The sequence below is a fragment of the Paenibacillus sp. sg306046 genome, assembly GCF_059821225.1.
Genome location: NZ_JCAMRT010000020.1, coordinates 57,672 through 109,657 on the forward strand (window position 1 = coordinate 57,672; position 51,986 = coordinate 109,657).

Sequence of the window (51,986 nt, forward strand, 5' to 3'; positions counted from 1 at the left end):
CAAGTACAGCGAGCAGTCAGGCTTTGCCTAAAAGCACCGTGCGCCTGGTTTTTGAGCTATGTACAGAAATTGGGTTATCGGCTCGTTTTTTTCAAGCTCCCGGTTTCGGGATGCTAATTCGAAGAAGCCATGAAGATGTAAAGGAAGCGGCTGTGAAGCAGTATTGGGAAGCAGAAGAAATCATGGGGCAGATCATGGGATTAGACTATTAATCCAATATGATCTGCTTTTCCTTGTTCGCACCCATCCATGGGCGTATGCATATGCTGTCAGTAACTTCTAAACCAAGGTGAGCACAGGGAGGGACTGACAGATGAGCAAACGATTTGGCCGCAGAGCCGCGCTCGCTTTGGCGATGACTGGCGTTCTGGCTGCGATGGCGCTGCTGGCGGGCTGTGGGAACACAGCCCCCGACGACAAGGTGAAGGTGCGGATTGGCGAGGTTACGCGTTCCATCTTTTACGCGCCGCAATATGTGGCGATCAACAAAGGTTACTTTGAGGAGCAGGGGCTGGACATTGAGCTGCTGACGACGGCCGGCGGGGACAAGACGATGACGACGCTGCTGTCTGGCGGCATAGATGTGGCGTTGGTCGGTTCGGAAACGTCGATTTATGTGCAGCAGCAGGGGAGCGACGACCCGGTGATCAATTTCGCTCAGCTGACGAAAACGGACGGGACGTTTCTGGTGGCACGCAAGCCGGTGCAGGGAACCTTCGATTGGAACACGTTGAAGGGGTCAACTTTCCTCGGCCAGCGCAAAGGCGGCATGCCGCAGATGGCAGGTGAATTTACGCTCAAGAAGCATGGAATCAACCCCAAGCAGGATTTGACGCTGCTGCAAAATGTGGACTTTGCCAATATTCCGGCCGCCTTCGCTTCCGGAACGGGAGATTACGTACAGCTGTTTGAGCCGCAGGCCACGATGCTTGAGCAGCAGGGCAAAGGATATGTGATCGCATCCTTCGGCGTCGAAAGCGGCAAGCTGCCGTATACGGTGTATATGACCAAGCAAAGCTATATCGCCAAGCAGCCGGACACGGTGCAAAAATTCGCAAATGCGGTACAGAAGGCGCAGCTTTGGGTCGCTTCCGCTTCGCCGGAGCAAATTGCTGACGCGGTGATGTCCTTTTTCCCCGATACGGATAAATCGGTCGTTGTTAACGTTGTGAAACGGTATAAGGATCAAGGCTCATTTGCTGCGGATGGCCTTGTGGATGCGGCGGAATGGAATAATTTGCAGGATGTGATGGAAGCGGCTGGCGAGCTGAAGCAGCGGGCGGATCACGGCAAGCTGGTCGATAACCGCTTCGCGGAGAAGGCCAAGTCGACGGTGAAGCCCTGAGCCGCGCTCAGGAGGGATGACTTGTGAAAGGGATGAAATCAGCAGCGATTGAAATCGACGGGGTTTCGCATGTCTATGTGAACGCCAAGGGCGCTTATGCTGCTTTGGCAGAGCTGAATCTGCGCATCGCGCCCGGGGAGTTCGTCAGCATCATCGGGCCGAGCGGCTGCGGCAAAACAACGCTGCTGTCGCTGATCAGCGGCCTGCTGTCTCCAGCCGCCGGGCACATTCGCGTACTGGGAGAGGACGTACGGCGGCCGACTGCGCAGGTGGGCTACATGCTGCAGCAGGATTATTTGTTCCCATGGCGGACGATTGAGGAAAATGTCCGGCTCGGACTGGAGCTGCTCGGCCGGGATGACGAACCGTCGAGACGATACGTCCGCGAGCTGCTGGAGGAGATGGGGCTGGGCGCCTTCCGCCACGCGTTTCCGCAGCAGCTGTCCGGCGGCATGCGCCAGCGGGCGGCGCTCGTCCGGACGTTGGCGGCGCAGCCTGGCATCCTGCTGCTTGATGAGCCGTTCTCTGCGCTGGATTACCAGACGAAGCTGCAGCTGGAGGATCTGATCGTTACCACGCTGCGCGCCCGCGGCAAAACGGCCGTGCTCGTCACCCACGATATTGCGGAAGCGATCGCCATGAGCGACCGGGTTATCGTGCTGCAGCCTCGTCCGGGACGCTTGCTCGCTGAGGTTGAGGTGCCGGAGCCGATTCGCAGCGTCCTTCCGCTGGCGGCGCGCGAGCAGGAAGGCTTTCATGAGCTGTTTCACAGCTTGTGGGGCAAGTTTGAACAGATGGAGCGCAAGGAGGTCGGAGCCGATGAAGCCTGAAGTGAAGCGCGCGGAGCAGCCTGACCTGATGCAGGATTTGACCGCCCGCGTGTACGCGGCCTACCAGAAAAGGGAGCTGACGACCGCCCGGCGCGTTCGCTTTACCCAGGTCGGGCTGCTTGTGTTTTTCCTGCTGCTGTGGGAAGCCGCGGCCCGACTTAAATGGATCGATGGGCTGCTGTTCAGCTCCCCGGCACGAATCGCCATGTTGCTTGCGGAAAAGACGCTGGACGGCTCACTGCCGCTGCATACGGCGGTTACGGTGTGGGAGACGATCATCGGCTTCGTACTCGGTACGCTGCTCGGGACGGGAATTGCTGCGCTGCTGTGGTTTTCACCGTTTTTGTCGCGGGTGCTTGATCCGTATATCGTGGTGCTGAACAGCTTACCGAAGGTTGCACTTGGCCCGTTGTTTATTGTGGCGCTTGGTCCGGGCGCGCTGTCGATTATTGCAACGACGCTGTCAATCACCGTTATTATTACGGTGCTGGTCGTGTACAACAGCTTCCGGGAGGTCGATCCGCAGCTGCTCAAGGTTGTTCAGCTGTTCGGAGCGCCTCGGCGTACGGTATTTCGGAAAGCGATTTTGCCTGCCTCTTATCCGACGATTGTATCGACGCTCAAGGTGAATGTCGGGCTGTCCTGGGTCGGGGTCATTGTCGGGGAGTTTCTCGTGTCGAAGCAGGGGCTCGGTTACTTGATCATCTACGGCTTTCAAGTATTTAACTTTACACTGGTGATCGGCAGCGTAGTCGTGATCGCGATTGCCGCGACGTTTATGTACCAGGCGGTTTCGTATCTGGAAAGCAAGCTGATTGGCAAACAGTCTTGATCTGGTGCATATCGCACCTCCGGTCGAGCTTCACGAGGAAAAATCAGCTGCTGAACATTGTGCAGCCAATCAAGCGGCCAGTCGGCTCCAGTGGAGCGGCTTGGCCGCTTAGGCTTGTTCGTTTGCGCCATAGCAGCGGACAAGCATTGGGTGCGGAAAGGTCGTTTAGTTTTCTGTAAACAACTGCTCTCGGGCTTGTCCGCTTACGGTTGCGCCGCTGTGCTGGATATTTGGCTGGCCGGGCTGCTTGGGCTGGCTCGACGCGAGAAGCGGCCGGTGGGGGCGGAAAGCTGAGCCAGCTTGATGCAGAATTCGGGAGGCCGCGCACCGGCGAGACAGGAGCTTGACGCAGGCAGGGGCCAGCCTGTTGAGTGCTGCGAAAGCAACCGGGCGAATGCGGAGCAGCCCGTGCATGGCGGAAAAGCCCGCTGCGAAAAAAAGTGTTCACACTAGACGACTGTCCTGCATACAAATGTAAGGAATGATTGTATGGAGGAGGTTAAAAGGATGTCAGTAGATAAAGACTTGCAAGTCAGAGAGATCTATACGAAGGCTGTCTGCGGCAAAGGACGCAAATTTTCCCAAGTAACCAACACCGTCACTCCGCCTCATGCTCCGACCAGTATTTTGGGTGCTTGGATTATCAACAACCAATACGATGCGGTGAAGGCTGGGGAGCATGTGGAAGTGGTGGGGACGTACGACATCAATATCTGGTATTCCTACGACCGGAATACGAAAACGGATGTGGCCAAGGAAACGGTGTCTTACGTCGAGGCGGTGCCGCTGCATTTTTTGGATAAACGGCATAAGCCGTCAACCGCCGAAGTCGCAGCTGTCGCAACCCAGGAACCGAACTGCGTGGAAGCCAGCATCTCCTCCGGCGGAAGCAGCGTGCTGATCCGCGTAGAGCGGGAATTTAAGGTGGAAATGATCGCAGAAACGAAGGTTTGCGTGGTGGTAAGCCCGAATGGCTGCGATGATTTCGATGACAAGCATGTTGACTTTGGAACCGACGACAACGAGTTTGAGGACCTGGACCCGGACCTGCTTGACGACGAGCTGGGCTGAGCCGAAGCCGATCTTACCCTACAGCATATGCCTGTCGGGTTCATTTCGGCAGAGGGCGTCAGCCCTCTTTTTTGAACAGTTCAGCGTACAGGCCGCAGCAACGCGGCAAGAGGAGGAGGAGCGATGCGCGCTTTTTTGCTCCATTCACATGAGCCGGGTCTGGCGGAGCTGCTGGACAGCCTGAGCTTTCCGCACGGCGTCAGACTGCCGGACGGTCCGTCGGCTGGACGGCGGCTCATTTACTGGGGGGCGTATCACCCGGATAAGGGCGAAGCGGATGCCCTCCAGCCGGTTAAATGCATCCTGGCCGCGCAGCAGCCGCAGCGAATGTTCGAGCTGCTGCGGCTGCACGGGCTGGAGACGGCGGAGCCGTCCGAGGAGGTAACGGCGTTGGCCGGGCACACGGCGTTACCGTCGCGATTCGGCGAGGCTGCGGAGGCGCAGCAAAAGCGCCAGCCGGGTAAGGCAGCGGCGGCACCGTCTTCCTTGCGACCTTCCCCGGCTGCGCCAGCAGGGACAGCCGAAGCCGGTGACCCGGGCCGCTGGTCGCATGAATTTATCGTGCCGGTGTTTCATCTGCAAGCGCTGACGGTGCTGCATCGGCCTGGCAGCACGGTGTTCTACGGCAGCAGCCCGGCAAAGCGGACAGGGGTAGTCAGGGAGCCGGTACGTCCCCGTCAGGAGCGCGAGTACACGGAGGTCGGGCTGGAGCAGCCCGGCTACTATGCGGCTCGCGCCATTCGCATGGCGATCCGCAGCATTTATGCGCTGGGGCTTGATTATGGCGTGGTGCGGATCGGCGTCCGCCCGGATGCAACGCTGGCGGTGCAGGAGGTGGAGCCGGTTCCGCAGCTGACGCCGCGGCTGGCGGAGCTGTTCGCTGAGGCGATGAACCGCTTCGACGAGCGGCTCGCGCGGGAGTCGTCCCGGAGCGGTTCGGGCGAGGTGATGCTGGGCGCCGACCCGGAATTTCTGCTGCTCACAGCGCAAGGCAAGGTGCGGTTCGCATCCCGGTTTGTCGGCAAGGACGGGCCGTTTGGCTGTGACGCGATCGTGCTGCCGGGCAGGCGCAAGGTGTTCCCGCTGGCGGAGCTGCGTCCTGTGCCGAGCACGGATGTGCGCAGGCTGATCACGCATTTGCACCGGACGATGCAGCTGGCCGCCAAACGGATCACCGAGGACGGACTCGCCTGGGTGGCGGGCGGCATGCCGGTGCAAGGCTTTCCGCTGGGCGGGCATATTCACTTCAGCGGGGTAGAGCTGGACGCGCAGCTGCTGCGTGTGCTGGATAATTACGTCGCCCTGCCGCTGACGCTGCTGGAGGATGCAACAACGGCTGCGCGGAAGCCGCAATACGGCTTTTTGGGTGATTTTCGGCGGCAGCGGCACGGGGGCTTCGAGTACCGGGTGCTGCCGAGCTGGATGGTGTCGCCTTCGGTGGCCAAGGGGGTGCTGGCGCTTGCGAAGCTGGCGGCGGAGCATTATCCGCTGCTTAAACGCAGGCCGCTCGCCGATTACGAGATGTCCCGCGCGTATTACCGGAGCGACAAGTCACGTATCCGTCCGTATGTGCCTGCGCTCTGGCATGATCTGGAGCAGCTCGGCGGCTACGCGGCGCTAGAGCCTTATTTGACGCCGCTGCGCCGGATGATGCTGCAGATGCAGTCGTGGAATGAACGCGAGGACATCCGCCCCAAGTGGAAAATTGCCCCGTTCCTATGAGAAACGGGTGTTCTCTAGCAATTCATGTTATACTTAGAGATAACTTGCGGGGCGATGCGGCTCAGGAGCGAAGCGGCATAAGCAGACCGGTTTTCGGCGAGCCTATGCCGCTTTTGCACGGCCCGGCGCCGATAATTCGGCGAGGTCCGGCTGTAACAGGCGTTCGCCCCGCTGTCTATTGGGATGCTGGTGGAGGAAGATAAATGGCCAAATATACACCGATGATGGAGCAATACCTGGCAGTTAAAGCCGAGGCCAAGGATGCTTTTTTATTTTTCCGGCTCGGCGATTTCTATGAATTGTTTTTCGAAGATGCGGTGTTGGCCGCGCGTGAGCTGGAAATTACGCTGACAGGGCGCGGCGCGGGGATGGAGGAGCGCATCCCGATGTGCGGCGTTCCCTATCATTCGGCCGACGGTTATATCGCAAGACTGGTAGAGAAGGGGTACAAGGTTGCCATCTGCGAGCAGGTGGAAAGCCCGGCTGAGGCGAAAGGCGTCGTGCGCCGGGAAATCGTCCGGATCGTAACGCCGGGTACGGTCATGGATGCCCGCTCGCTGAGCGAAACGGCCAATAACTACATGGCGGCCGTGCGCGAGGACGGGGCTGGCTTCGGACTTGCCGCGTGCGACTTATCGACCGGCGAGCTGTATATGACCCGGCTGACCGGCTCTGTGGAGCGGCTGCTGGATGAGTTGAACATTTATAATCCGTCCGAGGTGCTCGGCGAAGCCAGCCTGCTGGAGCGGCTGCGCAGCGGCTCGTCCGCATTTCTGCGTACGGCGGTGCTCACGGAGCGGGCGGATGGACAAGGTATGGGCGGCAGCGTCCAGCCGCTGACGGCTTATTTTTCCGACAAGCAGCTCGGGGCGCTGCCGGAGGGCGGTCGTCCGACGCTGGAGCTGCTGATGGTGTATTTGCAGGAGACGCAGAAGCGCTCGCTCGGGCATATCAAGCATATTCACGTCTATGAGCCGGATCAATACATGATGATGGACCCGTTTACCCGGCGCAATCTGGAGCTGACGGAGACAGTGCGCGACCGGTCGAAGAAGGGCTCGCTGCTCTGGCTGCTGGATAAAACGGTAACGGCGATGGGCAGCCGTCAGCTGCGGCGATGGATTGAGAAGCCGTTGATGCAGCCTTCACTGATCGAGGAGCGGCTGGAGGCCGTCGACCGGCTGTACAACCAGCTGATGCTGCGCGATGAGCTGAAGCAGTCGCTCAAGCAAGTATACGACCTGGAGCGGCTGACGGCGCGCATCGCATACGGCAGTGCGAATGCGCGTGATCTGGTGGCGCTGGGCAGCTCGCTTGCGCAGACGCCGCAGCTTCGCGAGCTATGCGAGGGCAGCGGCTCGGCGACGCTGGCGGCGCTGGCCGGGCAGATGGATTTGTGCGCCGATCTGCGCGAGCTGATCGCGGCCTCGATTGTGGACGAGCCGCCGGTGTCGGTGCGCGACGGGGGCATGATCCGTTCCGGCGTCAGCGAGCGGCTGGACCAGCTGCGCGAGGCAAATACAAACGGCAAGCAATGGCTGGCCGAGCTGGAACGGCATGAGCGCGAACGGACAGGCATCAAGTCGCTGAAGATCGGCTTTAACAAGGTGTTCGGTTACTATATCGAGGTGACCAAGTCGAATTTGGCGCAGCTGGAGGAGGGACGTTACGAGCGCAAGCAGACGCTGGCGAATGCCGAGCGTTTCGTCACGCCGGAGCTGAAGGAGAAGGAGGCGCTTATTCTCGAAGCTCAGGAGGGCATGGTGGATCTGGAATACGCGCTCTTTACCGCGCTTCGGGAGCAGCTGGTCGCGCATCTGTCCCGCCTGCAAGGGCTGGCAGCGCTGATCGCAACGATGGATGTGTACCAGTCGCTGGCCTCTGTCAGCGCTACCCGGCGTTACTGCCGCCCGCAGATTGGGGAGCATTACGGGCTGGAGATCGAGGAGGGGCGTCATCCGGTCGTGGAGGCGGTGCTGGAGGACGGCTTGTTTATCGCTAACGATACGTCGCTGACACGCGAGGGCGGCTCGATGCTGCTGATTACCGGGCCGAATATGGCGGGAAAAAGTACGTATATGCGTCAGGTCGCCATGATCAGCGTGCTGGCGCAGATCGGCTGCTTCGTGCCTGCCCGGCGCGCCGTTGTGCCGATTGTGGACCGGATTTTTACACGGATCGGAGCGGCAGATGATCTGATCGGCGGCCAGAGTACCTTTATGGTTGAAATGATGGACATTCAAGTGATGACGGAGAAGGCGACCAGCCGCAGCCTGGTCATTATCGACGAGCTGGGACGCGGCACTTCGACCGGCGAAGGCATGGCGATTGCCCAAGCGGTCATCGAATTTCTGCACGACCGGATCGGCTGCAAAACGCTTGTATCCACCCATTTCCACGAATTGGCTCATCTGGAGGGAAGCTTGCCGAATCTGCGCAACGGCTGCATGGCCGTCAAGGAAAGCGGGCAGGACGTGACGTTTCTGCGCAAGCTGATTCCGGGCGCTGCGGACAGCAGCTACGGGATTTATTGCGCGCGGATCGCCGGCTTGCCCGGCTCGATCATCGAGCGCTCATATGCGCTGCTGCATACGTTTGAGGCGCGGGCGGAGCTGGCCCAAAGCGGGCCGCATTTGACTGCCGCTGCGCGGGAAGAGAAGGCTGCTGAACGAGAGTGGACGGCAACGGCAGATGCCCATCCCCCGCAGGCGGGAAAAACGCCAGATCCGGCCGGATACGCGGGGAGCGGCTCGATTCCGAGGGCGGCGGGTGTATCAGGCGACGTCAGCATTGCAGAGTCGCGTACAGCGGGGTTTAACGGGCCTAAGGCGGCAGGCGTTGGAGAGTCTGGCGGCTTCGGTCAGTCCGGGCGGACAGCGGCGGCAGCGCCGTCCTTTGCCGAGAGCCAGACTGCTTCAGGTCAGGCTGCGACCGTCGCTGATGGAAAAGGGCAAGCGACAGAACAAGCCGCTGCTCCCAAACAGGCTGTTGAAGAGTTTGAGGCTGTCTCTGTGCCGGTCAATCCGGCTGCCGTCCAGCTCAGCCTGTTCCCTTCCGAGCCGGTGAAGGCTGAAAAGCCATCCCGGAAGGATGCCAAGGCCGATAAAGTGCTGGAGCAGCTTCGCGCCGCCGATCTGATGAACATGACGCCGATGACCGCGATGAATTTGATTTATGAATTAAAAAAGCAGCTGAATGCCTGAGGCTGATCTGCCGCTTGGTGACAAGCAGGCTGCGTCTCGCCAATTAATTCCGCATAAAGAAAGAGGTCGCGAACTTATGAATCTTAAATCTGCAAGCCCTATGTGGCGTCATGCCGCTGCTGCGGTGTTGTCATTGAGCCTGATGGTGCCGCTGGCTGCGCCTGCGGCAGCCGCTTCCGTATCGCTGACTGTCGGGACTAGTCCGGCCGACCGCGCCAAAGAGGTGCTGGAAAAGCTGCAGAGCAGCCACGTCAGCTCGCCTGATGCGCAGAAGCTGTCGGATGCGGCGATCGAGGCGATGGTCCAATCGTTAGGAGACCCTTATACGACTTATTTCACGCCAGCCCAGCTTGAAGAGTTCGAGAACTCTGTGGCAAGCCGCTATGTGGGCATTGGCGTGCGCGTTAACCAGCAGCCGGACGGCGTGTACGTCGCCCAAATATTTGACGGACCGGCGCAAAAAGCGGGCATTCAGGTCGGCGATCTTATCGTGAAGGTTGGTGAGCTGTCTGTTGTCGGGACGCCGCTCAGCGAGGCTACCTCCCGGATTATGGGCGAGCCGGGGACAGACGTAACGCTGCAGCTCTTGCGGGACGGGCAATTGATTGACAAAACGGTGCAGCGCCAGCCGATTCAGGTACCGGTTGTGACCGGTCAGCGCTTTGAGAGCGGCGTCGTGTATATGAAAGTGATCAGCTTCTCCGCCGATGCGGACGAGCAGGTGGCGGCGATGCTGGATTTCTTCAAGTCGCAGGGAGAGATCAAGGGGTTGATCCTGGACCTGCGTGATAATCCCGGCGGTTTGCTGGACACGGCCAAGGAGCTGGCCCGGCTGTTTGTGAAGGAAGGCACGCTGATTCATACAAAAAACCGGACCGGACAAGATGATCCGGTGACGTTCAGCGGCGGCCAGACGCAGCCGTTTGCCGTCTACGTGATGGTGAACGGAGGCAGCGCCAGCGCATCCGAGGTGTTGACGGGAGCGCTGCAGGATTACGGCGCGGCCAAGGCGATCGGGACGAAAACGTTTGGCAAGGGCAGCGTGCAAAACGTCATGCCGCTCGAAAGCGGCGGCGCGCTGAAAGTGACGGTAGAGGAATATTTTACGCCCAAGCAGCGGCCGGTAAACCGGGTCGGGCTGGAGCCGGACATCGCCGTGGAGGGCGGCCAGACGACAGAGCTGCTGACTGCGCTGCGTCAGGCGGGTGTAACGGCGTTGTCGCTGGAGCTGAAGCGCATTAATTTGACGGTGAACGGCCATGCGGTGGAGGATTCGTTCCGTGTCATTCGCGCGGATGGGCGAACCTACGTGCCGACGCGTGTGCTGGCGGCCGTGCTTGGAGCGCAGGTGGCATGGAACGCGGAGACATCGTCTGTGCAGCTAAAGGGGGCAGACGGCACGGTGTTTGTGCCGGAGGCGGACAGCTGGAAGCTTGAGGAAGGAACCAGCTATGTCGATTTGGCGCAGGCAGCAGCGGTGTTCAAGTCGCTGACCTGGAGCGACGACGGGCAGAAGCTCACGCTGGGCAATACGGGAAGGTAGGACGGCGGTCCGCGTCAGCCAACAGCAGCTCACCCCGTATAAGGAGGGGGAATATGGGTAAAATTAACATTTTAGACGACCACGTTGCCAACCAGATTGCAGCGGGGGAAGTCGTCGAGAGACCGTCCTCCGTCGTCAAGGAGCTGGTCGAAAATGCGGTGGACGCAGGCAGCACCCGCATTGATGTGACCATTGAGGAAGGCGGCTTGGCGCTGATTCGGGTAACGGACAACGGCTCCGGGATGGAGCCGGAGGACGGCGAAACGGCTTTTTTGCGCCACGCTACAAGTAAAATCGCGACGGCCCATGATTTGTTTGCGATCCGCACCCTCGGTTTTCGGGGCGAGGCGCTGCCGAGTATTGCGGCCGTAGCCAAGGTTGAGCTGGTCACCTGCGCCAACACGTCGGGGCTTGGACGGCGCATTGTGATCGAGGGCGGCGTCCTGGTTGATAAGTCGGACAAGGCTTCGGCGCGCGGCACGGATATTGCGGTGCGGGAGCTGTTTTTCAACACGCCCGCACGGCTGAAATATATGAAGACGATTCAAACGGAGCTGGGTCACGTCACCGACTATATGTACCGGCTGGCGCTTGCCCATCCGGGTATCGCCTTTACACTCCGGCACAACGGAAATACACTGCTGCAAACGTTGGGGAATGGCGATCTGGTCAATACGGTTGCCGCCATTTACGGGACATCGGTCGCCCGGTCGATGCTCAAGCTGGAGGGCGAGTCGCTCGATTACCGGCTCACCGGGTACATCTCCAAGCCGGAGCTGACCCGTGCGAACCGGAGCGCGATCACAACCGTCATCAACGGCCGCTACATTAAAAACTATACACTCGCCTTGGCGCTGCTGCAGGGCTATCATACGCTGCTGCCGATCAACCGGTTTCCGGTGGCGGTGCTGCATTTGCAGATGGACCCGTCGCTGCTGGATGTGAACGTGCATCCGGCCAAGCTGGAGGCCCGCTTCAGCAAGGAGCAGGAGCTGATGCAGTTCGTCGAGCGCGAAGCGCGGGCGGTGCTGGCGGCCCAGCGGCTTATTCCGTCAGCTGGGCAAACGCATGCCCGCAAGCCGCGCGAGGCGCTGGTGCAGGAGCAGCTGGAGCTGTACCGGCCCGCTGACGCCGCGGAAAAGGGAACGTCCGCCCTGTCCGGAGCAGCGGACCACTCGGACCGCGGCGCGTACCAGCCGCGCGGTCAGGCAGGCCGTTCCGCCGCCTGGGAGCAGCGGCAGAACGGCAGCGAAGCCCAGACGGACGGGTTATCCCGGCCGTCAGCAGGGGCGTCGGCTGGCTGGGAACCGCAGCCGCCGTGTACCAGCGCCGCCGGGACGGCCGCCCCGGACGGGCAAAGGGGCCGCCTAGCCGCGCCGGCTTCCTCGCGCGGTCAGGCGGCTGAACCGCGGCCGTCCACGCGCGAGACGGCGGCCGCTGCGGCAGCGATGACGCGCGCGCAAGGCGATACTGCGCCGCCGCCGTTGCCTGCATTTCCGAAGCTGCATCCGATCGGTCAGCTGCACGGCACCTATATCGTGGCGCAAAACGAAGAAGGCTTGTTTCTGCTCGATCAGCATGCGGCTCACGAGCGAATCAATTATGAGCATTATTATGAAATGTTCGGCAAACCGGCCGTCGCCTCGCAGGAGCTGCTGGTGCCCATTACGCTGGAATTTACATCGGCGGAGGCCGGGAAGCTGCAGGACAAGCTGGGGCAGCTGGAGCAGGCCGGCGTGTATCTGGAGCCGTTCGGCGGCACGTCCTTTCTTGTGCGGGCTTACCCGCACTGGCTTCCCCCGGGGGAGGAGCAGGCGCTGATCGAGGAAATGATCGAATGGCTGCTGTCAGAGAAAAAGCTGGTCGATATCGGCAGGTTCCGGGAAAAGGCGGCGATTATGTGCTCCTGCAAGGCGTCGATCAAGGCCAATCAAAACATGGGCCAGCTGGAGATGGAAGTGCTGCTGGACCGGCTCGCCGCCTGCCGCAACCCGTATACATGTCCGCATGGACGGCCGATTGTGGTCAGCTTTTCAACCTATGAGCTGGAAAAAATGTTTAAAAGGGTGATGTAGCTTTGTTCGTCACAACCTCCTACGATCCGAACGCCGCCCAATTGGAGCAGGCTCGTGAATTCGCGCTGGGGCTTGGCGGGCGCTGTCTGCAGCGGCGGCAGATGACACTGGCGCAGCTGCGCGAGCGGTTCGGCGACGAGGATATACTGGTCATTACAAAGCAGCGTCTGGAATACCATTCAGGCAGCCGCCAGCCGCTGTTTTTTCATCCGAGCACAGCAAGCATCCGCGTGAAGCGTCTGCTGAACGGGGAGTCCGACCCGCTGCTGGAGCTATGCGGCATCATACCGGGCGACCGGGTCGTCGATTGTACGGCCGGTCTTGGCTCTGATGCCATTGTTTTTGCATTCGCCACAGGAGCCTCGGGATCGGTTACGGCGCTGGAGAGCGCGCCTGTACCGGGGTTTCTGCTGGCCCAGGGCGTCAGCTCCTATGAGTCCGACGTGCCGGGCTTAACCGAAGCGCTGCGGCGGATTGAGGTGCGGACGGCCGACCATCTGGCGTTTTTACAGGCCCAGCCTGACAACAGCTGCGAGGTGGTGTACTTCGACCCGATGTTCCGCAAGCCGATTACGGAATCGTCCTCGATTCGCGCGATTCGCGGGCTGGCGGATGACCGGGCGCTGTCGGTGGAAGCGATCCGCGAGGCCAAGCGGGTAGCCGTTCGTTCCGTTGTGCTCAAGGAGCATCGCGACAGCGAGGAATTTGAGCGGCTTGGCTTTGCCGTGGAACGGCGGCCGTCCACCAAAATTGCGTATGGAGTGATACGATGTTTGTAGAAGAAGACATGGCCGCGCCGCGCCTGCTTGTGCTGGTCGGACCGACGGCTGTGGGCAAGACGAAGCTGAGCCTGTCGCTGGCCGGACTTTACAATGCGGAAATTATTTCCGGCGACTCGATGCAGGTGTACCGGGGGATGGACATCGGAACAGCCAAGGCGTCTCCGGCAGAGCTTGCGCTTGTCAAGCATCATCTGATCGACATTCATGAACCGAATGAACCGTTTTCCGTGGCTGAATTTCAGGAGCGCACCGTTCCTTTGATCCATGAGCTGAACGGTCAAGGGAAGCTGCCGTTTATTGTAGGCGGGACCGGCTTGTACATCGAATCGGTGTGCTACAATTTCCAGTTCAGCGAGAGCGGCTCGGACGAAGCCTTCCGCGAGGAGATGCAGCAGCTGGCAGACCGGCAGGGCACGCAGGTGCTGCATGACCGGCTGCGAGCAGTAGACCCGGCTTCGGCCCAACGTCTGCATCCGAACGATATTCGCCGGGTTATCCGCGCACTGGAGGTTTACCATACGACCGGGGAACGCACGTCCGAGCAGCTGCCCCGGCAAAACCGGACCTCGCCTTACCGGTTATGTATCGTCGGGTTGACAATGGATAGAGCAATACTATATAAACGTATTGAAGCGCGTATTGATCTTATGCTTGAGCAGGGCCTGGTTGCAGAAGTCAGCGCACTGCTTGAACAAGGCGTCGATCCGTCCGCGTTGTCCATGCAGGGGCTGGGCTACAAGGAAATCGTCGCTCATCTGGATGGACGCCTGACCTTGACAGAAGCAACGGACCTGCTGAAAAAAAATACCCGCCATTTTGCCAAAAGGCAGTTATCCTGGTTTCGTCATATGAAGGATATGGAATGGGTGGACGTGAGTGAAATGGAAGATTTTTCTACCCAGTTGCAGGCCGTTCGTGGTATAATAGCAACTAAACTTAATCTGGACCGTTAACCATTACTGAGGAGGCCCATTCATGAACAAGTCGATTAACATTCAGGACACTTTTTTAAACCAATTGCGCAAGGAAAGCATTCCGGTCACCGTTTACCTGACGAACGGATTCCAGATCCGCGGAGTGATTCGCGCCTTCGATAACTTCACGATTATCATCGACAGCGAAGGCCGCCAGCAAATGGTTTACAAGCATGCGATATCGACTTTTACGCCGCAACGGGCCGTTTCGCTGATGCAGCAGCAAGAAAACGCCGGGGAATAACGCGGCTACCCGCGTCCGGCAGCAACCTTTCGCGGGTCATCCGCGTCTATTTTCATACGAACCCACGAAGAGCAACCCGTGCTGGGTTGTTCTTTGTTTGAGTTGAGCCACCTTCAGGTTAATATCCAGTCAAACAGACACAGAAAGGGAGTCGGGGCATGACGGGAGCAGGCAAGCAGACACCGGGCCAAGCGCCGAAGCAGCAAGCATCCTCGTCCGGAGCCAAGGGCAAGGGGAAGAATAAGAAGAAAAAAACAAGCTTCGGAAAAATAGTGCTGGCGATGTTTATTACAGGCAGCCTGGCGGCGTTGTGCGCGATGGGTGTCTATATCTTCGTTATTGTGGACGGCGAGAGTATTTACAAGGCCAATATCAACAAGCTTGAGTTTAGCGAAGCGTCGCATATTTACGATCTGAGCGGGGCGGAAATCGGGACATTGAAGGTGGAAAACCGGGAAAGCGTGGATGAAGCGGAAATTCCGAAGCTCGTGAAGGATGCGTTTATTGCGACGGAGGACAAACGGTTCAACGAGCATGCGGGGATCGACCTGTTCGGGATCGGTCGTGCGCTTGTGAAGGACGTTGTGGCCCGGAGCATGGTCGAGGGCGGCAGCACGATTACGCAGCAGCTGGCGAAAAACGTGTTTCTCAGCTCGGATAAGACGTTTTTCCGTAAAGCGACCGAAGTATCCATCGCGATGGCGCTGGAGCGCAACAATACGAAGGATCAAATTTTGGCGTATTATTTGAACCGGATTTATTTCGGCAACCGGGCTTACGGCATCAAGGCGGCGTCGAAGGCTTATTTCGGGCAAAGCGATCTGAGCAAGCTGGAGGTGTGGCAAGTCGCGACGCTGGCGGCCATGCCGAAAGCGCCAAATACGTACAATCCGGTCAATAATCCGGATAAGTCCAAGGAGCGCCGGGCCGTCGTGCTGCGGCTGATGGCGGATCAAGGCTACATTACCGAGCAGCAGCGGGCCGAGGCGGCGGAGAAGGACTATACGCCGCTGAATGGCGGAGCGAAGGAGCAGTACCAGACGTACATCGACTACGTGCTGCGTGAGGCGCAGGAGATGCACGGCCTGGAGGAGGATGAGCTGCTGCGGGGCGGGTACAACATTTATACGAACATGGACCCGAATGCGCAAACGATTATGCAGCAAACGTATGCGAACGCGAAGTTTTTCCAGAAGGACGGGCCGGAGCAAAAGATGCAGAGCAGCATGGTCATTGTGAACAATACGGACGGGGGCATCGTGGCGATGATCGGCGGGCGCGATTACCAGATTCGCGGGATGAACCGGGCGATTATGCAGCCGAGGCAGCCGGGCTCGTCATTCAAGCCGCTCATTTCGTATGCTCCGGCGATCGAGCTGGGGAAATACGGCCCGTATTCCCGGCTTAAGGATGAGCAGCGTTCCTTCAACGGCTATTCGCCTCGCAACTGGGACGGCGTGTACCGTGGCGAGGTGACGATGATCGACGCGATCAAGCGGTCGGCCAACATTCCGGCGGTCGAGGTGTTGAATGATGTTGGCGTGGCGAAGGCGAAATCGTATGTGTCGAAGCTGGGCATTCCGTTTGACGCGAAGGGCGACAGCAATCTGGCGATTGCGCTCGGCGGGATGACGACCGGAGTGACGACGCTGCAGATGGCGCAGGCGTACTCCGCATTTCCGAATAACGGAACGGTTGTGACGGCGCATGCGATTAACAAAATTACCGATGATACCGGTGTGCGCGTCGAGGTGAAGCCGCAAAAAACGACCGTCTGGAGTCCGAAAACCGCGTGGAGCATGACTCAGATGCTGCAGACGGTGCTGGAGCCGGGGGGAACCGGGACAGCGGCCAAATTCGAGCGTCCGGTAGCCGGAAAAACCGGCTCGACGCAGCTGGATTTGAAGGGTCTGGAGAAGTACAACCGCGATCTGTGGTTTGTCGGCTACACGCCCGAATGGACGGCGGCGGTATGGATGGGCTTTGACAAAACCGATACGAAGCATTATGTGTCGATGAGCAGCGGCGCTCCGGCGGCTATATTCAAAGAAGTGATGCAGAAGGCGCTGGCCAAAAAGCCGATGACGAAGTTTACGAAGCCGGAGGGCGTCAAAGATTTGCAGGAGCCGCCGAAAACGATCGGCGATCTCAAGGGCGACTATGTCGTCGCCGAGCGCAAAGTGAAGCTGAGCTGGACCGGAATCGGCGAAGGCATGACGTACCAGGTATTCCGGAAGGACAGCAAGATGACGGACTTCCCGGCGGAGCCGATTACTTCGACAACGGTGACGGAGGTAAACGATATCAGCGCGATTCAAGCGGATACGTATCAATATGCGGTCGTGCCGGTTGACCCGGAGAGTAATGTATCTGGCGGGCGCTCAAATGTCGTCAGCGTCGTCGTCACCGGTGGAGCAGAGGCGCCGGGTGTTCCCGGCTTGCCGAATGACGGGCATGGCGCCGGTACGGGTGATCAAAATGCGCCGGGTGTCGGTGCGGGCAACGGAGTAGGAGCCGGTGCGGGAACGGGCACCGGCGCAGGCGGAGGAGCCGGTGCAGGGACGGGCGCCGGCACTGGTGGTGGAGCCGGCGCAGGGACGGGCGCCGGCGCAGGCGGAGGAGCCGGTGCAGGGACGGGCACCGGCAATGGCGGCGGAGCCGGTGCAGGGACTGGCACCGGCGCAGGCGGTGGAGCCGGTGCAGGGACGGGCACCGGCACAGGCGGTGGAGCCGGTGCGGGGACTGGCACCGGCAATGGCGGTGGAGCCGGTGCAGGGACTGGCACCGGCACAGGCGGTGGAGCCGGTGCGGGGACTGGCACCGGCAATGGCGGTGGAGCCGGTGCAGGGACGGGCACCGGCGCAGGCGGTGGAGCCGGTGCGGGGACTGGCACCGGCGCAGGCGGAGGAGCCGGTGCGGGGACTGGCACCGGCAATGGCGGAGGAGCCGGTGCAGGGACTGGCACCGGCACAGGCGGTGGAGCCGGTGCGGGGACTGGCACCGGCACCGGCAGCACAGTCAATCCGCCGCCGGCCACGCCTCCGGCGCAGCCCAGATAAACGAGCAGCCGTGTAAAGGCTGCGCAGGCGAAACTGCACGCCAGCATTTGGTTCTCCTGAGCAGCTGTAGTATAATTTTGCCAGAGCAACTACATGATATGATGGAGATGAGCGATACGAATGACAACAAAACGATTGCGCATGACGCTGGGATTAGGGATGTCTGCTGTACTGCTGGCCGGTTTGCTGGCCGGTTGCGGCCAGAAGCCAGCCACGGAGCAGCAGCCGCAGCAGGGCAGCAGCACACCGGCGCCAGCTGAAGCCTCGAAGCCGAAAAGCTGGACCTCCCCGCCTGCGATGACGATTGACACGGCCAAAACGTACAAAGCAGCGGTCACGACTTCCCAAGGAACGTTTACCATTGAGCTGTACCCCAAGGAAGCGCCTAAAACGGTCAATAACTTTGTTTTCCTGGCCAAGGAAGGCTTTTATAACGGAGTTGTCTTTCATCGGGTGATTCAATCCTTTATGATTCAGACAGGCGATCCGCTCGGCAATGGAACAGGCGGTCCCGGCTACAAGTTTGAGGACGAGCTGAAAACAACGCGCAAATACGAGCCTGGCGTTGTCGCGATGGCCAACAGCGGGCCAAACACCAATGGCAGCCAGTTTTTCATCGGCAGCGGGGATAGTGTGAAAAACTTGAATAAAACGCCGAATTATACGATTTTTGGCAAGGTAACGGAAGGGATGGACACGATCCAGAAAATTGCGGCCACACCGGTTGAAGCTGGCGGCGAGCAGGTGCCGAGTAAGCCAAAAGAAAAAATCGTGATCCAGTCGATTGCGATCACTGAAAAATAAGCAAGCGGGAAAGCAGCGTGAAGCTACTCACGCTGCTTTCAGCTGTTTGCATGACGAATGAGCTGAAAAGACACAGGCTCTATCGGCAAGTGTCTTTTGATCCAAGCTTCAGTGACGATTTATTTTCGAGCGATACATAGCGGTTATGGAACAAGGAGCTTTTCAATAACGTCTAGTAAGAAGGAGAGAGGGATGGTGAAGGAACGAGGCTGTCTGCTGCTGCACGGATTTACAGGAGGGCCGTTTGAGGTGGAGCCGCTAGCGGATTATTTGCGGACTCAAGGCTATGATTGCCATGTGCCGCTGCTTCCCGGCCATGCTTCCGGGCTGCTGGAGCTGGGGCAGGTAGGCTGGCAGGATTGGCTGGACGCGGCGGTCAGCGAAGCGCGGGAGATGAGCCGGAATTATGCGGCGTTTGATGTGGTCGGATTTTCCATGGGCGGTCTTCTGTCAGCCTACGTGGCTAACCGGCTGCCGGTCCGCCGGCTCGTCCTGTTGAATGCGGCGGCGATTTATTTCAGCCCGCTGCGTTTGCTTCGCGATTTCGTCGGGCGGGTGCGGGCGCAGGATTGGGAGCACTGGGGGCGTGTCAAGCGGGTGCCGCTGCCTGCGACCGTGCAATTTATGAAGCTGGCGCAATATGCCAAGAAACAGGAGCTGGGCAAGGTGTCCATCCCGACGCTCGTTGCCCAGGGTCAGCTGGACCAGATCGTGCATCCCCGCAGCGCCCGGTATATTTATAATCGGCTGCAGGGGGACAAGCAGCTTGTCTATTTTGCCCAATCCCGGCACATGTTGTGCTTCGAGCCTGATGCTCCGGAGGTTTTCCGGACCGTGGGCACATTCCTCTCCGCATCCCAGCCTGGCTAACAGGAGACAGGAGCAGTAAGGTTGAACAAACAGCTGCAAGCAAGATGCAGGAAACAGGCTGAGCGTCGGGGAAACAGAGCGGCTGCGTCCGCTGGACAAAGAAGCTTTGTCAATCGGCTGTCCTTGTGGACGGCCGCAGCGTTGCTGCTGTGCGTCTGCTGGATCGTCACGCTGCAGTGGCGGATGGCGACGCTGCCCGATCAGGTGAAGCAGCCGGTTGAAGTAGGCATTATTTTAGGGGCCGCACTGTGGCAAACAGAGCCGAGCCCGGCGCTCCGGGAACGGCTTGACCGCGCCGTTCAGTTGTATCGGGACGGCAAGCTTAGCCGCTTTATTGTCAGCGGCGGTTATGGAACGGCGGACGCGCCATTAAGTGAAGCGGAGGGCATGCGTAATTATTTAATGAGACAAGGTGTTCCGGGGGAACGCATTGAACTGGAGCCGCAATCGCGCAGCACCTATGAAAACCTGAAGTTCAGTCAAGCGATTATGGAGCGGGAAGGGTGGAGCTCCGCGGCCATTATTACTCATCGGTACCATGCCGTGCGGGCGCTCAATATAGCCAGGTACCTCGGCTACCGCGATCCTGTAGCTGCGCCAATGGACTCCCAGGCGCTGTTGATGGCCTGGCATCGCAGCCGGGAAACCCTTGCGATCGTCAAATGGGAGCTGGACAAGCTGCAGTATGCGATTGGACATGGCCCGCTGCTCTGAGTGCGCGCCTGATCCGTTTATGGTATAATTTAACCAAACGTACTCCAAGAAACGGGGTGAGCTAGTTGCCATTAAATATTGGGATCGGCGGATTGCTGCTTATTTTGGTTGTTGTCCTGCTGCTGTTCGGTCCATCCAAGCTGCCTGAACTCGGAAGAGCGGTCGGGCGCACGCTGACGGAATTTAAGGAATCGACACGCGGGCTGACGTCCGGAGACAAGGAAGAAGAGAAGAAGGATGAGAAACGGTGACTGGAACTTAGGACTAGAAATGAACAGAAGTCACATCAATTGCGGAGGACTGGCGCCATGCTGAGCCTCCGCCGTTTTTTTAGCTTTTTATGAAGCTGCGGAAGGAGTTAGGGAATGATTCGCGCGGTTGTGTTTGACTTTGATGGGCTGATTCTGGATACGGAATCGGCTGAATTTGACTCGTTCCGGCACATGTACCGCTCGCATGGCCGCGAGCTGACGCTTGATGTATGGGGGGCTTGCATCGGGACCGGTCCGGGTATTTTTGATCCGTACGACGACCTGGAGCGTCAGCTTGGACGGTCTTATGACCGCGAGACTGCGCGTGCAAGGCGCAAAGCTCGTTATGAGGCCAGCATGGCGGCAATCGACGTCCGGCCCGGCGTTCGAGCTTATTTGGAAGCGGCGCAGCGTCTTGATTTGCGAATCGGACTGGCGTCCAGCTCGACGCGGGCTTGGGTCACCGGCTACTTGGCGTTTTACGGGCTGCTGGACTGCTTTGACGCCATTCGAACTCGTGACGATGTCAGACAGGTGAAGCCGGACCCTGAGCTGTACCTGGCTGTGCTGGAGGCGCTTGAAGTCATTCCGCAGGCTGCAGTTGCCTTCGAGGATTCGCCCAACGGAGCGCTGGCTGCGCAGCGAGCGGGCATGCACTGCGTGATCGTGCCGAACGAGGTCACCGCTCAGCTTCAATTTGGCCTGCATCAGCTGCGTCTCGGCTCTATGGAGGAGCAAAGCCTGGAACAGGTGCTGGCGGCGCTGTCTGTCCGTTTTTGAAAAAAAGCGTGACGAAGGGTACAATAGACAAATAAAACAGACACAATCCGCCCAGCTTGCGCGTATACATTAACACCAAAGATGAGGTGATGTAACGCATGAGCGGACGTGTACAGCCATCGGATCAGATCCAGATCACCAAAAACGCCCGGCAGATCAATGTCGTGCTGCGCAGCCCTGAGCCTGTCGCCGCGCTGGCCGCTGATCCGGAAGCGATGTTTCAGGGCAAGTCCCTTTCCCAGCAGGGGCAGTTTGGCGAGATCATGAAGCAGTTGGACCAGATGGTCGGTCTCGACCATGTGAAGGAGCTGGTATTTGAAATTTATGCGCTGCTCCGGATCGCAAGCCTGCGCGCCGAGGCGGGGCTGGCGGCGGGAGCTCAGGTGTACCATATGATTTTCAAGGGCAATCCAGGGACGGGAAAAACATCGGTTGCCCGCATTGTGGCGAAGCTGTTCCAGACGATGGGCGTGCTGTCCAAGGGGCATCTGATCGAGGTGGAGCGCGCCGATCTGGTGGGCGAATATATCGGGCATACGGCGCTCAAAACCCGCGAGCTGGTGAAGAAGGCAATCGGAGGCATTTTGTTCATAGATGAAGCGTATAGTTTGGCGCGAGGCGGGGAAAAAGATTTCGGTAAGGAAGCGATTGATACGCTCGTCAAGGCCATGGAGGATCATAAAAATCAATTCATCCTCATCCTGGCCGGCTATTCCGACGAGATGGACCAGTTTTTGCAGACGAATCCAGGGCTTCCGTCGCGGTTTCCGATTCAGCTGGATTTTCCGGATTATACGGTTGACCAGCTGATGCAGATCGCCGAGCTGATGGTCAAGGAGCGCGAATATACGCTTAATCCGTCTACGGAGCTGAAAATCCGCCAGCAAATTATGCATGAAAAAAATCAACTGGAGATCGCGTTCAGCAACGCGCGGTTCGTGCGCAATCTGATCGAGAAGGCGCTGCGCAACCATGCCGTCCGGCTGCTTAATATGCAAGGCATGCAGCCGTCCAGGCAGGATCTGATGATGATTCGGCCTGAGGACGTGAAGCTGGACCGCAAGCCGCCAAAGGAGACGTCCAAATTTATATGAAGAGAGCCGTACATGAGGTAACGCCGGATCACCAGGCTAGAGCCGTATTGGTCAGCCTGGTGACCCAATCCTTGAAGCGCCAGGAAAACTATGATCCGGCCTATTCCTTGGCTGAGCTGATTCGTCTTGCTGAAACCGCAGGAGTAGAGGTGCTCGGCACCCTCGCGCAAAACAAGGAATACGCCGACTCGAAGTGGTTTATCGGCAAAGGCAAGGCTGAGGAGCTGAAGCGTGAGCTGGAGGAGCTGGGCGCGAATACGGCGATTTTCGACCAGGAGCTGTCGGGGGCGCAGGTGCGTAACCTGGAACAGTACCTGGACGTGAAAATTATCGACCGCACCCAGCTGATTCTTGATATTTTTGCCGGACGGGCTAAAACAAGGGAAGGCATTATTCAGGTGGAGCTGGCGCAGCTGAGCTATTTGCTGCCGCGTTTGTCCGGCCATGGCAAAAACTTGTCCAGGCTCGGCGGCGGCATCGGGACACGCGGGCCGGGAGAAACGAAGCTGGAGACGGACCGTCGGCACATCCGCGACCGGATCAGCGAGCTGAAGCGTCAATTACAAGAGGTGGTGCGTCACCGGGTGCTGCACCGCGAGCGCCGCAAAAAAACAGGCGTCTACCAGGTCGCCCTGGTCGGGTATACGAATGCAGGCAAGTCCACGCTGCTGCGCCAGCTGACGCAAGCCGACGTCTACATCGAAAACCAGCTGTTCGCCACGCTGGACCCAACGTCAAGGGCGCTGAGACTGCCCGGGGGGGTGGACATCGTCGTGACGGATACGGTCGGCTTTATTCAAAATCTTCCTCATGATCTGGTTGCCGCATTTCGTGCGACATTGGAGGAAGCGAATGAAGCCGATCTGATTGTCCATGTCGTGGACAGTTCGTCGGAGATGATGGAAATCCAGATGAGTGTGGTGGATGAGGTCCTGGAGGAGCTGGGCGCGCATGGCAAGGACCGGTTGACCTTGTTTAACAAGGCGGACTTGCTTTCTGCCGGGCAAAAGGAGCTGCTGACGACCGGCGGTGAATTTCTGCGCATATCCGCTTACGAGGAGCGTGATTTGGCTGCAGTTGTCGCCGCGCTGGAGCAGCAGGTGATGGGGGACAGCCGGTTGTTCCGTATTCCGGCTCAGAAGGGCGATGTCATTTCGCTGGTTTACCGCGTCGGCGAAGTACTGGAGCAAGAAGTGGACGGCGAGGATCTGCTGTTTACGGTGAGAGTTAACGACAAGGAGTATGACAAGCTGGGGTACGCGCTTGCTGCTTATGACGCGAAGCAGCAAGCTTATGGAGACAACGAGGGAGAGACGACGGAGCATGTTTAATGAGCAGGTGCTGGCCTGGATGGAGCAGGCCGAGCAGGTTATTGAAGGCAGACTGAAAGACATCGACCGTGTGGTTGACCGCAACCAGTGGAAGGTGATTCGCGCTTTTCAGAAGCATAAGGTGAGCGATTATCATTTCTCCGGCTCGACCGGCTACGGGTACAATGACCGTGGACGCGAGGTGCTGGATCTCGTCTACGCGGATGTATTTGGCGCGGAGGCGGCTTTGGTGCGTCCGCATTTTGTGTCCGGCACCCATACGATCGGCACGGCGTTGTTTGGCGTGCTGCGCCCGGGGGACGAGCTGTTGATGATTACCGGGCGGCCGTATGATACGCTGCACAAGGTGATCGGCAAGCCGGGGGATGGACAAGGCTCGCTTCAGGATTGGGGTGTCGGCTATGCGGAGGTCGCTTTGTCCGCCGACGGCGCTCCGGATTGGCCGGCCATCGCTGCGCGGATCAGACCTGAGACGAAGGTGATCGGCATTCAGCGTTCGCGGGGGTACTCGTGGCGCGCTTCGTTTACGGTGGAGCAGATCGGGGACATGGTGCGCTTCGTGAAGGAGCTTCGCTCCGACCTGATCGTATTCGTGGACAATTGCTACGGTGAATTTACGGAGCTGACCGAGCCGACAGAGGCGGGCGTTGATCTGATCGCAGGCTCGTTGATTAAAAATCCCGGCGGCGGGCTGGCATCAACCGGCGGTTATATTGCCGGACGGCGCGAGCTGGTTGAGCTGGCCTCCTACCGGCTGACGGCGCCGGGCATCGGCGGTGAAGTCGGCGCGATGCTAGGTACGCTGCGAGCGATGTTTCAAGGGCTGTTCCTCGCCCCGCATCTGGTCGGACAAGCGGTGCAGGGCTCGGTGTTTGCAGCGGCGGTATTTGAGGAGCTGGGCTTCGTTACACATCCGAAGTGGAGCGACCCGCGTACGGACCTGATTCAGGCGATCCGCTTTACCGGGCCGGAGCACCTGATTGCCTTTGTCCAGGGAATTCAGCAGGCAGCGGCGGTTGATTCACATGTAGTTCCCGAGCCGTGGGCGATGCCCGGTTATGAGCATCCCGTCATTATGGCTGCAGGCACGTTTATTCAGGGCGGAAGCCTGGAGCTGTCGGCTGACGCGCCGATCCGCGAGCCTTACATAGCTTATATGCAAGGCGGCCTGACGTATTCGCATTGCAAGCTGGGTGTGCTGACGGCGCTGCAAACGATGAAGGACCGTAATTTATTGTAATCATTGCTTACATATTTCACGAACCTAACACAACTTGACACTTTTTAGGATCGAAGCTACAATAAGAGTAAGGTTTTTTCTGTGTTAGGGGTGATGGTCATGGGTGATGATATCCGCAGAAATATGGCCCTTTTTCCAATCGGTATCGTGATGAAGCTGACTGATTTGACAGCCAGACAAATCCGGTATTACGAGCAGCATGAGTTGGTCATACCGGCAAGAACAGGCGGCAATCAGCGTTTGTATTCATTTAACGACGTGGAGCGGCTGCTTGAGATCAAGGATTTGATTGAAAAGGGCGTAAATATCGCCGGCATCAAGCAGGTGCTGCTGCCCGTCGACAAAGATTCGGAGGAGGCCACCATTGTCAGTGAGCAATCCGAGGTTAAGCGGCGCGAGCTGACGGATTCCCAGCTGCACAAAATGCTCAAGCAGCAGCTGCTGGGCGGGGGCAAGCGTCCCAATTCCGTATCTTTGATTCAAGGCGAGTTGTCCAGGTTTTTCAGAAAGTAGAGCCAGGCTCTGCCGATCTTATGATTGTATACTGAGGAGGAGATTTTACAGTGACGGATAAACTCTTTACCAAAGAAGATATTTTGCGTATTGCAAAGGAACAGAACGTCCGCTTTATTCGCCTGCAATTCACCGATCTTCTTGGAACGATCAAAAACGTCGAAATTCCGGTCAGCCAGCTGGAAAAGGCGTTGGACAATAAAATGATGTTTGACGGCTCCTCGATTGAAGGCTATGTACGCATTGAGGAATCCGATATGTACCTGTATCCGGATCTGTCTACGTGGGTTATTTTCCCTTGGGTGACGGAAGACCGCGTAGCGCGTCTGATCTGCGATATTTATTTGCCGGACGGGCGTCCGTTTCCTGGCGATCCCCGCGGCATCCTGAAGGCTGCCTTGAAGGAAGCCGAGGAGATGGGATATACCGCGATGAACGTTGGACCTGAACCGGAATTTTTCCTGTTTAAGACCGATGAGAAGGGGAACCCTACGCTGGAGCTGAATGACCAGGGCGGATATTTCGATCTGGCGCCGACCGATCTTGGCGAGAACTGCCGTCGTGAAATCGTGCTGACGCTGGAAGAAATGGGTTTTGAAATTGAAGCGTCCCACCATGAGGTAGCTCCTGGCCAGCATGAAATTGACTTCAAATATGCCGATGCTATCAAAGCTGCCGACCAAATTCAAACGTTTAAGCTTGTTGTTAAAACGGTTGCCCGTCAGCATGGCTTGCATGCGACCTTCATGCCTAAGCCGTTGTTCGGCGTAAACGGTTCCGGGATGCATGCGCACCAGTCGCTGTTCCGCGGCAATGAAAACTCGTTCTACGATGAAAGCGACAAGCTCGGCTTGAGTGCGACGGCCCGTTATTATATGGCTGGCATTTTGCGCCATGCGCGTGCATTCGCTGCGATTACGAACCCTACCGTCAACTCGTACAAGCGTCTCGTACCAGGCTACGAAGCGCCTTGTTACGTAGCTTGGTCGGCAAGCAACCGCAGCCCGATGATCCGCATCCCGGCATCCCGCGGTCTTAGCACACGCGTGGAAGTTCGCAACCCGGACCCGGCAGCCAACCCTTACCTGGCGCTTGCGGTTATGCTGAAGGCCGGCTTGGACGGGATCAAGAACAAAATGCAGCTGCCGCCTCCGACGGACCGCAACATTTATGTGATGTCCGAAGAGGAGCGGGAGGAGCAAGGTATTCCAAGCTTGCCGGTTAACCTGAAGCAGGCGCTTGACGAGTTGCTTCGCGACGATGTCATCTGCGATGCGCTGGGCGATCACGCCTTGGCTCACTTCGTTGAGCTGAAGGAAATCGAATGGGACATCTATCGGACGCAGGTACACGCTTGGGAGAGAGAGCAGTATTTAACGTTGTATTAAAAGCTGACGCAGTAACGGGGGTTCGGGAAACCGGACGCCCGTTTTTTATGTTACGGCACGCGGTTGCTCATTTTTGGACGGACTCGGGTGAATTTTACTTGGGTGCAGACAGGTTGAATGCAGGAGCAGTCAAAGCAAATGAGGAAGGGCGGTGGACACGATGGCGAACGCGATTCTTCGGGTCCAGGCAAGTTTGAGTGAAACCGAGCAGGAGCAAGTCCGGCTGCTTCACGCGCAGGCTGAGCAAGCGGACGGCTTCCAAATTCCCGTGCATCTGGATACCTCCTTCAATAGCAAGCGTGATATGCCCGCTTATTTGCTGATGGAGGAGCAAGGGCAGCTTGCCAGCTTTGTGAGCTTGTTTGCGCCGGGCTTGGATGAAGCGGAATTGTCCGGCTTTACGCGTCCGCAGAGCAGAGTCCGCGGTTATTTCACCGCTTTGGTCGCGCAGGCGGCACATTTATTGGCGCAGCATCAGATCAGGGAGCTGTTGTTTTTGACCGCGCCCGAAGCAACGGCGGCCCATTCCTTCTTGCGGCGGCTGGGAGCAGTCTATGCTTATACGGAATATACGCTTTGTCGCCAAGTTGGATCAATGAGTTCGAACGCGAAAGGGACGGGGCGAATCTCGCTGCGCAGGATCAAGCCAGGTGAAGATTTGCAGCCGTTTGCCCAGCTGTCGAATGCTGTATTTCATACCAGGATAGAGGAAGGATTGGTTCGCTTTGAGAACGGAATCGCTTCTGCCAATCGGGTGGAGTATGCAGCGATGACAGACGGCGAGCTGGCGGGCATTTGCGGCTTGCTGCTAGAAGAAGCTGAAGCTACGATGTATGGCTTCGGCATTCATCCTGCCCGTCAGCGGACTGGGCTGGGAAGGGAGCTGCTTGGTTTAATGGAACAGGAGGCTCGGGCGGCAGGCGCGACATGGCTTGTGCTGGATGTTGACAGCCGCAATGAACCGGCTTGCAGCTTGTACCGCGCCTGCGGGTTTCAAAGTCGTCTGGCGACCGACTATTACCGGGCAAGTGTGGAGGCTGTGCAGGAGCGGCTGGCGCAGGAGCATGATCCAGACATTTTGTGATTGCTCTGCTGCGCTGGGTACGGGATAAGTTTGTTAGTCCCTAGCCGCCTGAAAATTCATGGACAGTTAAAAACCCGTCAGGCTGCATCACCGGAGCATGGTGACAGTCTGACGGGTTTTGTCGTTTGGCGAACGGATGTATAGTGATCGGAAACCAGACGCTCTGTCAACCTGGCTGTTGCGTTTGGCGGAAGCGAGTTAATGAATATTGCGGAATACGCCGATGACTTTGCCGAGAATGGAGACGTTCGTTAACCGCAGCGGGTCCATCGTCGGGTTTTCCGGCTGCAGGCGAATATGGTCTTTTTCTTTGTAGAAGGTTTTGACCGTTGCTTCATCTTCTTCGGTCATGGCAACTACGATATCGCCGTTGTTGGCCGTTTGCTGCTGGCGAACGATGACATAATCGCCGTTATGAATGCCGGCATCAATCATGCTTTCGCCAATAACACTGAGCATAAACACGTTATGCTCGCCGACAAAATGCGTAGGCAGCGGGAAGTAATCCTCGATATTTTCAGTTGCCGTGATCGGAACGCCAGCTGTTACCCGGCCGATCAGCGGGACGCGGGCTACGGCGACAGCAAATGCTCCGTCACCGGATGCGCCGTCCAAAATCTCAATCGCCCGCGGTTTCGTCGGGTCGCGTCGGATCAGACCTTTTTTCTCAAGTCGTTCCAGGTGGCCATGGACAGTGGAGCTAGAGGCAAGTCCGACCGCTTCGCCGATTTCACGGACGGAAGGCGGGTAGCCCTTATCTTTTACTTCTGTTTTGATGAAGTTAAGAATCGCTTGCTGGCGAGAAGAAATTTTGCTCATCGTATCACTCCAATGATAGGGAATCGTTATGTCGAAGTATATCACAGAATAACCGTTCGTACAAACATAAGTTCGAAAAAAACGATTGACGCAAACGTTTGTTCGTGATAATTTAGGATATAGACAGAACGAATGTTTGGGGGGGCTGCGAGATGATTCAAACCATTGCATTTCAAGATACAGGTTATGGCGCCGACAGAAAAAGAGCTTTACGCAGGAGGGCCACGCGGGAGGAGCGTGTTGCTGTCATAACTGCTGCGCTTGGGGTGCTGCTTCTGACGAGCTTCCTGATCACGATGCTGCTTGATCACTCGGACGCCTATGCGGCAGGTCCACAGACGAAAGCACAGATGTCGATCGTTGTAAACAACGGGGACACGCTCTGGAGGATCGCTTCGGCACATAAATCGCCTGATGTGAACATTCAGGTTTATATATATGAAATAAAAAAGTTGAACGGAATGAAGGATTCCTCCTTGCGGTCCGGTCAAAAGCTGCTGCTTCCTTAAAAGCGCGAACGTTCGTGATTTCCGATCTCCTCAAGCCTTCTCTTGACAATACATGCCCGGAATGTCAAAGTATAATTTGAGCTATTCAGGACAAGGAAGGGGCAAGGAGGATCAGTATGCAGGAAGCGGATCACGATGAAACAGTCAAAAGGATTAATGAGCTGGCCCGCAAAGCGAAGGCCGAAGGATTAACCGAGTCAGAACTGGAGGAGCGGAACGAGCTGCGAGCCAAATATATCCAATCGTTCAAATCTTCCTTGCGCAGTCAACTCGACAATATCAAGTTTGTGGATGAGGATGACGAGAAGAAGTAAAGGGCGGGGGTCGGCATGAACTATCGGATTTTGGGGAAAAGCGGTCTTGTTGTGTCTGAGCTTTGTTTAGGTACGATGACGTTTGGTTCTTCAACGAGCGAAAGCGACTCCATCCATATGATAGACCGCTTCCTGGAGCAGGGCGGCAATTTTATTGATACCGCTAACGTGTACGTATCAGGTAAATCGGAGGAGATCGTCGGCAAAGCGATCCGCCATCGCCGTTCTGATATCGTACTGGCGACTAAGGTCAGAATGGCTGTCGGTTCCGGCGTCAATGAACGCGGTCTGTCACGCAAGCATATTTTGGATGGGGTTCATGACAGCCTGAAACGGCTGCAAACCGATTACATTGATTTGTATCAGGTTCATGTCGGGGACCACCTGACACCGATCGAAGAAACGCTGCGCACCTTGGATGATCTGGTTTCCAGCGGCAAGGTACGTTATATCGGCTGTTCGAACTTTCTCGCCTATCAATTGATGAAGGCGTTAGGGATCAGCGATTTTAACCGCTATGCGCGGTTTATTTCCGTTCAGCCGCAGTACAGTCTGGTCAGCCGTGAGATGGATCGTGAGGTTATCCCGCTTTGTCTGGAGGAAAACGTTGGGATTATTCCATGGGCGCCGCTCGGCGGCGGTTTTCTGACAGGGCGGTATGAACGCGGAGTCGAGCCAAGCGAAGGCAGGCTGGCGGCGAAAGCCGGGGAAAGCAGATGGGAGCTGCGCAGCACGGATAAAAACTTCCGTATTTTAGACGAGCTGCTGGCCGTTGCAAGAGAAACCGGCAAGTCGCCCGCTCAGATTGCTCTGAACTGGCTGATTCATCAGCCTGGCATTACTTCTCCAATCTTCGGCGCGCGTACGTTGGGTCAATATGAGGATAATATGGGGACAACCGGCTGGAAGCTTTCTGATGATCACTGGAATCGGCTGGATCAGGTCAGTGCGTTGCCTTCTGAATACCCGTACCGTTTTATTGAGAAGTTTCGCCGCGAACTATAAGACGTGCATAAGGATAAGGGGATTAAACGATGTCATCTCGCAAGTGGGAACGTATGGTGCGCAAAAATACCAAATTATCAGCGCAGCGTAATAAAAGCGGCAGCACCAGCACTGCGGTTAAGTCGACGGACGGCTCCGTGACCTTCAAAGGGCGCAGCTGGCTCCTGCCGATGCTGTTGACAGCTACCGGAGTGTTCTGTTTTGTAACCTTTAGCCAAATTCCTGGGCAGGAAACGATGTATTGGGTAACCGGGGCCAGCTACATTTTGCTGGCGCTGCTGATGTATTGGGTTCGAAGACCGTTTCTTAAAGTGAGCAAGTCGTCCATTGCCTCACGACGTTTTGGCGGAGATCGCGTAATGGATGCATCGCAAATTCAGGACATTGTGTTTGCCAAAGATACGATTATAGTGACGCTCAAGCCAAAGGGAAACCGCTGGGCATTTTCTAAAGTGTTTCATCAAATGCCGGTTGATTCGATGAAAGAAAAGCTGACCGAATTTGCAACGAAAAACGGCATTGAGCTTAAACAGGACGCAAAAGCTTAACCAGCCTGACCTACAACGATACAAGCATAAGAAAGAGGAGCACAACGATGACAATCAAGGCCGTTTTATTTGACTTGGATGACACTTTGCTATGGGATGACCGTAGTGTGAAGGAAGCGTTTGAAGCGACCTGTGCGGAAGCTGCTCGGAACTATAAGGACATTGATCCGGCTCGCCTTGAAGAGGAAGTGCGCCGGGAGGCCAGAGCTTTGTATGAGACGTTCGACACATTTGCGTTCACGAAGATGATCGGCATCAATCCGTTTGAGGGTCTGTGGGCGAACTTTACACAAGGAGAGCAAGAGGAATTCCGCAAGCTGCAGGCATTGGCTCCCGGCTATCGCAAGGAATCCTGGACACGCGGCTTGCTGGCGCTTGGCATCGACGATGCAGCGCTGGGCGCAAAGCTGGCGGAGCTGTTTCCAGCCGAGCGCAGACAACGGCCGATTGTGTATGAGGAAACCTTTGAGGTGCTCGATCAGTTGAAAGCCAAGTACAAGCTGCTGCTGCTGACCAACGGCTCACCGGACCTGCAAAAGGAAAAGCTGGCAGGCGTCCCTGCGCTGGCGCCTTATTTCGACCATATTATTATTTCCGGCGAGTTCGGTGAAGGGAAGCCTGCTGCATCTATTTTCCACCATGCGATGGAACAGCTGCAGATTGCTCCAGAAGAAGGCGTGATGATCGGGGATAAGCTGACGACTGATATTTTGGGCTCTAACACAGTCGGAATGCGTAATATGTGGATTAATCGCCACGAGCTGGAGCTGATTGGAGAGATTCGTCCGGTTCATGAAATTCGCTCGCTTCGCGAGATTGAGCCAATTCTCACCGGCCTGTAAGTCATCATGGCGGCATCCTCTGCAAACTAAGCAGGATGCCGCTTTTTTCATTTTTTCGATGCCGCCGAAAGCAACAAAAAAGCCCCACATTCAATGAATGTGGAGCAGGAGCAGTTCGAGTTATGCTTTTTGAAACGAATCATCTGCAAACGGATGGGCAATCCAGCCTTCCGTTTCAATGAACAGGCGTACAGCAACGATTTGGCGGTTGTCCATCAATGTGAAGAAGTGAGGCTTATACTCCGGAACAGAGATAACGTCTCCTGCTTCCAGCTCAACATCGAAGTAGCCGACATCATCCGTGCCCTTGATAATAAAGATCCCGCGTCCCGCTGTAATCGCGCGTACTTCATCTTCCGTATGGGTATGAACCTGCTCAAACTTTTTAAGCACATCGTCCAGATTGGGCGTTGCGTCGGACAAAGCGACGATATCCCACGTTTGGTAACCGCGGCGGGCAGCAAGATCGCGAATTTCGGCATCAAAGGTGGAGAGGATTTGCGCTTTCTCCTCGTCGGAAAGAACAAACTTGTCTTTGAGCTCAGGAGCCAGCTTACCCGTATTCCAGTGCTCGTACAGCACTTCCTGTTTTTCCAAAAAGGCGCGCACCTGTTCCTCACCTTGGATGCGTTCTTCGGTATTGCGGATGCGAATTTCTGCCATCGGTAATCCCTCTTCCCTATACTTAGTTACTTCTACTTTGTATTATAGTAGAAACTGGCTTGTCTGTCGACAATCAATACACATAAATCCGATTTGTTTTATATGGATTATGCAAATTTTGTACAAGTTTCTTTTCATCATGTCATGTTTCTGCTAAACTAAAGTTTAAAATGTCCATGAACGAACAAGGCTTGCTCGTTCTCACCGTGAGGACGGCTTCTGGTTGCAATCGCAGTGGCATGTGTTTAGGCGGATCGCGATGATAGGGCGCTTGATCGCCTGTCAAACGGACGGGCTTGTCGGATGCGACCAGATCGGCAGAAGAGAAAGGGGAAAGCTGGAAAGATGACGAAATTAAGCCTCGAAGAGCAGCTTAAACGAAAAATAATGATTTTAGACGGGGCCATGGGCACCATGATTCAGCAGGAAGACTTGACGGAAGCTGATTTCGGCGGGGAAGAGCTGGATGGCTGCAATGAGATGCTGGTGCTTACTCGTCCGGATGTTATCCGCGAGATCCATGAGAAATATTTTGCGGCGGGCGCGGACATGGTCGAAACGAATACGTTTGGCGCGACAAGCGTTGTGCTGGCTGAATACGATATTCCCGAAAAGGCCAGAGAAATCAATCTGGAAGCAGCGAAGCTTGCTATTGAAGCCGCGAACAAATACAGCACGCCGGAATGGCCGCGTTATGTTGTAGGGGCGATGGGGCCGACGACCAAAACGTTGTCCGTTACGGGCGGAGTAACCTTCGAAGAGCTGGTGGACAGCTATTACGAGCAGGCGCTTGCATTAATCGAGGCTGGTGTAGACGCGCTGCTGCTGGAGACGTCTCAGGATACATTAAACGTGAAGGCCGGCAGTATCGGCATTCGGAACGCATTTGAAGCGAGCGGCATTAAGCTGCCATTAATGATTTCCGGTACAATTGAGCCGATGGGCACAACGCTGGCCGGACAAAATATTGAATCGTTTTACATTTCGCTGGAGCATCTGGAGCCGATCTCTATCGGTCTGAACTGTGCGACTGGACCGGAGTTCATGCGCGACCATATCCGTACATTGTCCGATATCGCGGAAACGGCAGTCAGCTGTTATCCGAATGCCGGGCTTCCCGATGAGAATGGACAATATCATGAGTCCCCGGAATCCTTGGCTAAAAAAATTGCCGGATTTGCGGAGCAGGGCTGGCTAAACATTGCAGGCGGCTGCTGCGGCACGACGCCGGACCATATTCGGGCGATGGCGGAAACGCTAAGCGCCTACAAGCCGCGTGAGCAGGCCGGTACACATCCTCCCGCTGTATCAGGGATCGAGACCGTGTATCTGGAGGATGAAAACCGCCCGATTATGGTCGGCGAGCGGACGAACATTTCCGGTTCACGTAAATTCAAGCGGCTGATTAAGGAAGGCAAGTTTGAGGAAGGCTCGGAAATTGCCAGAGCCCAGGTTAAAAACGGGGCGCATGTTATCGACATCAACTTGCAGGATACGGACATTGATGAAGCGTATGCGATGGAAAACTTCTTGAGCTTTGTGTCCAAAAAGGTGAAGGCGCCGCTTATGATCGACTCCACCTATGATCACATTATCGAGCTGGGCTTGAAGTATTCCCAAGGTAAAGCGATTATCAACTCCATTAACCTTGAGGATGGCGAAAGCAAGTTCGAAAGTATTGTGCCGCTGATTCATAAATACGGCGCAGCGGTCGTTATGATTTTGATTGATGAACGCGGCCAGGCGGTCAGCCGTCAGGCAAAAGTCGAGGTTGCCGACCGCGCCTACGAGCTGCTGACCGGTAAATACGGCCTCAAGCCGCATGATATTATTTTTGACCCGAATATGTTCCCGGTTGGTTCCGGTGATCCGCAGTACATCGGGTCTGCCGTGGAAACAATTGAAGGCATCAAGCTGATCAAAGCCAAATATCCGGCATGTAAAACGATTCTCGGCTTGAGTAATATTTCCTTCGGCTTGCCTGATGCAGGTCGCGAAGTGCTGAATGCGGTTTATTTGTACCATTGTACCAAGGCGGGGCTGGATTACGCGATCGTCAACACGGAAAAGCTGGAGCGTTACGCGTCCATTCCCGAAGAGGAGCGCAAGCTTGCTGAGGATCTGATCTACAATACGACGGACGAGACGCTGGCTGACTTCGTAGCCCACTTCCGGACGAAAAAAGTCGAGAAGAAAGAAAAAATTTCCAACCTGACGCTGGAGGAACGTCTCGGCTCCTATGTTGTGGAAGGGACGAAGGACGGGCTGCTTCCTGATCTGGAGGAGGCGCTCAAGAAGTATGCGCCGCTTGAGGTCATCAACGGTCCGTTGATGCGCGGGATGGAAGAGGTTGGACGACTGTTCAACAACAACGAGCTGATTGTAGCCGAAGTGCTGCAGAGCGCCGAGGTCATGAAGGCTTCCGTTGCGTTTCTGGAGCAATTTATGGAGAAATCTGAAAGTGCCGTCAAGGGCAAGATCATCTTGGCCACAGTCAAAGGCGACGTACACGACATCGGTAAAAACCTGGTCGAAATCATTTTGTCCAACAACGGGTATAAAATTATTAACCTGGGCATCAAGGTGCCGCCGGAGCAATTGATAGAAGCTTACCGCAAAGAGAAAGCCGATGTGATCGGCTTGTCCGGATTGCTGGTCAAGTCGGCGCAGCAGATGGTCGTAACGGCGCAGGATTTGAAGTCGGCGGGCATTGATGTGCCGATTATGGTAGGCGGCGCTGCGCTGACGCGTAAATTTACGAAAACCCGGATTGCGCCGGAATACGATGGCATCGTGTTGTATGCGAAGGATGCGATGGACGGACTTGACCTGGCGAACAAGCTTAGCGATCCGACACATCGCCAGCAGCTAATCCGCGAGCTGCGGGAAAGTATGGAGTCCGATGTGAAGGAAGCCGGGCGCAAGGAAGAGACGATGCCTGCGCTGACCCGCGTGAAGACGTCCAATGTGGACCGGACATTGCCGGTGCAGGTGCCGCCTGATCTGGAGCGTCATGTGCTGCGCGATTTCCCGATTAATCATCTGATCCCTTACGTAAATATGCAGATGCTGCTTGGTCACCATCTCGGTCTCAAGGGCAAGGTCGATCAACTGCTGGCCGCCAAAGATCCGAAGGCGGTGCAGCTGAAAGAAACGGTCGACGGCATTTTGCACGAGGCGCAAACCGAAGGGATCATCAAGGCGCACGGCATGTACCGGTTTTTCCCGGCGCAGTCGAGCGGCAATGAAGTGTTTGTTTACGATCCGCAGGATCAGACCAAGGTGCTGCAAACGTTCAGCTTCCCGCGTCAGGAGAAGGAGCCGCATCTGTGTCTGGCCGATTACCTGAAGTCGGTGGATAGCGGAGAAATGGACTATGTCGGGTTTCTCGTTGTAACCGCCGGTCATGGCGTCAGCGACTTGGCAGCGCTGTGGCGGGATAAAGGCGACTATTTGCGCTCGCATGCGATGCAGGCTTTGGCGCTGGAGATGGCGGAAGGACTGGCTGAGCGGGTGCATCAGCTGATGCGCGACAAGTGGGGATTCCCGGACCCAGCGGAAATGACGATGCAGGAGCGATTCGGCGCCAAATACCGCGGCCAGCGCTTTTCGTTCGGTTACCCGGCCTGCCCGAATCTCGATGACCAGCAGCAGCTGTTTGCGCTGCTGAATCCGGGAGATATCGGCGTTGAGCTGACGGAAGGCAGTATGATGGAGCCGGAAGCGTCGGTGTCGGCCATTGTATTTGCGCACCCGCAGGCACGTTATTTCAATGCGTAACGGAGCAGCCTGATCAAAAAAAGAGAGCTCGCAGAGTAACAAGCCCAATTGTGAGCAACATATATGCAGGTAGAAGGAGTGGGGCGAAGCCCTGCTCTTTCGTTCTAAACAGGCGTGGTCCTGGAGGTCCGCAAGGAAGGAGTTGATAGAAAGTGGATGTTTATTTTCTCGGCACAGGGGCGGGGATGCCCTCGAAAGAGCGAAACGTATCTTCGATCATGCTGAATCTGCTGGCCGAGCGAAATGTGTACTGGATGTTTGATTGCGGCGAGGGGACGCAGCATCAGGTGCTGCGTGCGCCGGTTAAAATCGGCAAGCTGGAGAAGCTGTTTATTACGCATTTGCACGGCGATCATATTTACGGCCTGCCCGGGCTGATGTCCAGCCGCTCCTACCAGGGCGGAGAGTCGCCGTTTACGATTTACGGACCGCGCGGCATTCGGGAATTTATCGAAACGTCACTGCGCGTCAGCGACTCCCATCTCGGCTACACGACGAGCATTGTGGAGTTTGAGGAGCAGGAGGATGTGACGGTACTATTTGAGGATGAGCAGTTTCGAGTCGAGCTGGCTCCGCTTGTTCACCGGATTACCAGCTTCGGCTTTCGGATCGTTGAGAAGCCCCAGCCCGGCAAGCTGCTGGCGGATAAGCTCAAGCAGCATGGCATCGCGGCCGGACCGATGTACGGCAGGATCAAGCAAGGCCAGCCGGTTGTGCTGCCGGATGGGCGGGAGCTGGCTGCAGGCGAATTTCTAGGCGCTCCGCAGCCGGGACGCATTGTCACTATTTTGGGGGATACCCAGCCATGCGCCAATGCGGTCAAGCTGGCCCGCGATGCGGACTTGCTGGTGCATGAAGCGACCTTCAGCGAAGCGCGCAAGGAAATGGCGGTCCGGTATGATCATTCCACCGCGATGGATGCTGCGCGGACTGCTGCGGAGGCCGGTGTTCAGCGGCTTGTGCTGACTCATATCAGCTCCCGCTACCAGGACGATGCGGCTGATGAGCTGCTGCGTGAGGCGCAGTCGATTCACCCGCAGTCGTATTTGGCAGCCGATCACTTTCGGCTCGACATTCCGCTGCGCGCAGTTGAATCCATATAAGTGAACCAGTGGAAACAAAAGCCGTGGCATAACCGCCTGCTGAACGGTAAGGCCATCAGTCAACCAGTAAAGAATCTGTCCGTCAGGGGCGGGTTCTTTTTTTGTGAACAAGCTGCGGTCTGCAAACCCTTAGCCAAGCATGCTGCCAGCCGAAGCTAAGGGGCCAAGCAAGCTGTAAGCGGGCGTTTTTTTGAAGCCATACCGGATGCGTGTAACTTCGTAAAAGCTTTACAACAAGCAAACGCAGCAAAAATAATCGTCTGCTAGGCTAAGGGAGGTGGATCACTTCGTTGAAGAAGGGCGTATTGACGATGAGCCTAACGGTTACGGCAACTCAGGTACAGCAGGAGCCCATGCGGCTGGCGGTTATGCTGGCAAGCAGCTCCGATGATGTAGAGCAGCTTGGACGAAGCTGCATAGATCCCGCCTACCGGGATGGCAAGGCGATTCAATTGCTGTGGGAGGGTATCGCAGCTTACATTGCCGAACGACAGCTTATTTATATGATTGGTTGTGCTAGCGTGCATCTGCATACCATCGAAGAAGTGAACCTGGTCTATTCCTTGTTATGCCGCAAGCAGGTGAAAGCGGACGGCTAAAGCAGATTGCCCGATTCACAGGCTGGTTGCCCGGCTGGGTGATCGTGTGCTTGTGCCGACTGGCAGCTGCCGGCTTCCTGCTGCTGTCGGGCACGGGGCTGGGATAACGGATTTTGCCATAATCTGCACACGCTGCTGCCGGAGCGTACAGAGCGGGAGCATCGGCGTATCCGCTATGCGTATTACGTTCAGTTGATGATGACACTTTACTAGCTGCTGATCGAAGCTGAGCGGCTGCTGGAAAGGATGATTCGTCAGCGGCCGGAGCAATGGTTTTACTGGTTGAATACGGAGGAGCGTTGGGTTCAACGGGAAACGACGGGTTCGCAGGTCCATAATGCCCAGCAGCAGGAAATCCGGCTACATCCGAAGAAGCAGGAGGAGGATTGATGGATACGGGAAGTCATCTTTTGTTTGGCGCTACGCTGGCTGGCTTGGCGCTGCTGCATCCCGATGTGGCGGCAGGTCCTCCGGCACTTATCCAGGCGATTGCTGCAGCGTCGTTGATCGGCTCGCATACGCCGGATTTGGATACGGTAACCAGGCTGCGCGGTTATTCCGCCTATTTAAGCATGCACCGCGGCGTCACGCATTCCTTGCCAGCTTTACTGATTTGGCCGTTTATCGTTGGACTGCCGGTCAGCTGGCTGTTTGGCATGGAAGGGCAGCTTGGGCTGATCATAGCCTGGACCTCGATGGCGGTTTGCCTGCATGTGCTACTGGATTGGCTGAATACGTACGGTGTGCAGTGTTTTCGTCCGTTATCCCGGGATTGGCAGCATCTGGACGTGCTGGCGTTATTCGAGCCGTTTCTGTTCGCCATTCATGCGGCAGGACTTGGCTGGTGGCTGCTGGGCGGCTCTCATCCGGGCGGTGTGCTGCTGGCTCTCTACGGGCTGACGCTGGCCTATATCGGCTGCAGGCTTTGGCAGCATGACTGGGTTGTCCGGATCGTACGCCGGGAGCTGGGGCTTGTTGACGGCTGTCAGGCCATTCCGAGCTGGAACTGGCTGCGGTGGCAATTTGTCGCGGAGACGCCGAACTGCTACTATACCGGGTATGTGACCGGACGGCGCTTGCAAATTCAAAATGTGTATACGAAGGAGCACCCTGACTTGATGGTGGAGGCGAGCAAGGCGGCTGACGGGGCGCGCGCTTTTTTGCAATTTGCCCAGCAGATCCATGTATCGTGCGCGGAGGAGCATGGAGGTTATCTAGTCCGGTGGCGGGATGTACGGTTTTGGTACGGCAATCGGCTGCCATTTGGCGTGGACGTTTTGCTCAATCGGGAGCTGCAAATTACAGGCTATTCGTTGGGCTGGAAGAAAAAAACGTGGCACCCTCCCTTTGTGTAAAAAAGAATGTTGATTTTTGTCGAAAAATGACGTAAATGTAGTTAGTTCGGTCTAAAATGTCGTTGACGATACTAACGGGCGTGTGCTTAAATAAGTGTAAAGCATACGCGGTAAAGACGAATGCAGAAAGCGAAGGAGCGTTGCCCGGCTTCGCACTGTGTTGGTCGTGAGCAAGCAACGCAACCGATCTGTGTGCAGCTGGCACAGGTCGGTTTTTCATTTATATATGTTTTGAGCGAAGCTCAACAGGGGGAATACATATGGCTCCTCGCAAGCGGATTGGCGACCTGTTGGTTGAAGCAGGGCTTCTGACTCAAGAGCAGCTAACCAAGGCGCTCCAGGAGCAGCGGGAAACGAAGATGAGGCTCGGTGAGTTTCTGATCAATCGCAGCTACATCACTGAGCAGCAATTTATCGAGGTGCTGGAGTTTCAGCTCGGCATTCCGCACATCCAGCTGTTCCGGCAAAAAATTGAACCGAAGGTCATCAATCTGATTCCGCAGCGTATCGCTGAGCAGCACCAGGTGCTGCCGGTCAGGGTGGACGGCAACAAGCTGGTTTTGGCGATGGCCGATCCGCTGGATTACTTTGCGATTGATGAGCTGCGGATGAGTACAGGTCTGCGGATCGAGCCGACGATTGCTGCGCGGGAAGAGCTGCAGCGGGCGATTCGCCGTTATTATGGCCTGCAGGAGTCGGTTGAGCAGATCAGCCAAATTTTGCAGACTCGCGAGGCGGAAGAAATTACGACCCAGATCGAGGATGAAAATTCCCCGGTTGTGAAAACCGTCAACCAGATCATTATTCAAGCCGTCCAGGTCGGCGCGAGCGATATTCATTTTGATCCACAAGAGGATGCTTTGCGTATTCGTTACCGGGTGGACGGCGTGATGCGGACGGAGCGCTCGCTGCCCCCGCATATGCAGCGGGTTATCGTCGCCCGGATCAAAATTATGGCCAATCTGAATGTCGCGGAGCGCAGACTTCCTCAGGACGGCCGGGTTGAAATTGAAAATGAGTTCCGCAAGGTGGACATCCGGATTTCGACGCTGCCGACGATTCACGGCGAGAAGGTCGTTATGCGGGTGCTTGATCTCGGCAGCGCGCTGACCGACATTGAGAAGCTTGGCTTGTCGGAGAGCAATTACCGGCAGTTTATGCGAGGCATTCAGAACGCTCATGGCGTCGTACTGATTACCGGACCTACCGGCAGCGGGAAAACGACAACCTTGTATTCCGCGCTTTCCCGGCTCAATTCGGATGATATCAACGTGATTACGATTGAAGATCCGGTTGAATATCAGCTGCAGGGCGTCAATCAGATTCAGGTGAATACGACAACCGGACTGACCTTCGCGCGGGGCTTGCGGGCCATCCTGCGTCAAGATCCCAATATCGTCATGATTGGGGAAATTCGCGATATGGAGACGGCTGAGATCGCGGTCCGTACGGCGATGACAGGGCATCTGGTGTTAAGTACGCTGCATACGAACAGCGCGGCCAATACGGTGACGCGGCTGATTGATATGGGCGTCGAGCCGTTCTTGATCGCGTCCTCGGTGAAAATGATTGTCGCCCAGCGGCTCGTGCGGCGAATCTGCCCATCGTGCAGCGTGGAGCATACGCCGACGATTGAGGAGCGTAAATATTTGGAGGATCACGGCTATCCGTTCGTAAGCCTGCGCAAGGGCGAGGGCTGCGTCGAATGCGGCCGCACCGGTTATCGCGGACGTTTGGCGATTCATGAGGTGCTGACGATCGACGAGACGCTGAAGTCGATGATTTTGGAGAAACGGCCGGATAGCGACTACCAGTCTTATGCCGAGACGCAAACCTTGATTCCGATCATCCGCGACGGTCTGAATAAGGTCGTCAGCGGCCAGACATCGGTTGCTGAAGTGATTCGTGTTCTGGGAAGTTATTAAATAATTTTAATAAACGCCACTAGCTTATTATTTTTAAGTTATAATGAATGTATTGAAATTTTAGGTTTATTTTCCTATAATCGTGGGTACATTCTACTATTTTTTAGGCGGGAGAGGAGGTTGGTATGGTACTGTTAGTTGAGCTCATGAGACTTGCTGCCGAGAAAAATGCTTCGGATATTCACATTACCACGGGATCTCCTGCGAAGTTCCGCATTCACGGCACGCTCAAATCGGTGGACGATCGGCTGCTTACGACCGAGCAATGCACAAGCATGGCCCGTGAGCTGATGTCCGAGGAGCAGTTCAGCCAGTTTATGCACAAGGGTGATGCGGATCTGTCGTATGGCATCGAGGGCGTGTCGCGGTACCGGGTGAACGCCTTCCATCAGAAGGGCCACGTGTCGCTGACCATCCGGCTCATTCCTTCACGGATTCCGGAGATGGAAGCGCTGGGGCTGCCGCCGATGGCGCTGGAATTTGCGAAGAAGCCGCAAGGGCTGCTGCTCGTCACCGGACCGACGGGGAGCGGAAAGTCAACGACGCTTGCTGCGATTCTGGACTACATTAATCGCACGCGCAGCGACCACATTATCACGCTGGAGGACCCGATTGAATTCGTCCATACCCATAAGTCGTGTATTGTGAATCAGCGTGAAATCGGCGTCGATACGGCGTCCTTCGCTACCGGGCTGCGAGCGGCATTGCGTCAGGACCCTGATGTGATTCTGGTTGGGGAAATGCGCGATCTGGAGACGATCTCGACCGCGATCACAGCTGCGGAAACAGGCCATCTCGTCTTCGGCACGCTGCATACGGCTGATGCGCCCCAGACGATCGACCGGATTATTGATGTCTTCCCGCCGGAGGCACAGCAGCAAATTCGCGTCCAGCTTGCTTCCGTGCTGCTCGGCGTGATGGCGCAGCGACTGCTGCCGCGGGGCGACGGCCAGGGACGGGTAGCAGCGATTGAGGTGCTGGTGAACACGCCTGCGGTTGCAAACCTGATCCGCTCGGAGAAGGTGCATCAGATTCGTTCCGTGATGCAGACAGGCAGAGCCCAAGGCATGGTGACGATGGATATGGTGCTGCGCGAGCTTGTCCAGCAGCGAATCGTTTCGCTGGAGGCGGCCAAGGAAGCGTTGTTCGGATTTGCAGAGCTGAGCTAGCAGATGAACGGCAGATGGGGGTGGAACGGCTATGCCTAAATTCATGTACAAAGCGGTGAATCATAACGGCATGCCGTTCAAAGGCACGTTGGAGGCCCCCTCGTTCGAGCAGGCTATGGACGAGCTGAAGCGCAAGGGCTTCTGGATCACTGAGCTATTTGACCAGAGTCAAAGCTTGCTGCACCGCGAAATTAAGTTTGGCGGGCCGAAAATCAAGGTTCAGCAGTTTACGATTTTTTGCAGGCAGCTTGCAACCTTGTACAAGTCGGGCGTGTCGATGGTCGATTCGGTCAAGGCGCTGTCGGAGCAGGCTGAGAGCAAGGAATTTCGCGTTATTTTGGCGGATGTGGCATCCAGTATGCAGCAGGGCACCCAGATGTCGGAGGCGGCGGCAAAATATCCGACTGTCTTCAGCGGTATCTTCATTAACATGCTGCGGGCGGGGGAGCTAAGCGGCAATCTGGATGACATGCTGAACCGGCTGGCTATCTTCTATGAGAAGGAGCATTACACGCGGGAGAAGGTCAAGTCGGCGATGGTTTATCCGATCGTGATGGCTGTGCTGACGGTTATTGTCGTTACGCTGATGATGCTGTTCGTTATTCCGAATTATGTGTCGAGCTTTGAGTCCATGGGCCTGGAGCTTCCGTTGCCGACCCGGATGGTGATTGCGGTGAGCGATGCGATTGTTGCGTATTGGTATGTGATCCCGCTGCTTGCGATTATGCCAAGTTTATTGCTTGCGCTGATCAAGCGTCACCCGAAGGGACAATATTGGATCGACAATGTGAAGCTGCGCATTCCGATTTTCGGAAAGCTGCTGCACAAGCAGGCGATCGCCCGCTTCAGCCGAACGTTCAGCTCACTGTTTACAGCTGCGATTCCCATGCTGCAAGCCTTATCGCTTGTATCCAGCGTTACCGGCAATGTTGTGATCGGCAAAGTAATCGAGGACGCGCGCGAAGGGCTGGTTGGAGGTCGGTCGATTACTGATCCGTTTCGCCAGTCGTGGCTGTTTCCGCCGATGGTGGTGCAGATGATGGCTGTCGGCGAGCAGTCCGGCGCGCTGGATGCGATGCTGGAGAAGGTCGCTGACTTCTATGAGGCCGATGTTGACTCCATGACCGACCGACTCAAGTCGCTGCTGGAGCCGCTGATGATTGTAGCTTTATCCGGTGTCGTCGGCGGAATTGTGCTTGCTGTCATGCTGCCAACGTTCGAAATGATGAAAAATGGAATCGTTCCGATGAAATAATGTCGAGGTCTTTATTTGTTGGTGTTACGAGATGACACATAGATTTAATTTCATGAAGCAAAGGGGACATGTTCGATGAAAACCAGGCTGAAGCTCAAATTGTTCCGTAAAAATCAAAAAGGATTGACGCTGGTCGAGCTGCTGGCGGTTATAGTCATTTTGGGCGTTATTGCTGCGATTGCGGTGCCTTCGATTGGCGGGATTATTACGAACACGAAGGTAAGCGCCGATGCCCAATCCGAGGCGCTCATTAAGGATGCAGCGATCCGGTACTTGACCGTGACTAAGCCAGGCGGCCCTGCTTCCGGATCGACGGAAACAGTGACTGTAGCTGAGCTCGTTAGCAACTCGTACCTGAAATCCGCACCAAAGAAGCAACAAGCTGCGACATCTACTACCTATACTAGCGTAGTGGTTACCTACTCAGCAAATGGCTGGACTATCGACGATTCCGTTGTCGTTTCGGCAAGCTAAAGTTAAACTTGATCTAACCAAAGGTAACTCTCCCGGGTTACCTTCTTTCATTCAGCAGGAGGTGAGCAGCTGGTCATGGAGACGGCAATTATACTTGGTTATGCGGCGATCGTTGGTTTGCTAATCGGAAGCTTTCTGAACGTCGTCGCCCTTCGTTCCTTGTCAGGGGAGTCTGTCGTATTCCCTCCGTCCCATTGTACCAGCTGCAGCCACCGGCTAGGTCCATTGGACTTGATTCCCGTTTGGAGCTATATCCGGCTTAGGGGGAAGTGCCGCTACTGTCGTCAGCGAATCTCGCCGCAGTATCCGCTGGCGGAGGCGGCGACAGGCTTCCTATTTGCAGCAGTCGTGTGGAAATATGGCGTAAGCTGGGAAGCGGGCGTCGGCTTGTTATTTGTTTCCGTGCTTGTCGCGATTGTCATTACCGATCTTCGGGCGCTGCTCATTCCGAACCGGATCGTGGGTGTCGGGGTTGCTGGCGTATTGGCGCTTCGGTTGGTCTCGCATCCGCTCCCGGTATGGCATTATTTCATCGGCATGATCGGCGGGCTTGCTTTAATTGTCGCGATTGCCTTGCTCGGAGCTGTACTGTTTCGTAAGGAAGCGATGGGGATGGGCGATGCGAAGCTGTTTGCGTTGGTCGGTCTTGTATTAGGCTGGAAGCTGACTTTATTGACATTGTTTGTGGCGAGCTTTTTAGGTACGATAGGCGGTGTGGCCGTCCTGGCACGGAAGCGCAGCGAGCGGGACATGTATATCCCGTTTGGTCCTTATATTGCACTAGCCAGCATCATCTGCATGTTTGTCGGAGACTCATGGATTGATTGGTATGCTAGCCTATTATAGAGAGCGCGATCTCCTCGCGCCTGGACAACAAGCGAATGTAGTTGGGAGTGGCAGGTATGCGGTTCAACATTCAGAAGCTCGGTCAATGGGCTGCGCCGGCGCGTCATTATTTGGGAATTGAAATTACGGACTCTGCAGTGAAGCTGACAGAGCTTACGATAAAGAAAGGCTCGCCTGCGACGATTCTTTCATGTATTCAGGAACCGCTGCCGCTGGATGCCGTGCAGGACGGTAAAATTATGCAGCCGCATGAGCTTGTGCGTACGTTGCAATCGGCCAAAGCGCGGCTTAAAAAGCGGGTAAACCGGGTCAATCTTGCGCTGCCGAGTCAGCATGTCATGGTCCGATTTATGAAGTTTCCGGATATTCCGCTGAAAGAGCTGCGCCAGGTGATCGATTTTGAGATCAAGCATAGCATTCATCTGCCGTTTGAGGACCCGGTTTATGATTTCGTCAAGCTGAACGGCCATAACAATCACAAATCGTTCAGCAGGCTGCAAAAACCGGATCAGGCGGCGAAGGACGAGCTGCTGGCCGTTCAGGAGGCGGCTGCCTCGGCGGATTCGCTATTTGGCGGCAAAAGCAACGATCCGTTCGCGAATTTGGAGCCGGACAAGGAAGCCGTAGAGGAGGAAATGTGCGATGTGATGCTTGTCGCTGTTCCTCGTCTGATGGTGGAGCACTATGTGCAGCTGTTCAAACGGGCGGGTCTTCGCATCAGCAGCATCGAAATCAAGGCGATGTCTTTGTTCCGCTGCCTGCAGTCCATTGATGAGCAGCCGCAAGGCACCTGCCTGATGATTGACATTAACGATACCATTTGCGATGTGAATGTATTTGCCGGCAGCCAGTTGAAAATTTCGCGCAATGTGCAGGTTTCCTTTCAGGAAAATAAAGCGGTGGAGGAGGCGAGTGATGAAACGTTATCGTGGCTGGCGCAGGCTGATGAATCCGGGGATTTCAGCTTTTCGCAAGCCTGCAGCGATCTGGCGCACGAGCTGGAGAGGCTGATTAACTTCTATAAATATACGTTGAACAACCGAAATGAGGAGTTTCTGACCTTGTTTCTGGCTGGGGACGTAAAGCGGCTTGATGAAGTCGCGGAATATTTGCAAAATCGACTGTCGATGAAGGTAAGCCCGCTGCGGGCGAATGCGGTCTGGGAGCGAACGCTGCGTACGAAAGAATTTGCGCCTGAGGCTTTTGCAACGACAATCGGGCTGGCTTTGCGAGGTGCGGCGCCATGAACAATATTAACCTCCTGCCCCGCAAGTCGCGTAACGAGCAGTTATTTTGGCCTGTATTAAGCGTGACGGCGGCGGCCGTTGTTTTGTCCTTCGTAACGTTGGCCGTTTTTCAATACCGGCTGCAGTCCAATGCCGAGCAGCAGGCACTCTACAAGCAGCAATTGCATGCGCGCATTCAGGTGCTGACCCAACAGCATGTCGAGGACCCGCGCACGCTGGAATTCCGGCAGCTGCAGCAGCTGGTCAAAGGACTGGAAAGCAAGCGCATCGACTGGCTGCCGTGGATGAAGGTCATTTCCTCGCCGCTGCCCCAGGCTTCAAGGCTGATGACTTTAAGGAGGGCGGAGCCGAGCAGCGATGCTGCCGCAGCCCTGCCAGCGCCGGCTCAGTCGCAGCAGCAGACGGTTGTGGTGGACAGCCAGAAGCTGGAGGCTACGTTGGAATTTTCAGACTTCAAGCAGATCGCTGATTATGTCTTAACGTTAAAGCAGGAGAAAAGCTTCAAGGACATTTCGATCGTTTCGGTCGAAAAGAAGGAAGTAACGCTGCCGACAGCTGTGTCGATGGTCACAGAAGGACAGGCAACCAAGCCTTCCACGGAGTCGGATGCGAAGGAAAAATTTTTGCAAAATGCGCAAAATCAGAAGCCGGCGGCGAGCGCTACGAAATCGGATGAGCTGCTGTCTGAGCTGGATTGGCTGATCAGTGGCAAGATGTACGAGCAGGAGCATGGCATCCGGCTGCCGGAGCGGCAATTTACAAGCAACCGTCCGCTTGAAGACTCTCCTATTACCGATGAGGAGCTGCGCAAGGCGCGGGAGCAAGTCAACACCTTCGAGCAGATGTTTAATGAGTCGTCTGCCGCATCGCCCACGCTCCCGGAAGCTGCCGCTCCGGCTGCTCCGCCTGAAAAACGCGCAATCGTGTATGTCGTCAATGTGCTCATTGAAACCAGACCCATTATGACAACGCCATAGGTGATGCTGATGAACAAATCGCTACAATGGAAGCAGTTAGCAAAACAGCTGAAATCGCCGCAAATTATCCTGACATCGGCTGTCGTTGGAAGCATGCTGCTGTTAAGTATTTATTTCGTCCGCTCGGTCTATCCGGTGCTTGCTGCAGCAAATGCCGAGGATGCCCAGATCGCTCTGCTGGAGGCGCAGCGGGCTGCGCTGGAGCAGAAGGCATTGCCGGAGAAGGTGCAGGATAGCGATGTGACGGCTTTGCTCAAACGTGTTCCCACGGAGCCGGAAATTCCGCGTTTTCTGATGGAGCTGCTGCAAGCCGAAGGCGGGTCCGGCATCATTTTACAGACGTATAATACCGGAGCGCCGAGCCAGAGTGCGGCAGGTGGGCAGCCGATTACCTTTCTCGATACAAAAACGAATGCTGTCGGGTCTCAGCCTCAGTCCGCCCAGCCAAACGCGGCTGCGCAGCCAGGCGGGCTTACGGAGCTGCGTGTCAACCTCAAGCTTAGCGGCACTTACGATGGCTTGCAGCAGTTTATGAGCCGTCTGCAAAAAACAGAGCGGTTGGTGTCGATTGCGTCCTGGTCGCTGAGCGCAAGTCAGACGGCCAGCAAGTCGGCCCAGCCGACGACTACCGGCACTTCGGGAGCCGTCGAAGCACCGGCAGCCCTTCCGGAGGCGAACCCAGGCCCGGCCTTGCATAGTCTGGACCTGCAGCTTGTCCTGTATGCCGCCCCGGCTTATGAGGGCAAGCTCGGCGTACTGGAGGCGATTCCGGCGCCGTCTGCCGACCTGCGGGTTGATCCGACGTTGACGGACAATTCCTTTTACCCGATGCTGAAGACCGCTCCTTAACGAAAATTCAACCTGCTGCAACTTTGCCATAGAAAGGATCGTTCTGCCATGAAAAAGAAAATTGTTCTTGGTGTGCTGGCGATGTCCACGCTGCTGGCCGGTACGGCCTTTGCCGAAAGCGCCTGGCGGCGGATCGACGCCATGTTCTCGCAGATCAATCTGACGATGAACGGGCAGAAGGCGGATATGCGGGGCGACGTGATGTTCTATGAAGGCTCGATTTATGTGCCGCTGCGCAGCTTGTCTGAAGCGCTGGGCGCAGAAGTCAGCTGGAACGGCACGACACAAACGGTGGATGTCGACTTCACCGCCGACAAGACGCAGGATATTTACAAAGCATCCCAGAAGGCGATGTATCAGTATTTAATTATGCAAAACAATGCGATTACGACCGAGCTGATCGCTGGCTTCAAAGGCAATGATGAGGCGCGCCTGCTGCGGAGCAATGAGCGATACGCCAAGCTGCGCGATGTAGCGAAGCAGCTCGACGACGCAGAGACGGCGCTGCTGTTCGACAAGATGATGGCGTCCATGCAAATCGTCATCAGCGGCTGGGCGAGCAAAAGCGGCGATTACAAGCTGGGCTGGGCGCTGTATAACGACTATGCAAAGACGCTGAATGCCGCGCTGGCGAAAAAGGTAACGGATGCGAAGGACGCCGCTGCTCAGACGCAGCTAAAGTAAATAAGTTGCTGGGCAGTGTAGAAAAACGGACATTACTTATCCCACTGGGGAATCGTAATGTCCGTTTTGTAATCGTACGACTGCTCCTTGCCCTTCTGACCGGGCAGCAGCTTCATTTGAAATTGAACATGGATATATTTCACCTGGACCTGACTGCTTGTCTGCGTACTCGTCTGGCCGCTTTCGGTCATGAAGTAGGCACTGGCTCCGGTAACATCATGCAGCAAAACAACCGGAGCAGCGGTCTGGCCGCTTTGCACGGTCTGAACGTTTAACGTCTTCGCGAGCGTATCGACGTAATAACGCACGTAATTGTTGGTTGTGCTGGCTTCTTTGTACAGGGTCAACAGATGCTGCTGCCCGTTGCTGGCTGCACCGGATGGGGCGATCAGCGTGTACTTTTGCTCGCGCAGCTTGCTGATCATATGGTTGCTGGCGCTCCGCGCTTCGATCTGCGCCTTCTGGCGCGCATACGTCACCTGATTGCCGGTGTTCAACTGCTGAAGCGTCATGATGATAACGCCGAGGACGATGCCGAGGATGACGATGACGGCGAGCAGCTCGACCAGCGTCAATCCTTTTTCATTGCGGACCCAGGAACTGATTCGCTTCATCATGACGGATTCCTGTCCAGGTAGCTTTGGATGGCGTAGCTGCTGCCCGTCGAAGCAGGCACAATCTCAATCTGAATAAGCGAGAAATGATCGGCGACCTTCAGCGTATAGCTAGTCGTACCGTCGCCAAGCGTATACGTCTGGCTGCTCGCGTTCGGGATCGGCACATTTGTAATCCGAACCTCGTACTGACGGTCAGACGCGCTCGGATAATAAATGACGGCCGCCTGCACCGGGCTTGATACGGTTTGCCGCAGCGGGGTCAGATTGACGGTCTGCTGGGTATCGGCGCTCGGAGCAGGCGGTGTAGCGGATGTATCGGTTGGCGGAAACCAGATGCTGACGCTTGCTGCGCTTGTGCTGAAGCTTGACTTTAATTGCTCCATGACGGATCGGGCGATATCTACAGAAACGTCACGCCGCTGCTCGCGGGCCGATGCGGAAAACAATTGATTATACATATACGAGAACGAGAGCAGCATCATGGCCAAAATGAAGATGCTCGCCAACAATTCGACAAGTGTCAAGCCTTTTTCATTGCGAAACAATTTTTTCACCCTTTCAGGGGAGGTCTATGATACTATAAATATAGTGCAAAAATCACGGTGAGGGAATGGGGACCATGAAAAAATTTTGGAGAAACGAGCGTGGCGCAGCCTTGATCCTTGTTCTCATGCTTGGCATGGTGATTACGGTCGGGCTGACGACGCTGATCCTGAGCACGCAGCAAGGCCAGCGCAATTCGATCCATGACGGCAATGCCGAGCGAGCGAACTATGTGGCGGAATCGGGTGCGGTCATTGTAAAGCGGCTGGTGAAAAATGCGGCGGAAAACAATGTGCAGGTGCTGAAGCTGACAGAGGCGCAATGGAAGGATTCGCTGGATCAGGTGAAGCCGACGTTCACGCTGGCTGGCAAAAATGATTTGAAGCTTAACTCAACCAAAGCGAGCGACGGATTTCTGATCGCGATCGAAGGAAAGTCCAGCTATGGCGAAACCTTGCTGCGGCGTACGGAGATTACGATTCCGATTCAGACGGCTAGCAATAATAGCGGGTCAAGCGGTGGTGGCCCAGGCATTTTCGGTTATGATGTGGTGGGGACAAGCACTACTGAAAGCCTCAGCAAAGCGAAAACAAAGGATTGGGTGCGGGACATAACGGAGCTGAACACAAAACTGGCCGACAAGTTCCAGTATTATGGAATTACGAATTATTCGAATCAAATGAAAACGCATTTCGATATGCAAATTGACGCTGCGGGGAAGGGCAAGCCGGTGTATGCGACGACTTCCTTGTACCCGCTCACGCCAACGCCGACCCAGTATACTAATATTAGTCAGTATACGAACAATGTGTGCGGGACAGGCTCCACTGCATCAATATCGGCGTCAACTTCGAATCTGAACGGCACCATTTATTGTAAGCAGGATATTATCTTGTACGCGGATGGCATGAGCTTTTCCGGCAACATAATGACCGATGGAAATATTATTGTCCGTGCAAGCTCAAACGGCGGCCAGGACATTAACAGCTATGTACAATCGGGCAATCTGATTGCCAAAGGCAATATTAAGTTCGAGCACAAATTTAATAGAGGTACGATTTCCGGCAATATATTGTCCGGCGGCGATCTTATCTTTAATAGAGAGGTCGCACAAAATAATGAGATTACGTTATCCGGAAACATCATCAGCCAAGGGATGATTCAATTTCAGGGCGATGTTTACAAGCTGAACACGTCCGGCCGGATCGTAGCGGGCAAAAATATTGTGTTTGATCGGACCAATTCGAATTGGACCTTCACCAAAGGGGATTCAAGCGCGGCCATTTTGCATAGTCATGGCAGCATTATATTTTCAGGAACACTGAATGGCGTCAAGTTTGCGGATGGTACCCAGATGTATGCCAAAAACAATATTCAATTCAACAGCACGCTGCAAACTTCCACGACGCTTGGGGAAGTGGCGGCAGGAGAAAACATCATTTTCGGTGGAAATCTCGATGGCACGATCATTTATGGGGATGTTGTAGCTAATGGCTTTGTAGCCTTCAGCAACAATATCAACAACAATACGGTGTTCAAAAAAAATATCGTCAGCAACTCAACGACGCAGGATTTGAACTTTAATGCGGGTTATTATATTACGGTTGAAGGGTCGATTTATTCGGGCAAAGCGATTGACTTCAAGCAATTAATCGGCGTCAAGATCGTAAAGTCGATTTATGCTTATGGGAATATCACGATGCCGACGAATCTTGGGTATCTGAATATCGGCGGAGCGGTTTTGTCGCGCGACGGTTCGGTGACCTTCCCTAAGCTGTTTGGCTGCAACGGCCAGACCGGCGCACAGAGCAATTGTTATATCGGCAGCTTTGTTGCAGGAACAACGGGTGTAAGCTTTAACTATAATCTCGACGGCTTTATGTACTTCGGCGGTTTGAGCACAGGAGGGAGTCTTATTTACAACGGCTACCAGAACGGTCCGCCGAACACGATCCGCATCACCCGCAAAGCGCCTGACGGCTATACAGAGGGAGCGGGCGCGGATTCGTCCAAATTCCAGTTCGGACAGTGGACAACCAAAAGCTAGTACAAAGAACCTAAAATAACGTTACTATATTTTCCTGTATGGTATACTCTAGATAGAATCTATCGAA

At 55.9% G+C, this 51,986-nt stretch carries 48 protein-coding genes (1 of these 48 only partly in view); 44 read left to right on the forward strand and 4 right to left on the reverse strand.

The window, feature by feature from the left end:
• From AC6ROY_RS19255 to AC6ROY_RS19370, 24 genes are all read left to right on the forward strand, one after another.
• Window positions 1-212, forward strand: partial view of a hypothetical protein gene (locus AC6ROY_RS19255; protein WP_500102224.1) — the 3' portion only. 445 nt of this gene lie to the left of the window's left edge; the window shows 212 of its 657 coding nt (coding positions 446-657); the start codon falls outside the window, past its left edge; its stop codon occupies window positions 210-212.
• A gap of 101 nt (window positions 213-313) precedes the next feature.
• Window positions 314-1,345: an ABC transporter substrate-binding protein gene (locus AC6ROY_RS19260; RefSeq protein ID WP_500102225.1), complete on the forward strand. Its 1,032-nt coding sequence runs from the start codon at window positions 314-316 to the stop codon at window positions 1,343-1,345.
• 32 nt (window positions 1,346-1,377) lie between these two features.
• Entirely contained in the window at window positions 1,378-2,175 is a 798-nt protein-coding gene (locus AC6ROY_RS19265) for an ABC transporter ATP-binding protein (RefSeq protein WP_500102271.1), read from the forward strand.
• Window positions 2,165-3,007, forward strand: coding sequence for an ABC transporter permease (locus tag AC6ROY_RS19270; protein WP_500102226.1), 843 nt, complete (start codon window positions 2,165-2,167; stop codon window positions 3,005-3,007). The genes AC6ROY_RS19265 and AC6ROY_RS19270 overlap by 11 nt, the downstream gene beginning before the upstream one ends.
• Window positions 3,008-3,514: 507 nt before the next feature.
• Window positions 3,515-4,078, forward strand: coding sequence for an outer spore coat protein CotE (locus tag AC6ROY_RS19275; RefSeq protein WP_500102227.1), 564 nt, complete (start codon window positions 3,515-3,517; stop codon window positions 4,076-4,078).
• A gap of 123 nt (window positions 4,079-4,201) precedes the next feature.
• Window positions 4,202-5,800, forward strand: a complete 1,599-nt coding sequence (locus tag AC6ROY_RS19280; RefSeq protein WP_500102228.1) for a putative amidoligase domain-containing protein — start codon at window positions 4,202-4,204, stop codon at window positions 5,798-5,800.
• A gap of 203 nt (window positions 5,801-6,003) precedes the next feature.
• Window positions 6,004-9,003 (forward strand): DNA mismatch repair protein MutS, encoded by a 3,000-nt coding sequence (gene mutS, locus AC6ROY_RS19285; protein WP_500102229.1) that lies wholly within the window; start codon window positions 6,004-6,006, stop codon window positions 9,001-9,003.
• A 76-nt stretch (window positions 9,004-9,079) separates the two neighbouring features.
• On the forward strand, window positions 9,080-10,546 hold the full coding sequence (locus AC6ROY_RS19290; RefSeq protein WP_500102230.1) for a S41 family peptidase: 1,467 nt from the start codon (window positions 9,080-9,082) through the stop codon (window positions 10,544-10,546).
• Between the two features lie 53 nt (window positions 10,547-10,599).
• Window positions 10,600-12,621, forward strand: coding sequence for a DNA mismatch repair endonuclease MutL (gene mutL / locus AC6ROY_RS19295; RefSeq protein WP_500102231.1), 2,022 nt, complete (start codon window positions 10,600-10,602; stop codon window positions 12,619-12,621).
• Between the two features lie 2 nt (window positions 12,622-12,623).
• The gene (locus AC6ROY_RS19300; RefSeq protein WP_500102232.1) at window positions 12,624-13,400 is read left to right on the forward strand and encodes a class I SAM-dependent methyltransferase; all 777 of its coding nucleotides are present in this window, start codon (window positions 12,624-12,626) and stop codon (window positions 13,398-13,400) included.
• Window positions 13,391-14,356 carry a tRNA (adenosine(37)-N6)-dimethylallyltransferase MiaA gene (gene miaA, locus AC6ROY_RS19305; RefSeq protein WP_500102233.1) on the forward strand — a complete coding sequence of 322 codons (966 nt, stop codon included), beginning with the start codon at window positions 13,391-13,393 and terminating at the stop codon, window positions 14,354-14,356. The genes AC6ROY_RS19300 and miaA overlap by 10 nt, the downstream gene beginning before the upstream one ends.
• A gap of 22 nt (window positions 14,357-14,378) precedes the next feature.
• Window positions 14,379-14,621: an RNA chaperone Hfq gene (hfq, locus tag AC6ROY_RS19310; protein ID WP_341414116.1), complete on the forward strand. Its 243-nt coding sequence runs from the start codon at window positions 14,379-14,381 to the stop codon at window positions 14,619-14,621.
• A 158-nt stretch (window positions 14,622-14,779) separates the two neighbouring features.
• Entirely contained in the window at window positions 14,780-17,680 is a 2,901-nt protein-coding gene (locus AC6ROY_RS19315) for a transglycosylase domain-containing protein (RefSeq protein WP_500102234.1), read from the forward strand.
• A 120-nt stretch (window positions 17,681-17,800) separates the two neighbouring features.
• Window positions 17,801-18,484: a peptidylprolyl isomerase gene (locus AC6ROY_RS19320; protein WP_500102235.1), complete on the forward strand. Its 684-nt coding sequence runs from the start codon at window positions 17,801-17,803 to the stop codon at window positions 18,482-18,484.
• Between the two features lie 192 nt (window positions 18,485-18,676).
• Window positions 18,677-19,354 carry an alpha/beta hydrolase gene (locus AC6ROY_RS19325; protein ID WP_500102236.1) on the forward strand — a complete coding sequence of 226 codons (678 nt, stop codon included), beginning with the start codon at window positions 18,677-18,679 and terminating at the stop codon, window positions 19,352-19,354.
• 21 nt (window positions 19,355-19,375) lie between these two features.
• Window positions 19,376-20,068, forward strand: coding sequence for a YdcF family protein (locus AC6ROY_RS19330; protein WP_500102237.1), 693 nt, complete (start codon window positions 19,376-19,378; stop codon window positions 20,066-20,068).
• 65 nt (window positions 20,069-20,133) lie between these two features.
• The gene (tatA, locus tag AC6ROY_RS19335; RefSeq protein ID WP_500102238.1) at window positions 20,134-20,319 is read left to right on the forward strand and encodes a twin-arginine translocase TatA/TatE family subunit; all 186 of its coding nucleotides are present in this window, start codon (window positions 20,134-20,136) and stop codon (window positions 20,317-20,319) included.
• Between the two features lie 114 nt (window positions 20,320-20,433).
• On the forward strand, window positions 20,434-21,099 hold the full coding sequence (locus AC6ROY_RS19340; RefSeq protein WP_500102239.1) for an HAD family hydrolase: 666 nt from the start codon (window positions 20,434-20,436) through the stop codon (window positions 21,097-21,099).
• A 98-nt stretch (window positions 21,100-21,197) separates the two neighbouring features.
• Window positions 21,198-22,193 (forward strand): AAA family ATPase, encoded by a 996-nt coding sequence (locus AC6ROY_RS19345; RefSeq protein WP_500102240.1) that lies wholly within the window; start codon window positions 21,198-21,200, stop codon window positions 22,191-22,193.
• A complete protein-coding gene (gene hflX / locus AC6ROY_RS19350) occupies window positions 22,190-23,524 on the forward strand; it encodes a GTPase HflX (RefSeq protein WP_500102241.1) in 1,335 nt (444 codons plus the stop codon). The genes AC6ROY_RS19345 and hflX overlap by 4 nt, the downstream gene beginning before the upstream one ends.
• Window positions 23,517-24,764, forward strand: coding sequence for a methionine gamma-lyase family protein (locus tag AC6ROY_RS19355; protein ID WP_500102242.1), 1,248 nt, complete (start codon window positions 23,517-23,519; stop codon window positions 24,762-24,764). Before hflX ends, AC6ROY_RS19355 begins: the two co-directional genes overlap by 8 nt.
• Window positions 24,765-24,863: 99 nt before the next feature.
• Window positions 24,864-25,277, forward strand: a complete 414-nt coding sequence (locus AC6ROY_RS19360; protein WP_500102243.1) for a MerR family transcriptional regulator — start codon at window positions 24,864-24,866, stop codon at window positions 25,275-25,277.
• A 50-nt stretch (window positions 25,278-25,327) separates the two neighbouring features.
• The gene (glnA, locus tag AC6ROY_RS19365) at window positions 25,328-26,665 is read left to right on the forward strand and encodes a type I glutamate--ammonia ligase (RefSeq protein ID WP_500102244.1); all 1,338 of its coding nucleotides are present in this window, start codon (window positions 25,328-25,330) and stop codon (window positions 26,663-26,665) included.
• Between the two features lie 160 nt (window positions 26,666-26,825).
• Window positions 26,826-27,749, forward strand: coding sequence for a GNAT family N-acetyltransferase (locus AC6ROY_RS19370; protein WP_500102245.1), 924 nt, complete (start codon window positions 26,826-26,828; stop codon window positions 27,747-27,749).
• Window positions 27,750-27,947: 198 nt separating this feature from the next.
• Here the strand turns inward: AC6ROY_RS19370 and lexA are convergent, their stop codons facing one another.
• Window positions 27,948-28,568, reverse strand: coding sequence for a transcriptional repressor LexA (gene lexA / locus AC6ROY_RS19375; protein ID WP_500102246.1), 621 nt, complete (start codon window positions 28,566-28,568; stop codon window positions 27,948-27,950).
• A 152-nt stretch (window positions 28,569-28,720) separates the two neighbouring features.
• Between lexA and AC6ROY_RS19380 the strand changes: the two genes are divergently transcribed.
• The 5 genes from AC6ROY_RS19380 (at window position 28,721) to AC6ROY_RS19400 (ending at window position 31,786) form a co-directional block, all read left to right on the forward strand.
• Entirely contained in the window at window positions 28,721-29,077 is a 357-nt protein-coding gene (locus AC6ROY_RS19380) for a LysM peptidoglycan-binding domain-containing protein (protein ID WP_500102247.1), read from the forward strand.
• 116 nt (window positions 29,078-29,193) lie between these two features.
• Window positions 29,194-29,391 (forward strand): DUF896 domain-containing protein, encoded by a 198-nt coding sequence (locus AC6ROY_RS19385; protein ID WP_500102248.1) that lies wholly within the window; start codon window positions 29,194-29,196, stop codon window positions 29,389-29,391.
• A gap of 15 nt (window positions 29,392-29,406) precedes the next feature.
• Window positions 29,407-30,396 carry an aldo/keto reductase gene (locus AC6ROY_RS19390; RefSeq protein WP_500102249.1) on the forward strand — a complete coding sequence of 330 codons (990 nt, stop codon included), beginning with the start codon at window positions 29,407-29,409 and terminating at the stop codon, window positions 30,394-30,396.
• A 53-nt stretch (window positions 30,397-30,449) separates the two neighbouring features.
• On the forward strand, window positions 30,450-30,944 hold the full coding sequence (locus AC6ROY_RS19395; RefSeq protein ID WP_500102250.1) for a hypothetical protein: 495 nt from the start codon (window positions 30,450-30,452) through the stop codon (window positions 30,942-30,944).
• Between the two features lie 47 nt (window positions 30,945-30,991).
• Window positions 30,992-31,786, forward strand: a complete 795-nt coding sequence (locus AC6ROY_RS19400; RefSeq protein ID WP_500102251.1) for an HAD family hydrolase — start codon at window positions 30,992-30,994, stop codon at window positions 31,784-31,786.
• A gap of 120 nt (window positions 31,787-31,906) precedes the next feature.
• Here AC6ROY_RS19400 and AC6ROY_RS19405 read toward each other — a convergent pair whose 3' ends face one another.
• Window positions 31,907-32,449, reverse strand: a complete 543-nt coding sequence (locus AC6ROY_RS19405; protein WP_500102252.1) for a 1,2-dihydroxy-3-keto-5-methylthiopentene dioxygenase — start codon at window positions 32,447-32,449, stop codon at window positions 31,907-31,909.
• Window positions 32,450-32,794: 345 nt separating this feature from the next.
• On the opposite strand from AC6ROY_RS19405, the gene metH reads away from it, so the two are divergent.
• From metH to AC6ROY_RS19475, 14 genes are all read left to right on the forward strand, one after another.
• Window positions 32,795-36,229, forward strand: coding sequence for a methionine synthase (gene metH / locus AC6ROY_RS19410; RefSeq protein ID WP_500102253.1), 3,435 nt, complete (start codon window positions 32,795-32,797; stop codon window positions 36,227-36,229).
• A gap of 152 nt (window positions 36,230-36,381) precedes the next feature.
• The gene (gene rnz / locus AC6ROY_RS19415) at window positions 36,382-37,332 is read left to right on the forward strand and encodes a ribonuclease Z (RefSeq protein WP_500102254.1); all 951 of its coding nucleotides are present in this window, start codon (window positions 36,382-36,384) and stop codon (window positions 37,330-37,332) included.
• A gap of 290 nt (window positions 37,333-37,622) precedes the next feature.
• Window positions 37,623-37,931: a GNAT family N-acetyltransferase gene (locus tag AC6ROY_RS19420; protein ID WP_500102255.1), complete on the forward strand. Its 309-nt coding sequence runs from the start codon at window positions 37,623-37,625 to the stop codon at window positions 37,929-37,931.
• Between the two features lie 246 nt (window positions 37,932-38,177).
• Window positions 38,178-38,321 (forward strand): hypothetical protein, encoded by a 144-nt coding sequence (locus tag AC6ROY_RS19425; protein WP_500102256.1) that lies wholly within the window; start codon window positions 38,178-38,180, stop codon window positions 38,319-38,321.
• The gene (locus tag AC6ROY_RS19430) at window positions 38,321-39,286 is read left to right on the forward strand and encodes a metal-dependent hydrolase (RefSeq protein WP_500102257.1); all 966 of its coding nucleotides are present in this window, start codon (window positions 38,321-38,323) and stop codon (window positions 39,284-39,286) included. The genes AC6ROY_RS19425 and AC6ROY_RS19430 overlap by 1 nt, the downstream gene beginning before the upstream one ends.
• Window positions 39,287-39,546: 260 nt before the next feature.
• Window positions 39,547-41,211: a GspE/PulE family protein gene (locus AC6ROY_RS19435; protein WP_500102258.1), complete on the forward strand. Its 1,665-nt coding sequence runs from the start codon at window positions 39,547-39,549 to the stop codon at window positions 41,209-41,211.
• Window positions 41,212-41,336: 125 nt separating this feature from the next.
• Entirely contained in the window at window positions 41,337-42,380 is a 1,044-nt protein-coding gene (locus AC6ROY_RS19440) for a type IV pilus twitching motility protein PilT (protein WP_500102259.1), read from the forward strand.
• Between the two features lie 31 nt (window positions 42,381-42,411).
• Window positions 42,412-43,635 carry a type II secretion system F family protein gene (locus AC6ROY_RS19445; RefSeq protein WP_500102260.1) on the forward strand — a complete coding sequence of 408 codons (1,224 nt, stop codon included), beginning with the start codon at window positions 42,412-42,414 and terminating at the stop codon, window positions 43,633-43,635.
• Between the two features lie 75 nt (window positions 43,636-43,710).
• Window positions 43,711-44,109 (forward strand): prepilin-type N-terminal cleavage/methylation domain-containing protein, encoded by a 399-nt coding sequence (locus AC6ROY_RS19450; protein ID WP_500102261.1) that lies wholly within the window; start codon window positions 43,711-43,713, stop codon window positions 44,107-44,109.
• 75 nt (window positions 44,110-44,184) lie between these two features.
• The gene (locus AC6ROY_RS19455) at window positions 44,185-44,955 is read left to right on the forward strand and encodes a prepilin peptidase (protein WP_500102262.1); all 771 of its coding nucleotides are present in this window, start codon (window positions 44,185-44,187) and stop codon (window positions 44,953-44,955) included.
• 56 nt (window positions 44,956-45,011) lie between these two features.
• Window positions 45,012-46,202 carry a type IV pilus biogenesis protein PilM gene (gene pilM, locus AC6ROY_RS19460; RefSeq protein ID WP_500102263.1) on the forward strand — a complete coding sequence of 397 codons (1,191 nt, stop codon included), beginning with the start codon at window positions 45,012-45,014 and terminating at the stop codon, window positions 46,200-46,202.
• Window positions 46,199-47,179, forward strand: a complete 981-nt coding sequence (locus AC6ROY_RS19465; RefSeq protein ID WP_500102264.1) for a hypothetical protein — start codon at window positions 46,199-46,201, stop codon at window positions 47,177-47,179. Before pilM ends, AC6ROY_RS19465 begins: the two co-directional genes overlap by 4 nt.
• A 9-nt stretch (window positions 47,180-47,188) precedes the next feature.
• Complete coding sequence (locus AC6ROY_RS19470) at window positions 47,189-48,028, forward strand: hypothetical protein (protein WP_500102265.1); 840 nt, start codon at window positions 47,189-47,191, stop codon at window positions 48,026-48,028.
• A gap of 48 nt (window positions 48,029-48,076) precedes the next feature.
• Window positions 48,077-48,712, forward strand: coding sequence for a stalk domain-containing protein (locus AC6ROY_RS19475; protein WP_500102266.1), 636 nt, complete (start codon window positions 48,077-48,079; stop codon window positions 48,710-48,712).
• 32 nt (window positions 48,713-48,744) lie between these two features.
• Here AC6ROY_RS19475 and AC6ROY_RS19480 read toward each other — a convergent pair whose 3' ends face one another.
• Window positions 48,745-49,326 carry a prepilin-type N-terminal cleavage/methylation domain-containing protein gene (locus tag AC6ROY_RS19480; RefSeq protein ID WP_500102267.1) on the reverse strand — a complete coding sequence of 194 codons (582 nt, stop codon included), beginning with the start codon at window positions 49,324-49,326 and terminating at the stop codon, window positions 48,745-48,747.
• Window positions 49,326-49,874, reverse strand: coding sequence for a PulJ/GspJ family protein (locus tag AC6ROY_RS19485; RefSeq protein WP_500102268.1), 549 nt, complete (start codon window positions 49,872-49,874; stop codon window positions 49,326-49,328). The genes AC6ROY_RS19480 and AC6ROY_RS19485 overlap by 1 nt, the downstream gene beginning before the upstream one ends.
• Before the next feature lie 74 nt (window positions 49,875-49,948).
• Between AC6ROY_RS19485 and AC6ROY_RS19490 the strand changes: the two genes are divergently transcribed.
• Window positions 49,949-51,919: a hypothetical protein gene (locus tag AC6ROY_RS19490; protein ID WP_500102269.1), complete on the forward strand. Its 1,971-nt coding sequence runs from the start codon at window positions 49,949-49,951 to the stop codon at window positions 51,917-51,919.
• Window positions 51,920-51,986 lie beyond the last annotated feature (67 nt).

Bases quoted from the DNA above. Each gene is read 5' to 3' on its own strand.
- AC6ROY_RS19405 (WP_500102252.1), bottom strand. From the start codon at position 32,449: ATGGCAGAAATTCGCATCCGCAATACCGAAGAACGCATCCAAGGTGAG.
- AC6ROY_RS19355 (WP_500102242.1), top strand. From the start codon at position 23,517: ATGTTTAATGAGCAGGTGCTGGCCTGGATGGAGCAGGCCGAGCAGGTT.
- AC6ROY_RS19445 (WP_500102260.1), top strand. From the start codon at position 42,412: ATGCCTAAATTCATGTACAAAGCGGTGAATCATAACGGCATGCCGTTC.
- metH (WP_500102253.1), top strand. From the start codon at position 32,795: ATGACGAAATTAAGCCTCGAAGAGCAGCTTAAACGAAAAATAATGATT.
- AC6ROY_RS19315 (WP_500102234.1), top strand. From the start codon at position 14,780: ATGACGGGAGCAGGCAAGCAGACACCGGGCCAAGCGCCGAAGCAGCAA.
- AC6ROY_RS19345 (WP_500102240.1), top strand. From the start codon at position 21,198: ATGAGCGGACGTGTACAGCCATCGGATCAGATCCAGATCACCAAAAAC.
- hflX (WP_500102241.1), top strand. From the start codon at position 22,190: ATGAAGAGAGCCGTACATGAGGTAACGCCGGATCACCAGGCTAGAGCC.
- AC6ROY_RS19380 (WP_500102247.1), top strand. From the start codon at position 28,721: ATGATTCAAACCATTGCATTTCAAGATACAGGTTATGGCGCCGACAGA.
- AC6ROY_RS19425 (WP_500102256.1), top strand. From the start codon at position 38,178: ATGATTCGTCAGCGGCCGGAGCAATGGTTTTACTGGTTGAATACGGAG.
- AC6ROY_RS19260 (WP_500102225.1), top strand. From the start codon at position 314: ATGAGCAAACGATTTGGCCGCAGAGCCGCGCTCGCTTTGGCGATGACT.
- AC6ROY_RS19455 (WP_500102262.1), top strand. From the start codon at position 44,185: ATGGAGACGGCAATTATACTTGGTTATGCGGCGATCGTTGGTTTGCTA.
- AC6ROY_RS19400 (WP_500102251.1), top strand. From the start codon at position 30,992: ATGACAATCAAGGCCGTTTTATTTGACTTGGATGACACTTTGCTATGG.
- AC6ROY_RS19270 (WP_500102226.1), top strand. From the start codon at position 2,165: ATGAAGCCTGAAGTGAAGCGCGCGGAGCAGCCTGACCTGATGCAGGAT.
- AC6ROY_RS19395 (WP_500102250.1), top strand. From the start codon at position 30,450: ATGGTGCGCAAAAATACCAAATTATCAGCGCAGCGTAATAAAAGCGGC.
- AC6ROY_RS19360 (WP_500102243.1), top strand. From the start codon at position 24,864: ATGGGTGATGATATCCGCAGAAATATGGCCCTTTTTCCAATCGGTATC.
- AC6ROY_RS19435 (WP_500102258.1), top strand. From the start codon at position 39,547: ATGGCTCCTCGCAAGCGGATTGGCGACCTGTTGGTTGAAGCAGGGCTT.
- AC6ROY_RS19490 (WP_500102269.1), top strand. From the start codon at position 49,949: ATGAAAAAATTTTGGAGAAACGAGCGTGGCGCAGCCTTGATCCTTGTT.
- AC6ROY_RS19340 (WP_500102239.1), top strand. From the start codon at position 20,434: ATGATTCGCGCGGTTGTGTTTGACTTTGATGGGCTGATTCTGGATACG.
- AC6ROY_RS19290 (WP_500102230.1), top strand. From the start codon at position 9,080: ATGAATCTTAAATCTGCAAGCCCTATGTGGCGTCATGCCGCTGCTGCG.
- hfq (WP_341414116.1), top strand. From the start codon at position 14,379: ATGAACAAGTCGATTAACATTCAGGACACTTTTTTAAACCAATTGCGC.
- mutL (WP_500102231.1), top strand. From the start codon at position 10,600: ATGGGTAAAATTAACATTTTAGACGACCACGTTGCCAACCAGATTGCA.
- AC6ROY_RS19465 (WP_500102264.1), top strand. From the start codon at position 46,199: ATGAACAATATTAACCTCCTGCCCCGCAAGTCGCGTAACGAGCAGTTA.
- lexA (WP_500102246.1), bottom strand. From the start codon at position 28,568: ATGAGCAAAATTTCTTCTCGCCAGCAAGCGATTCTTAACTTCATCAAA.
- AC6ROY_RS19440 (WP_500102259.1), top strand. From the start codon at position 41,337: ATGGTACTGTTAGTTGAGCTCATGAGACTTGCTGCCGAGAAAAATGCT.
- AC6ROY_RS19325 (WP_500102236.1), top strand. From the start codon at position 18,677: ATGGTGAAGGAACGAGGCTGTCTGCTGCTGCACGGATTTACAGGAGGG.
- AC6ROY_RS19450 (WP_500102261.1), top strand. From the start codon at position 43,711: ATGAAAACCAGGCTGAAGCTCAAATTGTTCCGTAAAAATCAAAAAGGA.
- AC6ROY_RS19265 (WP_500102271.1), top strand. From the start codon at position 1,378: ATGAAATCAGCAGCGATTGAAATCGACGGGGTTTCGCATGTCTATGTG.
- AC6ROY_RS19430 (WP_500102257.1), top strand. From the start codon at position 38,321: ATGGATACGGGAAGTCATCTTTTGTTTGGCGCTACGCTGGCTGGCTTG.
- miaA (WP_500102233.1), top strand. From the start codon at position 13,391: ATGTTTGTAGAAGAAGACATGGCCGCGCCGCGCCTGCTTGTGCTGGTC.
- AC6ROY_RS19385 (WP_500102248.1), top strand. From the start codon at position 29,194: ATGCAGGAAGCGGATCACGATGAAACAGTCAAAAGGATTAATGAGCTG.
- AC6ROY_RS19370 (WP_500102245.1), top strand. From the start codon at position 26,826: ATGGCGAACGCGATTCTTCGGGTCCAGGCAAGTTTGAGTGAAACCGAG.
- AC6ROY_RS19320 (WP_500102235.1), top strand. From the start codon at position 17,801: ATGACAACAAAACGATTGCGCATGACGCTGGGATTAGGGATGTCTGCT.
- AC6ROY_RS19275 (WP_500102227.1), top strand. From the start codon at position 3,515: ATGTCAGTAGATAAAGACTTGCAAGTCAGAGAGATCTATACGAAGGCT.
- pilM (WP_500102263.1), top strand. From the start codon at position 45,012: ATGCGGTTCAACATTCAGAAGCTCGGTCAATGGGCTGCGCCGGCGCGT.
- AC6ROY_RS19480 (WP_500102267.1), bottom strand. From the start codon at position 49,326: ATGAAGCGAATCAGTTCCTGGGTCCGCAATGAAAAAGGATTGACGCTG.
- AC6ROY_RS19475 (WP_500102266.1), top strand. From the start codon at position 48,077: ATGAAAAAGAAAATTGTTCTTGGTGTGCTGGCGATGTCCACGCTGCTG.
- AC6ROY_RS19280 (WP_500102228.1), top strand. From the start codon at position 4,202: ATGCGCGCTTTTTTGCTCCATTCACATGAGCCGGGTCTGGCGGAGCTG.
- AC6ROY_RS19470 (WP_500102265.1), top strand. From the start codon at position 47,189: ATGAACAAATCGCTACAATGGAAGCAGTTAGCAAAACAGCTGAAATCG.
- AC6ROY_RS19390 (WP_500102249.1), top strand. From the start codon at position 29,407: ATGAACTATCGGATTTTGGGGAAAAGCGGTCTTGTTGTGTCTGAGCTT.
- mutS (WP_500102229.1), top strand. From the start codon at position 6,004: ATGGCCAAATATACACCGATGATGGAGCAATACCTGGCAGTTAAAGCC.